This window comes from Kitasatospora sp. NPDC043950 (assembly GCF_056435345.1).
This window is the reverse complement of sequence record NZ_JBWKER010000022.1, coordinates 1-56,964: the sequence shown is the minus strand read 5'-3', so window position 1 is coordinate 56,964 and position 56,964 is coordinate 1. Positions and strand designations below refer to the sequence as shown.

The window sequence follows — 56,964 nt, the reverse complement described above, 5'->3', positions numbered from 1 at the left end:
GGCCGTCTACGGGGACGCGGCTCGCGCCGTGATCACAGCCGCGCTCGACACTCTCGGGTGAATCGGCGCAATATCTCGCAACTTCGTTGAGGCCGGGCGTGGCTTCTCCCTACCGTCGTTGGTGTTGCTCGGGCCGTGGAAGAGCACGGCAACGAAGAACATGGAGGCGCAGCACAGATGACAACCGCACCGTGGGGCACGACCCGAATGGGTCCGTACCCGGACACCCGCTCGGTCCCTGCCGTCTCGGCCGTGATCGACCCCGAAACGCAGGTTGCCGTGTTCGTGGACGATCAGGGTCGCAAGGTCGAGATGGGGGCGCACGGCACCAGCACGGAGACCAGCACGCCCACGAACACGGGCGGCGGTGACGGGCAGAGCGGCGGGCAGAGCGCACCCACCGACATGGACAGCATGCCAGCGAACGACCAGGACCAGGGCGCCGGCTGACATGGCGCAGGATCGACACCGGGCTGTCCTGGTCCTGACCAACGCGCACGACGTGACGGCCGATGTGGTGCTCCGCATCCTGGCCGAGCGCCGAGTCCCGGTCGTCCGGGTGGACCCCGGTGCCGATCTGCTCGGGGGTGCCTCGCTGACCGCCCACTACAGCAGGAGCGAGCAGCGGGGCACTCTCCGCACATCAAGCCGGGAACTCGACCTCACTCGGGTGCGGTCGGTCTGGGTCCGCCGGCCCTCGCCCTACCGGGCGCCGCCGGGACTGGACGAACACGCGTCCAAGTTCACCAGTGCGCAAGCATTTTGGGGTGCTGGCGGCATCTTCGCGTCGCTTCCCGACGCCCACTACGTCAATCACCCGTGGCACATCCGGAACGCGGAGTACAAGCCCGCACAGCTTGTCGTGGCGGGCCGGAGCGGTTTCCTGGTGCCGAACACGGTCATCACCGCCGATACCGACGAAGCGCGCCGGTTCTGCGCCGACCAGTCCGGCGGAGCCGTCTACAAGCCGGTGTGGGACAGCCGGTACCGAGCCCCCGACGGCACTGCGCAAACGGTGTGGGTACGGGAAGTCGATCCGGCCGAGATCACCGACGCCGTGTCCGTGTGTCCGCACATGTTCCAAGCCGCCGTGTCCAAGTCGTTCGACGTGCGGGTGACCGCCGTGGGTGACCGGTTGTTCGGTGTCCGGATCGGCAGTCCCGATCTCGACTGGCGCGAGCGTCAAGACCTGATGACGTGTACGCCGATCGAAGTGCCCGGGCCCGTTGCGCGCTCTGTGATCGCTTATCTGAACGAACTCCGCTTGGTTTACGGTGCGTTCGACTTCGCGGTGACCGCCGCAGGTGACTGGTACTTCCTTGAGTGCAACCCCAACGGCCAATGGGCCTGGCAGGGTGTCGACACCGCTTCGGCGATTGCCCACGCCATCGCCGACCAACTGGAGAAGGGCCCCGACTCGTGAGCGCATCGGCTCAGCTCCGCGCCGCCCTGGTGGACGGGCTCACCGGGGACGATGCGGTCGACGATCCGGCCTGGAGGGCCGCCGCGTTGGCGGTGCCCCGGGAACTGTTCGTCGGATCGTTCTTCGCGGCGGTCCCGGGAAGCAATCCGACCGCGTACCGCCCGGTGCACAGGACCGACCCTGGTTGGCTGGAGCAGGTCTACTCGAACGAGACGCTGGTCACCCAGCTCGACGGGCGGACCCGCCCCGAGGACGTGGCCGAGGGGGCGGTGATCGGGACTCCGTCGTCATCGTCCACCTTGCCGTCGCTGGTGCTGCGCATGTGGCACCAGCTCGGCGCCGAGACCGGGCACCGGGTGCTGGAGATCGGCACGGGGACCGGCTACTCGACCGCCCTCGGCGCGCACCGCCTCGGGGACGCCAACCTGACCAGCATCGAGTACGACCCGGCGGTCGGCGCCACTGCCGCTGCCGCGATCAAGGCGGCGGGGTTCGCTCCCCGGCTGGTCATCGGTGACGGGCTGCTCGGCGACCCGGACGGGGGCGAGTACGACCGGCTGATCGCCACCTGTGCGGTCCGGTACCTGCCACCCCGCTGGCTGCACCAGGTGAAGCCCGGCGGCGTCATCCTGGCCACCCTGTCCGGGTGGGGGCTCGGGTTCGGACTCGTGCGGCTGGTCGTGACGGCCCCGGGAGAGGGGACGGGGCTGTTCATGCCCGGCTACACCAGCTTCATGATCGCCCGCCCGCACGACCGCCCGCCACGCCAAAGCCTCTCGCTGCTTCCGGGGGACGAACGTCCGTCGCGGATCGACCCCGAGGTCATCGGCACGTGGACCGGCAGTTGGGTCGCCCAGCTCGCGGCGCCCTCGGCCGAACGGATGGGAGCCGGCGGGCACCAGATCCTCTCCGACGTGGCCACCGGATCGCAGGCCCGGACCATGTCCAACCCTGACGGGGGATGGGCCGTGGTTCAGCGTGGCCCGCTCCGGCTCTGGGACCAGGTGGAGAACGCCGTCGAAGCCTGGCAGCGGGCCGGCGAGCCGCACCAGGAGGGGTTCGGCATGACGGTCTCGGCGGCCGGGCAGCGGGTCTGGATCGGAAGTGCGGACGGACCGGGCTGGAACCTGCCGATCTGACCCTTGTGCTCAGACCGGGCGTCAGGCGGTGTCGAACTCGCCGGCTCGGAGGGCGGAGACGAAGGACTGCCAGGCCTCGGTCGCGAAGAGGAGGGCCGGGCCGTCGGTGTCCTTGGAGTCTCGGACGGGGACGGTCCCGGACGGGATCAAGTTCCCCGCGACCTCGATGCAGTCGCCGCCGTTGCTGCTGTACGAAGACTTGAACCACTGAGGCTCGGCGGTCACGGTAGTTCCTCTCTCAGCTGGCTGATCAGGGCCACAGACTCGGCTTGTGAGAGTGCGAGGGCCTGTAGCTGATAGTAGGCCGTGAGGATCGGCGGTACTGCGCCGCTGTCCCGTTCCAGGTTCCCTTGTTGCGCTGATTCGGCGTAGGACATCAGCGATCGGTCCGGAAGGGTGATGATGTTCACCGGGAGATCGAACGATCGTTCCTCGCCTATGGCGTACGGAGCCACCTGGAGAACGGTGTTGGGCATCCGGGCGAAGGCTGCAAGCTCGTCGAGCTGGGCGGCCATGATGGACTTTCCGCCGACCGGCCGTCGGATGCAGCTCTCATCCAGGACGACGTGGATCAGCGGAGGGGTTTCCCGGCGCAAGTTCGCCTGTCGGCGCGCAAGGTAGGCAACCCGCTCCTCAGCCTGGTCCTCCGTGATGCTGCCCCGCCGGAGCGCGCCCGCCGCGATGGCCCGTGCGTAGTCCATGGTCTGAAGCAGCCCCGGCACGATACCCAAGGTGAACAGTCTCAGTTCCACCGCCCTTGACTCGTGCGCGACGTACTCCGGGAAGCCTTCGAGGAGCGCCGAGGTCTTGAGGTCGAGCGCCTTGCGGGCGAACACGCGATCCCATCCGAAGGCTTTGTCAAGTTCGCGAGCCAGGCGCGGTGTTGGGGGACGTCGACCAGTTTCCACGGCTGACACGTGCGTGGGTGAATAGCCGATGGCGCTCGCCAAATCTTCCTGCCGCCAACCCCGTTCCTCTCGTGAGCTGCGGAGGAACGCACCGAACTCTGCGGCTGGAGACGAGTCGGGGTCCAGCTCGGCCTTGTTCATGAACCACTCTCCAAGCACGTTTGAGAGGTTGAAGGACGTCCAATGCTAGAGGACAGTGGCGACCCCGGGTAGTCATTAAACTACGGAACGGAGTCAGCTGTGGTGAGCAAGGAGTCCCCGACCGGGCCGCTCTACCGCCCGCAGGTCGGCGAGTTGGTCGAGGACGGGACGACCGGCAGGGACGTCGTCTACATGGGCGTCCCCGCCGAGCCCCGTGGTCGGACCGCGTGAAGCGCCAACCGGCGCTCGGCGTCGACGTGTTGGCCGTAGTCCTCATGTTCGGCGTCGTCGCGTCCGAACCGATCATCCGGCGGGCCACCCGGCGGCGACTCAGCCGGGACCGCCGCCGATGACCGACCCTCCGACCTGCCCCGCACCGGACTGCTGCGCCCCGGTCGATCTGCTCAACGACGCCAACGCGGCCGGACGGACGTGGAACTGCCCGAACTGCGCCCGGTGGGGCGTCGCCTGGTCGTCGGGCTACCTGGCGAACCAGCCGTTCGAGGAGCCCCTCGTCGTCCTCGGTCGCCGGAAAGTCCGGAAGGTGGTGAACCGCGATGCCGATGTTCGGGCGCGCGTTCCTCGGCCTGATGCGTAAGGCTCGGGTCACCTGCTTGTGGCTCTGGGGTACACACCTCCAGTTCGCGCCGCCGGTCCTGTGGCTCAGCCCTGAACGGCGCCGAGCGGTCGCGGCGGTGGAACGGACACTCGCCGAGGAATGGCACATCCGGCAGACCTGCGACGAGGCCGCCCGGGACGCCCTGCACGCCGAGCTGTCCGAGGCAGTGGCCGGACTCCACCTCGCCCCGGCGCCCCGCCGCCGACCTCGGGCGGCGCCCCGACCGCCCAACCGTCCCAACTAATTACGACGGCTCAGACGAACGGGCCGCGCGGGAACCACGGGTCGCGGACCTCCCGGGGCCCGTCCGGAGTCAGCAGGGTGAGGGTGTACGGCGAGGCCGCGTACTCGGCGAGCTGCACCGAGCCGTAGCGGGTCTCCAGTTCGGCCTGCACCGGGACCGGCAGCCTGCTCAGCGCCCGCCGCAGTTGCAGCGCGTCCCGGCGGCTGATCGGGTGCGGGGTGCGCAGGACCAGTCGCAGCGGGCTCAGCGGTCCGGCGACCGGCACGCCGGTGCCCAGCTCGTAGCCGACCGCGCCGATCGGGCCCCAGGACAGCCGGTGGTCCGCGACCAGCCGGCCGACCGCCGGCAGCAGGGCCAGCGCCGGAATCCCGGCGACCCGCTCGGGGTCCAGCCGCCCGCACCGCCCGGCCAGCTGCTCGGGGCGCAGCGTCCGGGCCACCGCGGCCCAGGGGGCCAGCGCGTCCAGCCGCTGTCCGGGGCGCGGCCCGCGCACGATCGCCGGGATCCACTGCTCGGGCGCGGCCTCCGGGTCCCGGGTGCAGCGCTGCGGGTGCGGCACGTCCGCCGGGGTGCCGACCAGGGAGGGGGCCCGGCCGACCGTCACCCAGGGGTGCACCCGCAGCACGGCCCGCGTCCAGTCCGGCAGCTCGCCGCCCGCCAGCGGGCGCAGCGAACTGGGGCACTGCATCAGCAGCAGGTCGTGGGTGCCGGGCAGCCGCCCGTCCAGCGCGGCCAGCGGCCCGACCCGCCGGCGCGGCCCGTCGTGGGGGTCCTCGGCGGTGCGACGGGCTTGGCGGGCGGAAGGTGCGACGGTCACGGTGGGCTCCAGACGGTGGCGTCAGTTCGGCCGACGGCTCCAATCTGCGCCGGGTGCCCGCCTCCGCGCCACGGCCGTTGGGCGCGTTCACCAGGGACCAAAGGCTCAACGTGCGGCTCCGGGTGCCCGGTGTGAGAGTGGGGGAAGCCCGGTATCCGTTCGGAGGAGGAGTCATGGGCATCTTCGACAGGTTCCGCCACAAGGCGCACGAGGCGACCGGGCAGGACGCCGCCGAGCGTGCCGCCATCGCCCACGACGAGGCCGTGGACGCGTACAGCCCCGAGATCGAGCGGGCCCGCGAGACCCAGGAGGCCCGCGAGTCGGAGCGGCGTGCCGCCCAGGACGAGGCCGACCGGCGCGCGGCCGAGAACATGACGGCCGAGGGCGACCCCTGGGGCTGAAACCCCAGAAGACCCCCAAGCCGCAAGCTCCAAGCCCCAAGCCCCCAGGTCACCGCGCCCGCGGCGGCAGCGGCGGGCGTCGCAGGTCCGGCCGGGGGGTGTCCTCCGGCGGGGGAGCCGCGGCGGGCGCGTCCTCCAGCAGGTCCAGCGCCAGCTGGACGGCGGCGACCAGCTCGGGGTGGCGCCCGCGGGCCCAGTCGCGCGGGGTGCGCAGCACGTGCACGTCCGGTTCGACGCCGCGGTTCTCCACCGACCAGCCGAGTCCGCCTTCGAACCAGGAGGCGTTCTTGGGCACCGAGATCCGGGTGCCGTCGCCGAGGGTGTGCCGCCCGGTCATCCCGACGACCCCGCCCCAGGTCCGGTTGCCGACGACGGGGCCGAGGCCGAGCAGCTTGATCGCCGCGATGACCACGTCGCCGTCCGAGCTGGTCGCCTCGTCGGCGAGCGCCACGAGCGGGCCGCGCAGTGCGTGCCGGGGCCAGCGGACCGGCTGGCGGTCCCGGCCGAAGTCCCAGGCGAGGACGTGCCGGGTGAGTTTCTCCAGGACCAGTTCGGAGACGTTGCCGCCGGCGTTGCCGCGCACGTCCAGGACGAGTGCGGGCTTGTCCAGCTCGCGCCGCAGGTCGCGGTTGAACTGCGCCCAGCCGGAGCCGCCGAGGTCCGGGATGTGTAGGTAGCCGCACCGGCCGTCGCTGAACTCCCGGACCAAGAGGCGGCGTTTGGTCACCCAGTCCTGGTAGCGGACGGCCCGTTCGTCGGTCAGCGGGGTGACGGTGATCCGCCGTACCGGGCCGTCCGGGCTGCTACGCAGGGCCAGTTCGACGGTGGTGCCGCCGGTGCCGGCCAGCAGCGGCAGCGGGCCGCGCACCGGGTCCACCGGGCGGCCGCCGACGGCGAGCAGTTCGTCGCCGTCCCGGACGCCCTGGGCGGCGAGCGGGGCGCGGGCGCGCGGGTCGGAGGTCTCGCCGGGCAGCACCCGCTCGACCAGCCAGCGTCCGTCGGGGGAGCGGTGCGCGTTGGCGCCGAGCAGGCCGAGCGGCTGCTGGCCGAGCGAGGGCCCTTCGGCGCGCCGGGACGGGGTGACGTAGGCGTGCGAGGTGCCGAGTTCGCCGAGGAGTTCGCGCAGCAGGTCGGCGAAGTCGTCGGGTGAGCAGACCCGGTCCAGCAGCGGCTCGTACTGGGCGGTCAGGGCGGGCCAGTCCAGGCCGGACATCCGCTCGTCCCAGAACTGGTCCCGGACGATCAGGGCGGCCTCGTGGTAGGCCTGGCGCCACTCGGCGGCGGGGTGCACGGTGTGGGTGATCCGCCGCAGGTCGACGGTGCTGCCGGCGCCACCGGTGACCGGGACGATCCGCAGGGTCCCGGCCGAGTAGACCGCGATCGAGCCGCCGTCCCCGGAGACGGCGTAGCCGTCCAGCTTGTCGACCAGGGTGGTGCGGGTGCCCCGGGCGAGGTCGAAGTACTCCAGCGAGGGGCGGCCGGAGGTGTCGTCGGGGCTGGCGAAGGTCTGCCCGAGGGTGCCGGAGATCGGCCAGCGCAGCCAGACCAGGCCGCCGCGCACCGCGTCGGTGGCCGAGTACTTGGAGGCGATCACCGGGAACTGCAGCAGCCGCTCGCCGATGCCCTGCGGGTCGACGCGGACGGTGCCGTCGCCGCCGCCGTTGCCGCGCGGGGCGCCGTCCTCGGCGGGCGCGGCGAACGGGGACGGCGTGTCGGCGGTGAGCGGGACGAGGTAGGGGCGGCAGCCGAGCGGGAAGGAGAGGTCGCCGGTGTGCACGTCGTGGACGGGGTCGAAGCCGCGCCAGGACAGGAAGGCCAGGTAGCGGCCGTCCCGGGTGAACACCGGCTGCTCGTCCTCGAAGCGGCCGTCGGTGACTTCGGTGACCGGCCCGGGTGCTTCGGTGCGGGTGAGCCGGATCCGGCGCAGCGAGCGCCCGGCCACCGGCTGGGACCAGGCGATCCAGTGCGAGTCGGGGGAGAAGCGGGCGCTGGAGACCGGCCCGTAGCCGGAGGCGGCGAGTTCGCGGACGGCGCCGTCGGCGGCGGCGACCAGCAGCAGCCGCCCGTCGGAGGCGGCGACGGCGAGGTGGGCGCCGTCGGGGGAGGCGGTGAGTTCCAGGACGCGGCCGATCCGGTCGGCGGCGAGCACCCGGTGGCGGTGCTTCTCCGTTTCCTCGTGCCCCGGCAGCGGCATCACCTCGATCGCGTCGGCGCCCTCGGCGTCGGTGATCCAGGCGGCCTCGCCGGTGTGTCCGAGGATCACCGGCAGCCGGGTCCGCACCCCGGGGGTGTCGGCGAGCGCGCGGGCCGGGCCGTCCTTGTGGGTGAGCCAGTACTGGCTGCCGCGCACGGTGATCACCCCGGCCCGGCCGCTCTGGTCGCAGGCCAGGTCCTTGACCTGGGAGGCGGCGCTGACCTGGTACGGGCGGCGGCCGGCCCGGGCGCCGCCGAGCGGGACGGCGAGCCGGCGCGGGGCGGGGGCGTCCAGGCCGTCCAGCAGCCAGAGGTCGCCGGCGTGCTGGTAGACGATCCGGGTGCCGTCGGTGGCGGCCTCGCGGGCGTAGTAGGAGGCGTGGTCGGTGTGCCGGCGCAGGTCGGTGCCGTCGGGGCGGCAGGAGTAGACGTTGCCGATGCCCTCGTGGTCGGAGAGGAAGGCGATCCGCCCGGCGACGGGCATGGGGGAGGCGAGGTGGCCGGGGTGGCCGGCCAGGATCTGTTCGCCGTCCGCCCAGAGCCGGCCGGTGGCGCCGCCCCGGTAGCGCTTCCAGGCGGCGGGCTCGTGCGGGGCGGCGCCGGTGAGCAGCACGGTGCGTTCGCGGCTCATCTGGGCGTCGCCGACGGGGCCCCAGGGCATCCGGTGGCCGGGGGAGCCGTCGGGCGGCAGGGCGTGCGCCCAGGTGTAGTGGCCGAACGGCTCGTGGTAGGAGGTGACGGCGAGCACCTCGCCGTCCGGCAGCCAGCCGCGCACCCGGGTGTCCTGGCTGCCCCAGTGGCTGAGCCGTTCGGCCTCGCCGCCCTCGACGGGGGCGGTCCACACCTCGGGGGTCAGGTTCAGCCAGCTGGTCCAGGCGAGGGTGCGGCCGTCGGGGGAGAAGCGGGGGTGGCTGACCCGGGTGCGGTCGCAGCTGACCCGCCAGGCCCGGCCGGCGGCGCCGTCGGCGTCGAGCGGGGCGATCCAGATGTCGTCCTCGGCGGTGAAGGCGAGCAGCCCGCCGTGCAGGTGGGGGTAGCGGAGGTAGCCGGGCGGGGTCACCCCTCCATCCTTCGACGGGGTGTCACCTCCGGCAACCGGGGCGGCCCGTCGGGGCTGCCTGGCGGACGGTGCGTAGGCCGCGGACCGGTCTGGACCATTGACACCGCAGTGTCGAATCCACTTCAGTGGTCTAGTCCAACTTGGGTGCCAGGCCGGGCCGCTCCCCCCCACTGGCGCGTGCTCCGGCGTGCCCTCGGACGTCCCCCACGACCGCGCCATCGCAGGAGCCCCCGCATGCGCAGAACCACACCCGCACCCGCCCCCGCCCGCCGGAAGCAGTCCCGCACCCTGCTCGCCGCCGGCACCGCCTCCGCCGTCGCCGCGGCCACCCTGGTCGGTGTCACCCTGGGCCTGGCGCCCACCGCCTCGGCCGGCGAGTTCCTGGTCAACGGCGGCTTCGAGTCCGGCTCGCTCGGCCCCTGGAGCTGCACCGGCAACTCCGGCAGCGTCGTCACCAGCCCGGTGCACGGCGGCGGCTACGCCCTCGCCGCCGCGGCCACCGCGGGCGACACCGCCCAGTGCGGCCAGACCGTCACCGTCGCCCCCAGCACCACGTACACGCTCAGCGCGTACGTCAACGGCTCGTACGTCTACCTGGGCGTCGACGGCGGCGGCCCCAGCACCTGGACCCCCGGCACCGGCGGCGGCTACCAGAAGCTCAGCCTCAGCTTCACCACCGGCGCCACCCAGACCAGCGCCACCGTCTACACCCACGGCTGGTACGGCCAGGGGACCTACTACGCGGACGACGTCTCGCTGGACGGGCCGGGCGCCCCCAGCCCGACGCCGACGCCCACCGGGTCCCCGACGCCCACGCCGACCGCGACGCCCACCGGGACACCGACGGGAACGCCCACCGGCACCCCCACCGGTACCCCGACCGGGACACCGACGGGAACGCCCACCGGCACCCCCACCGGCACCCCGACCACCCCGCCGCCGCCCGGCAGCCACGCCCTGGTCGGCTACCTGCACGCCAGCTTCGCCAACGGCGCCGGCTACACCCGGATGGCCGACGTCCCGAACTCCTGGGACTTCATCGACCTCTCCTTCGGCGAGCCCACCTCCGTCACCTCCGGCGACATCCGGTTCAACCGCTGCTCCGTCACCGACTGCCCGACCGTGGAGTCCGACGCCGACTTCAAGGCCGCCATCGCCGCCAAGCGGGCCCAGGGCAAGAAGGTGCTGATCTCGATCGGCGGCCAGAACGGCCAGGTCCAGCTGACCACCACCGCCGCCCGCGACACCTTCGTCAGCTCGGTCTCGGCGATCATCGACAAGTGGGGCCTGGACGGCCTGGACATCGACTTCGAGGGGCACTCGCTCTCCCTCAACACCGGCGACACCGACTTCAAGAACCCGACCAGCCCGGTCATCGTCAACCTGATCTCCGCACTGAAGACCCTCAAGGCCAAGTACGGCCCGGGCTTCGTGCTGACCATGGCGCCGGAGACCTTCTTCGTCCAACTCGGCTACCAGTACTACGGTTCCGGTCCCTGGGGCGGCCAGGACCCGCGCGCCGGGGCGTACCTGCCGGTCATCTACGCGCTGCGCGACGACCTCACCCTGCTGCACGTCCAGGACTACAACTCCGGCTCCATCATGGGCCTGGACAACCAGTACCACTCGATGGGCGGCGCCGACTTCCACGTCGCGATGACCGACCTGCTGCTCAACGGCTTCCCGGTGGCGGGCAACACGAACAACATGTTCCCGCCGCTGCCCGCCTCCAAGGTGGCCATCGGCATGCCGGCCACCACCAACGCCGGCAACGGCTACGTCGCCCCGGCCGAGGTGAACAAGGCCCTGGACTGCCTCACCAAACTGGCCAACTGCGGTTCGTACGTGCCGCGTTCGGGCGCCCAGCCGAACCTGCGCGGGCTGATGACCTGGTCCGTCAACTGGGACCAGTTCGGGGGCCGGGAGTTCTCCAAGAACTTCGACGGCTACTTCCGCCGCTGAGGTGACGTCGGTGGGAACCGTGCTTGAACCTGACACCGGTGTGAGGATCGAGCATGGTTCCCATGGCGACCACACAGCTCCCGACTCCCGTAGCCCGCACTCCTTTTCCCCTGCCCGCCCTGCTCGCCCTGGCCACCGCCGTCTTCGTCACCGCGCTCACCGAGACCCTGCCCGCCGGCGTGCTGCCCGGGATGGGCGGGGCCCTCGGCGTCAGCGAGTCGGCCGCCGGGCAGACCGTCACCGTCTACGCGCTCGGGACCGCCGCCACCGCGATACCGCTCACCGCAGCCACCGCCGGCTGGGGCCGCAAGCGGCTGCTGCTCACCGCGATGGCCGGCTTCGCCGCCGCCAACACCGTCACCGCGGCCTCCGCGAACTACCCGCTCACCCTGGCCGCCCGCTTCCTCGCGGGCGTCGCGGCCGGCCTCGCCTGGGCGCTGCTGGCCGGGTACGCGCGCCGGTTGGTGCCGGTCGAGCAGCAGGGCCGGGCCATGGCGGTGGCGATGGCGGGCGTGCCGGTGGCGCTGTCGCTGGGAGTGCCGGTCGGCACCTTCCTCGGCCAGGCGCTCGCCTGGTGGGTGCCCTTCCTGGCCATGACGGCACTGGCGCTCGGCGTGATCGGCTGGATCGCGGCCCTGCTGCCGGACCAGCCCGGACGACCCGCCGGTGAGCGCGCCCCGGTGCGGAGCGCGCTCACCGTGCCCGGGGTGGCGCCGGTGCTCACCGTGACGGTGCTCTTCGTGCTCGCCCACACCATCCTGTTCACCTACATCGCGCCCTTCCTCGACCGGACCGGCCTCGGCGACGCGACCGACACCGTGCTGCTGGTCTTCGGCCTGGCCTCGCTGGCGAGCATCTGGTTCACCGGTTCCCACATCCACCGCCGGCTACGGCAGTTGACGATCGGCGGTGCGCTGCTGGTCGCCCTGTCCGCGGGCCTGCTCGGCCTCTGGTCGCACAGCACACCGCTGGTGTACGCCGCCGCCGCGCTCTGGGGCCTGGGCTGGGGCGGCGCCCCGACCCTGTTGCAGACCGCCGTCGGCGACGCGGGCGGCGAGCGGGCGGACGCCGCCCAGGCGGTACTGGTCACTCTGTGGAACGCCGCGATGGCGGGCGGCGGCGTGGTCGGCGGCCTGGTGCTGGGCCGCCTGGGCACCGGCGCCCTGCCCTGGACGGTGCTCGCCCTGATGCTGTCCGTCCTGGCGGTGGTCACCGGCGCCCGCCGCCACGGCTTCCCGACCGGGCGCCGTTAGCGCAGCTGGAGCCCGTTGGCCAGCAGCTCGGCGACCAGCTCGGGCCGGGCCGTCGCGACCGAGCCCGCCGAGTACGGCGGCTGCGGGTCGTACTCGATGACCAGCTGGATCGCCTCCGCGGTCGCGTCCCCGGCCATCAGGCCGGTCAGCGTCAGCGCGAGGTCGATCCCGGCCGAGACCCCGGCCGCGGTCGCGTACTTGCCGTCGACCACGACCCGCTCCGTCCCGGTCGGCTCCGCCCCGAACTTCTTCAGCGCGTCGAGGCAGCACCAGTGCGAGGTGGCCCGGCGCCCCGCCAGCAGTCCGGCGGCGCCCAGCAGCAGGGAGCCCGAGCAGACCGAGGTGGTCCAGGTGGTGGTGGCGTCCACCGCGCGCACCCACTCCAGCACGGCCTGGTCGGCCAGCCGGGCCTCCGTCCCGGGCCCGCCCGGGACGAGCAGCACGTCGGCCGCGGCCACCTCGTCCAGGGCGGCCTCCGCGGTCAGCGACAGGGTCTTCATGTCGGTGCGGACCGGGCCGCGCTTCGCGGCGGTGAACACCACCTCGGCGCCGGGGATGCGGGACAGCACCTCGCAGGGGCCGACGGCGTCCAGGGCGGTGAACCGGTCGTAGAGCAGAACGGCGATGCGCATCAGTGTCCTCCAACAGGATCGGGTCGGAAGCGGCGTCGGTACTCGGCGGGCGGGGCGGCCAGGGACCGGACGAAGGCGCGCCGCATCGCCTCCGGGGTGCCGTAGCCGCAGGAGCGCGCGATCTCCTCGATGCCGTCGGCGGTGTCCTCCAGCAGCCGCCGGGCGGCCTCCAGCCGGACCCCGTCCACGTACCGGCCCGGGGTCACCCCCACCTCGGTGGCGAAGGCCCGGGCGAAGTGCCGCGGTGACAGCGCCGACCTGCGGGCCAGCGCCTCGACCGACAGGTCGGCCTCCGGGTGCTCGGCGATCCACCGCTGCACCTCGCGCAGAGGCTGCCGGGCCGCCACCTGGGCGGCCAGCTGGGTGCTGAACTGGGCCTGGTTGCCCGGCCTGCGCAGGAAGACCACCAGGTGGCGGGCGATCAGCAGGGCGGCGTCGCGTCCCAGGTCCTCCTCGACCAGGGCCAGCGCCAGGTCGATCCCGGCGGTGACCCCGGCCGAGGTGGCGACGTTCCCGTCCCGGACGTGGATCGGGTCCGGGTCCACCTCGACGTCCGGGAACCGCCGGGCCAGCGCCTCGCAGTACGCCCAGTGCGTGGTCGCCCGGCGCCCGGCCAGCAGCCCGGCCTCGGCGAGCAGGAAGGCCCCGGTGCACACCGACACCACCCGCTCGGCCCGGCCGGCCAGCTCCCGGATCCGTGCCACCAGCGCACCGTCCGGGAGGTCGCTGCCCAGCCCGCCGGGGACCAGCAGGGTGTGCACCGGCCCGACCCCGGACAGGTCCGTGTCCGGCAGCAGCCGCAGCCCGCTGTGGCTGCGCACCGGCCCGCCGCCCGGGGAGGCGGTGGTCACCCGGTACGCCCCCGGCTGCCCGGCGGCCGCGCCCGCCCCCGCGAACACCTCCACGGGACCGGTCACGTCGAGGCTCTGCACGCCCTCGTAGAGGACGACGACCACGCTGCGCGCTCTCATGCGACCAGCCTGTCACCGGGCCGCAGTGGCAGCAATGACCCGTTTCCCACCTTTCCTGCCACAGTCGGCGGGGATGCCGGTGGGATTGCCGGCGGGGAGCGCGGAAACGCCGGAAGGCCCCTCGCTCTCGCGAAGGGCCTTCCGGCTGCCTGTGCGCCGCCAGGGACTCGAACCCCGGACCCGCTGATTAAGAGTCAGCTGCTCTAACCAACTGAGCTAGCGGCGCCTGCTGACGCGGAGAACATTACCTGGTCAGCAGCCGAAACACACAATCGGCCCGGGTGGCTGCGCACGCAGCGTCACGGCACCAGGACCACCTTGCCCCGGACGTGCCCGGCGCCGACCAGCCGGTGGGCCTCGGCGGCCCGCTCCAGCGGCAGCGCCTCGGCGATCTCCAGCCGCAGCCCGCCCGCCTCCCACAGCCGCACCAGCTCGGTCAGCCGTGCGGCCGTGCGCGGCCCCCGCAGCCCCCGTACGCCCAGCCGCTCGGCCTCCGGGTAGTCGACCACGGTGCCGATCCGGCTCCGGTCGGCGACCAGCTCGACCGAGGCCGCCAGCGCGCCCCGCCCGGCGGCGTCGAAGGCGGCGTCCACGCCCTGCGGCGCCACCGCCCGGACCCGCTCGACCAGCCCCTCGCCGTACGCGACCGGGATCGCGCCCAGGTCGCGCAGGTAGTCGTGGTTGCGCTCGCTCGCGGTGCCGATCACGGTGGCGCCCCAGGCCCGGGCGAGCTGGACGGCGACGGTGCCGACCCCGCCGGAGGCGCCGTGCACCAGGACGGTGTCGCCGGGGCCCACCGCGAGCAGGGTGAGCGCCAGGTGCGCGGTCTGGCCGGAGGCGGAGAGCGAGCCGGCCTGCTCCCAGGGCATGCCGGCGGGCTTGGCCACCAGCTGGGAGGCGTCCACCGTGACGAGCTCGGCCTGGCTGTCCAGGAAGCGGAAGCCCAGTACCTCGTCGCCGACCTGCCGGCCGGAGCCGTCCGGTCCGAGTCGGTCCACCACTCCGGCGAACTCGTTGCCGAGGACGAACGGCGGCTCGACGACGGCCCCCGGCGGGCGGAAGCCCTCCCGGATCGCGAGGTCGACCGGCTGCACCCCGGCCGCGAGGACCCGCACCCGCACCTCGCCCGGTCCGGGTTCCGGGTCGGGCACCTCGGTGACCCGCAGGACCTCCGGACCGCCGGACCGCGTGACGGTGACCGCCTTCATGTCTGCTCCCGCCCTCTCGAATGTTCGACATTCGACTGCTTGACTGTTCGAACACCCCCGATCCTCGGACCTGAAGTCCGCTTGAGGTCAAGCGATTGTTCGGCGTGTCTTCACTGATGGGCGCATTGTCAGATTTATCCTGGGCGGCGCTCAGCCGTCCGTTGTGGAGAGGAACGTTTCCGTGGGCCAGCTGCCCCTGTTCTTCCTGGTGCTGCTCGCCTCCGTGGTGACCATGCCGCTCGCACGCAAGACCGGAGTGCCGCAACCGGTCCTGATGACCCTGCTCGGCATCGTCATGGCGCTCGTCCCGCAGATCCCGGACGTCACCATCGAGCCCGAGCTGATCCTCCCGCTGGTCCTGCCGCCGCTGATCTTCGCGGTCGCCCGGCGCTCCTCGGTGCGCTACTTCAAGGCCAACGTCCGCTCGATCCTGCTGCTGGCCGTCGCCCTGGTGGTGGTCACCACGGCCGCGGTGGCCGGGGCGGTGCACTGGCTGCTGCCCGCCCTGCCGGTCGCCGCCGCGATCGCGGTCGGCGCGCTGGTCTCCCCGCCCGACCCGGTGGCCGCCGTCGCGGTGGCCGGCAGCGTCGGCCTGCCCCGGCGCCTGGTGTCGATCCTGGAGAGCGAGGGCCTGTTCAACGACGTCACGGCGATCGTCGTCTACTCGCTGGCCATCGAGGCCGTGGTCAGCGGCGACTTCTCGATCGGCCACGCGGTGCTGCGCTTCATCCTGTCCGCGGTGCTCGCCGTGGTCGTCGGCATCGCCCTCGGCTGGGTCAACACCAAGCTCGCCGAGCGCCTGGACGACCCGACCCAGCAGGTCGCGCTCAACCTGCTGGTGCCCTTCGCCGCCTACGCCATCGCCGAGGAGATCCACGGCTCCGGCGTGCTCGCGGTCGTGGTCTGCGCGCTCTACCTCGCCGAGCGGGCCTCCGACGCCGACGCCGTCTCCTTCCGGCTGGTCGGCAACGCCTTCTGGGAGGTCGTCGAGATCCTGATCACCGGCGTCGCCTTCGGCCTGATCGGCCTGGAGCTGGCCACCGTGCTCAAGGAGGCCGGCCGCGGCTGGACCGGCTTCATCGGCGACGCCGCCGTGGTCATCGGCGTGGTCGTGGTGGTCCGACTGCTCTGGCTGCTGCCGGCCGGCTGGCTGTCGAAGAAGCTGCGCAGCGGCGACGACGAGGACACCCCGTTCAGCTGGAAGGAGAGCGTGATCCTCTGGTGGTCCGGCATGCGCGGCGTGGCCACCGTCGCCCTGGCCCTCGCCATCCCGCTCACCCTCCACTCCGGCGAGGAGTTCCCCGAGCGCGGCCGCCTGGTCTTCATCGCCTTCAGCGTGGTGCTGTTCACCCTGCTGGTGCAGGGTCTCACCCTGCCCTGGCTGGCCAAGCGGTTCGAACTGGACATCGACCAGGACAAGCACGAGCAGGCCGTCCGCCAGCTCTGGTGGCGGGCCGCCAAGGCCGGGCTCAGGCGGCTGGGCGAACTGGAGGAGCAGGACCGGCTGCCCGCCGAGGTCGCCGACCGCCTGCGGGACCGTCAGCACGACCGGCTGGCCCGGCTCTGCCCGGAGAACTACGCCGAGGAGGAGGCCGCCGAGGCCAAGCTGCGGCTCAGCCAGTGGCGGGCCGCCCGGGAGGTCGAGCAGGAGATGATCGCCGCCTCCCGGCGCGAGATGCTCGCCGCCCGCAGCGAACTCGGCGCCGACCCGGAGCTGGTCGACCAGGTGTTGCGGGGGCTGGACCTGCGCTCGGAACGCAAGTGACGGCCTGTCCGGCCCCGCCGGGCGGAATGTGCGCGACCGGCTCCGCGGTTGCATAGGCTGAGCCCGGGCAGGCCGTCAACGGAGTCGGCGCACCACCAGTACCCGCACGACCTCGCGAGACCCTCACCGCCTGGCCCTGCCGGTTTCCGCACCCAGATGAATCGAGGAACCACCGATGTCGGAGACCCGTGCCGACGCCCGCACCCCGCTCGACCGCACCCCGCAGTGGGCCGCCCTCGGCAAGCACCGGGCCGCGCTGGGCGAGACGCACCTGCGCGAGCTGTTCGCCGCCGACCCGGAGCGCGGCCGCCGCTACACCCTCCAGGTCGGCGACCTGCACGTGGACTACGCCAAGCACCTGGTCACCGACGAGACGCTGGAGCTGCTGCGCGAACTCGCCGCGGCCACCGGCGTCGCCGAGCTGCGGGACGCGATGTTCCGCGGCGAGAAGATCAACAACACCGAGCACCGCGCCGTCCTGCACACCGCGCTGCGCGCCCCGCGCGGTGCCGTGATCGAGGTCGACGGCGAGAACGTGGTGCCCGCCGTGCACGCCGTCCTCGACAAGATGGCCGGCTTCGCCGAGCGGGTCCGCGGCGGCGAGTGGCGCGGCCACACCGGCAAGCCGATCCGCACCGTCGTCAACATCGGCATCGGCGGCTCCGACCTCGGCCCCGCGATGGCCTACGAGGTGCTCCGCTCGTTCGCCAAGCGCGACCTCGACGTCCGCTTCGTCTCCAACGTGGACGGCGCCGACCTGCACGAGGCGGTCCGCGACCTCGACCCGGCCGAGACGCTGTTCATCGTCGCCTCGAAGACCTTCACCACCATCGAGACCATCACCAACGCGGTCTCGGCCCGCGACTGGCTGCTCACCGGGCTGGGCGCCGGCACCGAGGCGGTGGCCAAGCACTTCGTCGCGCTGTCCACCAACGCCGAGGGCGTGCGGGACTTCGGCATCGACACCGACAACATGTTCGAGTTCTGGGACTGGGTCGGCGGTCGCTACTCCTACGACTCGGCGATCGGCCTCTCGCTGATGATCGCCATCGGCCCCGACGCCTTCCGCGAGATGCTGGACGGCTTCCACCTGGTCGACGAGCACTTCCGCACCGCGCCGCCGGAGCAGAACGTCCCGCTGCTGCTCGGCCTGCTCGGCGTCTGGTACGGCGCGTTCTTCGACGCCCAGGCGCACGCCGTGCTGCCCTACTCGCACTACCTGTCGAAGTTCACCGCCTACCTCCAGCAGCTGGACATGGAGTCCAACGGCAAGTCGGTGACCCGCGACGGTTCGCCGGTGACCTGGCAGACCGGCCCGGTGGTCTGGGGCACCCCCGGCACCAACGGCCAGCACGCCTACTACCAGCTGCTGCACCAGGGCACCAAGCTGATCCCGGCCGACTTCATCGGCTTCGCCAAGCCGGTCGCCGACCTGCTCCCGGGCCTGGTCGCCCAGCACGACCTGCTGCTGGCCAACTTCTTCGCCCAGACCCAGGCGCTGGCCTTCGGCAAGACCCCGGAGGAGGTGGCGGCCGAGGGCGTGCCCGCCGAACTCGTTCCGCACAAGACCTTCCAGGGCAACCACCCGACCAGCACCATCCTGGCCGCCGAGCTGACCCCCTCGGTGCTCGGCCAGCTGGTCGCGCTCTACGAGCACAAGGTCTTCGTCCAGGGCGCGATCTGGAACATCGACTCCTTCGACCAGTGGGGCGTCGAGCTGGGCAAGGTGCTCGCCAAGCGGATCGAGCCGGTGCTGCTGACCGGCGAGGGCGCCGAGCAGCTGGACAGCTCCACCGCCGAGCTGGTCGCCCGCTACCGCGCGCTGCGCGGCCGCTGAGCCCCGGTCGGGCCGTCCGCTCCGGCGGGCGGCCCGGTCCTGTTCCCTTGTTCCCTGATTCGCTGATTCGAGCGGGAAACGCCGAGAGGCCCCTTGCTTTCGCAAGGGGCCTCTCGGCTGTCTGTGCGCCGCCAGGGACTCGAACCCCGGACCCGCTGATTAAGAGTCAGCTGCTCTAACCAACTGAGCTAGCGGCGCCTGCTGACAGAGAAGACTTTAGCAGCGCCCGGGGTCCGCGCCAAAATCGAATACCGGCCGTCCTCCGTTCACCCCCCGGTCACGGCCGCCGCGCCGGCGGGCACGGCCGCAGCCGGCTCCCGGGCCGCCCGCACGCACGCCCACAGCACCACCGAGGCGCCCGGCAGCCACGGCTCCCGGTCCTCCGGGGCGACGATCCACCGGCCGGAGCCCAGCCCGGGGGAGTCCGGGCCGTTCACCATCCGCTGCACCGGCGGCACGGTCACCGCGTCGCCCTTGCCGTGGCACAGCAGGGGCGGCACGTCCCGGGCCCACTCCTCCCAGGCCAGCAGCCTGCGCAGCCGGGGCCCCGCGCCGGGCTGGACGAACAGCAGCGTCCGCCCCCGGTAGGAGGCGACCGGCCCGCAGCCCGGCCCGGAGGCCCACAGCTCGTCCAGCACCCGGCGGCCGAACAGTGACGGCATGCTGATCACGTCGAAGGCGCGCCCGCAGGGCAGCACCGAGGGTGCCCACGGCCGGGCCTCCCAGAGGGCGCGCATGCTGCGCGGGTACTCGCTGGCGGAGGCGAGCCAGGCCTCGCCGGCCACGGTGACGTACTCCACCGACTGATACGTCCAGATGTCCACGGACAGCAGCCTGTGCCGTCCGCGGGCCGGACGGGAGGGAAAGCACGGTTTGCCGTACAGGACGACGGGGAACGGCGTACCCTTCCCCGCTCGCGCATATGCCAGCGGCTGATGCCGGAGCACCGGGGCCCGGCGCTCCGGCGCCTCGTGCCCGGCTGCGCTCAGTCCTCGTGGCGGCGGGGCTGGAGCAGCCCGCGGCCGTACTCGATCATCTTGGCCGCGTAGTCGGGGGTCCAGTCCGCCCGCTGCGCGATCTCGGCGTCGGACAGCGCGTCGAAGCGGCGCGGGTCCGCCAGCTGTGCGGCGGCGACCGCCTGGAAGTCGGTGGCCCGCTCGGCGGCCGTCCGGAAGGCCAGGGCCAGCTCGGTGGAGCGGCGCAGCAGGTCCGCGGGGTCGTCGATCGACTCCAGATCGAAGAATCGTTCCGGCTCCGGTTCGGCGGACTGCGGCTCGAACAGCAGCTGCACCGGACGCAGACGCCGCGCGGGGTCGGCCTGACCGCCGTGGTCGGACGCCTTCGTGTGGGAGTCGGGCATGAACGGACACCTCCGGGTCTCGGTGGGGGTGGGCGGCGGCTGCTCCGGGCCGCGCCGCACGGCCGTGGCCGCCGTCCATTGTCGCGCGGCGGCGGCCGGTAACGGAACGGTGCGCGTGCGGGCGCTATTCCCCCGCACGCGCCGGGGTCGCGCTACTCCTTCGGGTGGTCGGGCGCGTGCGGTGGCGTCGGGGCGTCGGGGCCGTCGTTGTCCCGGGTGTTCCAGCGATCCACCACCCCAGGGAGAACCCATGCCCCTACGCAAGGGCCTCGCGGCCGGACTCCTGCTGATCGCCCCGGCCCTCGGACTGGCCGTGGCACCTGCGGCCGGGGCCGCCGAGACGACCGTCGTGGTGACCGGGCCGTGGAGCGGCCCGGGCGGCTGGTCGATGGCGACCTGCCCCCAGGGCTCCCACCTCACCGGGGGCGGCTACGCCTTCCGGCCCGCCGCCTCCGGCGACGCCGTCCTGGTCAACGCGCCGAACCCCGACGACCCGAGCACCTGGGCGGTGCGGGCCGAGCACGGGACCGTCCGGGCCTACGCCGCCTGCGAGACCGAGACCGAGACCGAGACCGAGACCGAGACCTGACCCGCCCGGCCGGTCAGCCCAGCCGCACCCGGTGGCCGCTCAGGTGGTGCAGCACCTGGTGGTTGGCCTCCCAGCCGTCCGGGAAAGCGACCGGGACGCCCAGCTGGACCGGCTCGGTGGACGGGTGCTCGTCCAGCAGTTCGCCGATCCCGGCCCGGGCGACCACGATGCAGGCGTGCCGGTGCCGGGAGGCGAGCACGCACAGCCGGCCGGTCTCCAGGTGGAAGGCCGTCGCGTCGGGCCGCCCGGACAACGGGTGCAGCACCACCGTGACGTCGTACTCGCGGCCCTGCAACCGGTTGGCGGTGTCCACCGTGACGGCCGGGCCGGCCGCCTGGTCCACCGGGACGCCCACCCTGAGCAGGGCCGCGCGGACGGCCGCGGCCTGGTCCCGGTGGGCGGTGCCGACCGCGATCCGGTCGGCGGTGAGAGGTGCCTCGCCCTGTTCGGAGCGGGCGGTCAGCCCGCGCTCCAGCAACCGCCGGACGGTGGCCGCGACGGCCGCCACCGCCTGCGGATCGGTCCGCACGGTGTGCCGGGCGGGCAGCTCCAGCAGCGCCCAGCCGTGCTCGGCGGCCCGGTCGATCGCGGCGTCCAGCGCGCCGCCGTCCGGCCGGACGGCGGCGCTCAGCCGGCGGTCGTCCGGGCCGGTGCCGGAGCGGAACGGCGTGTACGGGTAGAACGCCCGCGAGATCAGCGGCGCCGCGCTGGCCGGCAGCCGCCAGGAGACCGGCAGCCGGTGCGGCTCGATCTGCGGGTTGTGCGCCAGCATGGTGACCACGGCGCTGCTCGACGGGTCGTACGACAGGCCCGCCCACTGCTCGGTGCCGACCACGGTGAACGGGTCCAGCTGGCCCGGGTCGCCGACGAACAGTGCCCGCTCGAACAGCCGGGCCACCGCGAGCAGGGCGTCCGAACGCATCTGGTACGCCTCGTCGACGATCGCGTGCCGCCACGGCGCCTCGGCCCGCACCCACTGCCACTTCGCCGAGGTGGAGACCACCACGTCGTGTTCGACCAGCTCGGCGACCTTGTCGGAGGGCGTGACGTTGGCGTGCTTCAGCACCTCCGGGCCGGGCCGGGCGTCGGCGGCGTGCAACCGACCGATCGTCAGGTCCGGTGCCTTCTCGGCGAGTCGGCCGACCAGGTCGTCCACCTGGCCGTTGGTCTGGGCGACGATCATCAGCCGCTCGCCGGCCTCGACCAGCTCCCGGGCCGCCCGCACCACCAGCGTCGACTTCCCGGCGCCGGGCGGGGAATCGACCACCACGCCGCGCGGGGCGCCGGCCGCCGGGTGGACGGTCGCGGCCAGGATCCGGGCCACGGCGGCGTCGGCGGCAGCGCCCGGGGCCTGCTCGGCGCTCAACTCGGCCATCATTCCCACTCCTCGGAGACGGACGGGGCGGGCGCGGGTGCGGGCGCGGCGCCGGGCGGGCCGCCGTGCGTCCACGGGGTGTCGTCCGGCTCGGGCAGCGGCGCGGACTGGCGGACCGTCAGCTCGAACAGGGTGAAGGTGACCGGATCGCCGGGCTCGGGCAGGCTGCCCGGCTCGGGCTCCTTCCTGCGCCCCATGCCGGACAGCAGGCGCAGGGTGATGGTGCCCCCGGCCGGGTCGACCGCCGCGATCTCCGCCTTCTGCGGGGACCGGCCGCCGCCGGCCTCCGGCTGGGGGGACCCCCACACCCGGTGCGCCTCCCGTCCGAGGTCCGCGTGCGGGCGGTCGGCGGTGCGCAGGGTGATCAGCGGGCGCGGCTTGGGGGAGCGGCCGGTGGTGTCGTAGTCCGGCACCACCTCGGTCACCACGCCGCTGAACGCCTCGCCGGACAGCCGGTGTTCGGCCATCGCCAGCGGATCGTCCAGCGCCTCCTGGACGTCCAGCCGGGTCTGCTCGCGCTCGCGCTGGGCGAGCTTGCGGGCGGCCGTGACGGCGTCGTCCTGCCGCGGCTGCGGCGGCTCGCCGGCCGCCAGCCGGTCCCGGTGGCCGGTGTAGGACCAGCGGTCGCCGGTCCAGCGTTCCGCCAGGTGCCCGGCGGGCGGCAGCCCGCGCAACAGGTCCAGGCCGCGCCAGACGTCCCGCCAGGTGGGCAGCAGCACGGTCGCCAGCACCTCGCGCAACTGCTCGACCGCGGCCCGGACGGCCGCCCGGGCACGCTCGGCGGCGGCCTCGTCGCGCTGCTCGGTGCTGTGCTGAAGGGCGGCCGTGGCGGTGTCGTAGCGGGCGATCGCCGGGGCGAGCACGAACTCGTCGAAGCGCGGATCGGTGGCCGGGCCGGCCGGCGGGTGCAGCAGCTGCCCCCGGTCGTCCCGGGCGGACTCGGCGCGCTCGGCCGCCTCGGCACCGGTCAGGCCGTCCGGCGGGGCGTGCCAGGCCAGGTGGGCGGCCAGGTGCTGGTCCTCCAGGTGGCTCTGGCCGGTGGCCCAGTGCCGGGCCAGCAGGCCGGTCATCGGCAGCAGCAGGCTGGTACCGGGCACCTGGGCGCGGTCGGTGAGGTGGGTCAGCCAGCGGCCGAGCAGCGGCACCCGCACCGGCGCGGGGTACGGCCCCGGTTCGTCGTCCTCGACCGTGCGGCGGAACCGGGTGGAGCGGCCGAGCAGGGCCAGGTGCCGCACGCCCGCGCCGTTCGGCACGATCAGCTGCGGCGCGTCGGCGCACAGCTCGCGGAACACCTGGGTCTTCTCGCCGGTCTCCGGGTCCTTCTCGGAGCCCTCGATCTGCTCCACGTCCTCGGCGAAGGACTCCAGGTAGGGCAGCAGGTCGGCGGCCAGCTCGGCCAGGAAGTCGAACCGCAGGGTGCGGTTGAGCGGCTGCGGTACCAGGTGCAGCCGGGGTGCGTCCCGGTCGGTGCCCAGCAGCACCGCCAGCGGCGCGCCGGCCTCACCGGCGGCCGTCAGCGGCACGACCACCATCGGGCGGTCGGACAGGTGCCGGTGCCGGACGGTGGCCAGCGGCTCGGCCCGCCCGCTGCGGACGGCCTCCAGCCGGGCGAGGGTGGTCAGCAGGCTCATGCGCCCGCCCCCGCCTCGGGCCCGCCGCGTTCGCGTACGGCCGTGCTGCGCCCGCTCATGCGTGGCCCGCCGTCGGGGCCTTGCCCAGTGCCTCGGCGCGCAGCGCGGCCGCGTAGGCCAGCCGGTCGGCCGCCTCGTCCACGTCGGTGTCGGCGTTCTCGTCCAGGTCGGCGTTCTCGTCCACGGCGGCGGTGCCGGCTTCGGCGGCGGCCAGGGCCCGCGTCACCGTCCGGATGCTGCCCAGTTCGCCGCGCACGCCCCGGCCGAGCTGCTCGACCCGGTCGCCGCAGCGGGCCTGGGCGCGGCAGTGGAAGCCGAGCTCGCAGGTGGAGAGGCAGTCCGGGCCGTACGCGGCGGGCACCGCCTCGACCGAGGCGGTCAGCTCCTCGGCGGAGCGGGCCGGCACGCCCTCCTCGTCGGCCGCCAGGTCGAAGTCGGCGCCCGCCGGCAGCTCCGCCAGCAGCCGGTCGATGCCGGTCATCCGGCTCAGCTGACGGCGGGTGGTGGCCAGCTCGCGGCGGACGTCGACGGCGACGGCCGTCGGCCGGTTGCCGAAGTCCTTCGGGCAGACCAGCAGCACGCTCGACCGGGGGCTGCCGGGCAGCCGCTGCTCGGTGTACGGGTCGGCGTCGAGCGGGTGGCCGGCCAGCGCGGCGGCGGTCCGCTGGAGCGCCAGCACGTACACGGCGGCCTGGCGGGCGGCGGCGCCGACCTTGGCCGGGTCCGCGCCGCCGTCCAGCACCGGGAAGGACTTGATCTCGACCACCGTGCACCGGCCGCCGTGCACCACGACCGCGTCCGGCTCCAGGTAGGCGGTGCCGCCGGCCACGTCCAGGCGCAGCATCGGGTGGTCCAGCAGCGTCCAGGCGTCCGGGTCGGCGGCGGCCCGGGCCAGCGCCTCGACCGTCCGGTCGGCCCGGACGGCGGGCCCGGAACGGTGCAGCAGATCCGGCACCTGCAAGGGGGTGCCGCCGTCCGCCGGGACGCCGAGGTGGCCGCGCAGCGGCTCCAGCAGCGCGGCGTAGTCGTCCGCCTTCAGCCGGGACTCGAAGATCACGCCGCGGGCGATCGCGAACGGGGACTGCCCGAAGGGCGCGGGGCGGCCGAGCCGGGCGGCCAGCGTCGACTTGTCCACCCCCGCCGCGTCGAGCACGGCGCGGCGGTGGCAGCCCGGATTGGCGGCGAGCGCGGCGAGGGAACGGGCGTTCAGGCTGCGCTGCGGCGCGGGACCGCGCAGTTCGGCGAGCCGCTGGGCGAGCGGCTCAGCGTGCCCGGTGGACGGGACGTTCGTCGAGACGTTCATGGTGCGGCCCAGTGTCGCACCCGGGTCCGACAATGCGGTGCGGACCGGCCTGTTCCGGCCTGAACCGCGCGTGCGTGCCAGGTGGGGACACCCCGGGACCCGGCCGGCCCGGGCCCGAGGCCGTTTCGGTCCGCCGCCCCCTCCAGGCCGTTTCGGCCCGCCGTCGCCTTCCGGGCCGTTTCGGCCCGGCCCGCGATCGTGCCCGCCGTCCGGGTGAGGGATCATGGAACCCGGTGCTCAAGGGTGAGACCGACCGTTGCCACCGCCCCGCTGCGAGGAGCCTGCCATGCCCGCCCGAATCGTGCTGGTCCGCCACGGCGAGACCGAATGGTCGGCCACCGGCCGCCACACCGGCCGCACCGACATCCCGCTGACCGAGGAGGGCAGGGCGATGGCCCGGGCGCTCGGCGCCCGCCTCGCCAAGGCCCCCTGGAACGGGCTGCCGGACGCGCTCGTCTACACCAGTCCGCTCGGCCGCGCCGAGGAGACCTGCGCCCTGGCCGGCTTCGGCGACCGGGCGGTGGAGCGCCCGGAGCTCCTGGAGTGGGACTACGGCCAGTACGAGGGCCGCACCGGCGCGGACATCCGCGCCACCGACCACCCCGGCTGGCTGATCTGGCGCGACGGCGTGCCCGGCGGCGAGAAGCTCTCCGAGGTGGCCGCCCGGGTGGACGCCTTCCTCGCCGGCCTCAACGAGGAGCACGGTGTCCCCGAGCCGGACACCACCGTCATGCACTGCGCGGACCGGGACGTCGTCCTGTTCGCGCACGGCCACCTGCTGCGCATCCTGACCGCGCGCTGGCTGGGCCTGCCGCCCGAGTTCGCCCAGCGCTTCAAGCTCGGCACCGCCGCGCTCTGCGTGCTCTCCTGGGAGTACGGCGCGCCGGCCGTGGAGGTCTGGAACGACCTCTCCCACCTGGAGGGCCTGGCCGCCGGCCACTGACGGATCGTCAGGATCCGTCCCTCAGGCGGCTGCCGCCTGGTCGTACCCGGCCAGGAAGTGGCGCACCTCGGTCACGGCGGCGTGCGGGCGCAGCCGTTCGGCGGTGTCCGCCAGCATGCTCCGGATCCGGGCCGAGCGGACCTCGCCGAACAGCGCCACGGCGGCCGAACCGTGGTGCGCCGCACCCGCCAAGTCGCCCCGGCCGAGTCGGTCGTGGGCCAGCTCGGCGGTGTACAGCACCCGGTTGCGGACGAAGTGCGGCTTCTGCAGTGCTATGGCCAGCCCGGCCTGCTCGCTGGCGCGGTCCCAGTCGCCGAGCGCGGACCAGCACTGCGACTGCAGGCCGGCGATCTCCGCCTCGCCGAAGAAGGACATCCACTCCGGATCGTCCTCGGAGCGGCCGCGGCCGAACAGCGTGTACGCCCGGGCGATCGCGCGTTCGCAGGCGGCGCGGTCCTGCAGCAGCGCCCAGCCGCCGGCCTCCCGCATGGCCAGCAGTGCGAGCAGCCGGGCGGAGTCCAGCTGGCGGGCGGCGACCTGCCCGGCCTGGGCGGCGCGCAGCGCCTCGCGGGGGCGGCCGGCGTCCCGGGCGAGGAAGGCGCTGTTGCAGAACACGTGCGCCTCCAGTGCGGCGTCGCCGGCCATGCGGGCGGTGGCGAGCGCCTCGGCGTAGAGCGAGCGGGCGTCTGCCAGCCGGTTCGAGTCGTGCGCCAACCAGCCCACCGAGATGGCGAGTTCGCCGGCTCCGGCCTGGAGCCGGCGTTCGGTCTCCGCGCTGTACTCGCCCTCGTTGAGCAGCAGGTAGGCGGTGCGCAGCGACTGCCCGGCGCGTTCGAACAGGGTGTCGCCGCCGTGCGCGTCGTCGGCCAGCCGGATCTCCCGGACGGCCTCCTCGACGCCGAGCACCTCGGCGGCGCCGACCTTGCGGGGTGGCGGTACCGGCCCGGGGCGGCCGGGCACGAAGGCGCCGGGGCCGGGCTCGAACAGCACCGGTGCGGCGGGGTCGGTGGCGGCACTGCCGGTGGCCGCGGCGGCGGCCACGGTCGGCCGGTCGATGCCGATCACGGTGGCCAGCGCGGTCGGGCCGCCGGCCAGGAACGTACGGCGACGCACGTCGTCGTTCTCCTCGTCGAGATAGGGCGATCCATCAGGCCCCCGGGGCACCGCGACGGCCTTCGGCCACGGGGGCTTGGTCGGAGCGGCTGGGTCCGCGTACGGCGAGGCAGCGTACGGGAGTTGAGTGGAGAGTGGTGAGCGCGGGGCGGGCGGGGGCGGGAACGGTGGGTGGAGCGGGGGGGCTTCGGCCCTCCCGCCGGCACCGTCCGCCGGGCGGCGGCGGACGGCGGTCCGGGGGGAGAAGCCGAGTTCGGTGAGCGTGCGATCCGGCCACATGTGCCGGAAGACCCGCTCGTAGGCGTAGTTGGGGCAGCGGATCTCACCGGATTCGACCCGTCCGACGTAGCGGGCGTCGCAGGAGACGTGCTCCCCGATCTCCCGGGCCGCCCGGCGCACGGCCATGGCGAACTCGCCGGGTGAGCGGTCGCCGCGCAGTGCGCGCATCACGGCGTTGGGTGACGGGCGGTTCGGCTCGGCCGGTGGGGTGGCTGCCATGGTGCGCTCCGTGGTCGTGCGGAGGGTGGTGGTGCGGGGGCGCGGCCGGCGGCGCCGGAGGTGCGCGGGTGTCGGGTGCGGGGGCGAAGTGCGGGTACGGTCCGGGTGTCGGCACGGTGGTGCGCGACGGTGCGGGAACGGCCCGGTGTGGCCGGTGGGGTCGTCGCGACCCGCCACCGACAGTACCGGGCGTGACCGGTCGACCACAGCCGGTTCCTGGGAGATGTGCCCCCAATTCGGTATAAAGCGGGCGCGGTTGCGGGTTATCCGCCATGAAATGCCATGCCTTGCTGTAAGGCGCCCCGTGGCCTGCGCGGTGTCCGCCGCGTTGTCCTGATACGTGGAAGCCCAGGCCGTCGCCCCGGCCTGCCGTCCGTCCCCGCGGCCCCCACCTCCCGGGCGGCGGCGCTTCCGACCCGACGAGGTACAGGAGGGCCCATGATGGCCACCGGACTGCCGCAGTACCGACCGGCCGCCGGCGGCGTGCTCGCCGGCGCCGCCCCCGCCCTGCTCCCCGACCCGGCCGACGACCGGATCCCCGGCCGGGGCCCGGTCGAAGGCGGACGCGCGCCCCGCGGCGGCCGGCACCCCGGCCACCGCCTCGGCCCCGGACCGGACCAGGACACCCTCGTCACCGCCTGCGACACCGTGACGGTCGCCCTGCGGCACGGCCTGGAGGCGGTGGACATCCTGCGGCTCCGCAGGGCCTGCGGAGCCGTCCTGCAGAGCCGCAACGGCAGCACCGTCACCTTCCTCGTCCCCGCCGGCACCAGCGAGACCTGGCACCTGCCCGGCAGTTCCTGTACCGCCGGCGCCCTGCTGCCGACCGCCACCGACCCACGGTGGGTGATGCCCCCCTCCGGCGCCGCCTGCGCCGCCCGTCCCACCGACGCCTGGGTGCTCCGATCCGCCCTCTGCGAGGCCGCCTGCACGCTCACCGCAGGCGGCCTCGGCCCGTTCTAGCGGGCGTGCCGTGCGGATCCCGCCGGGCCCGCGAGCCTGGCCCGCCCCTCCGGCCGGATCCACCTGGCACGCCCCCGGACCTCCCTGACCGGCGAGGCCGCCCCGCCCGGCGGCGATAATGGCGGTCATGGGACGAAGCAGCAGAGCAGCCCGGGGCACGGGCCGCGGCACCGAGCGCGGCACCGAGCGCGACACCGGGCCGGACGTCACCGGCCCCGGCGGCCGCACCCATGCTCAGGGCCCGCTCACCCGCCCGGTCGGCTCCGGCCTCGCCGAACTGCGCCCCGACCGGGACCGCCCCGCCGCCTGGTCGCTGCTGATCGACGGCGCCCCGCAGTCCATGGTCGACCTCGCCGACCCCACCCACCTCGGTTTCGAGTACCAGCGCCGGCTCGGCCACCTGATCGACCTGGTCGCCCCGTCCGGCCGCCCGCTCACCGTGCTGCACCTCGGCGGCGGCGCCCTCACCCTGGCCCGTTACGTCGCGGCCACCCGGCCCCGCTCCCGCCAGCAGGTCGCCGAGATCGACACCGCGCTCACCGAACTCGTCCGCACCGAGCTGCCGTTGGAACGCAGCTGGCAGATCAAGGTGCGCGGCGCCGACGCCCGCAGCGTGCTCGAACGCACCCCCGAGGGCAGCGCCGACCTGGTCATCACCGACGTCTTCTCCGGCGCCCGCACCCCGGCCCACTGCACCACCGTCGAGTTCACCGCCCTCGCCGCCCGCGCCCTCGCCCCCGGCGGCTGGTACGCGGCCAACATCGCCGACGGCTCGGCGCTGCCCTTCGCCCGCTCCCAGATCGCCACCCTCGGTGCGGTCTTCCCCGAACTGTGCCTGGTCGCCGACCCCGCCGTCCTGCGCGGCAAGCGCTTCGGCAACCTCGTCCTCGCCGGCGCGCACGCCCCCCTCCCGATCGCCGACCTCACCCGCCGCGTCGCCTCCGATGCCGCCCTCGGCCGGGTCGAACACGGCCCCGCCCTCACCGCGTTCGCCGCCGGGGCCGTCCCCGCCACGGACGCCACCGCCGCCCCCTCCCCGGCCCCGCCCCCGGGCGTCTTCCGCTGACCTCCCGGCTGACTGCCCGGTTGACCGCCCGGCGGGGCCGCGTCCGGCTCACCGCTCGGCGGGGCGCCCGGCTGACCTCCTGGCTGACCGCCCGGCGGGGTTGCCCACCGCCGCCTGAAATCCTTTGACGGTGGTCCGGGTCGCGGCTGACAGCGGCGGTCGCCGTCCGGCCTGCGGCGGCTCGGCATCCCGACTCCGGTCCGGACGCGGAGCCGTCCCGTCCGGCGAGGAGTGCGACCCGGATCGGCAGCACGCCGCCCGGTTCGCCCCCGGGCGTGCGCGTCCGCGGCCGGCGCTGGAGCCGTCGCCAGGAGCGTGAGCCCGGTCAGTGCCCGCGCGGCAGGCCGCGGTGCTTGCACATGGCCGCGCCGGTCAGCAGCAGCCCGGCGGCGATCGGCGCGAGGACGGCGGTCGCGGTGGCGGAGCCGTCGCCCACGGCCGTCACCGTGGCGGTGTCGGCGAGCACGAGGGTTTCGGGCGGCTGGGCGGGTGCGCCGGGCCCGACCGGCGGGGCGGTGGTGGCGCCCGTCCGGTCACGGCTCGTGGCGGGTCCGGCCGCGCTCCGCCCGTCCGGGGCGGTGGCCTCCTGGACCGGGGGCGCGTCGGCCGCCCCGGACGGGCGGGTGGTGGCGGCCGGTGCGGCGGAGCGGCCTCCGGCGGCGCCGGACCGTGCGGTGGCGGGCAGTTCGGCGGGCCCGCCCTCCCGGGAGGCGCGGGTCTCGGCGGGGCGGCCCTGGGCGGGAACGGTGTCGAGCAGGCCGGAGGCGATCGCGAAGGCGTCGGGGACGGCGGCCCGTTGGCCGGGCAGGGGGAGGCCGCCGGCCCGGATCCGGTCCTGGAAGACGCTGCCGACCGTGCCGGTGGCGCCGTCGATCCCGGCGTCGGGGACGGTGCCGGTCAGTTCCCCGGCGAGCCCGGGGGAGGGGCGGTCGGTCTCCTCGGCCGCCGGGCGCCCGGGGGCGTCGGACCGCTCGGTCGACGGCCCGTCGTGCGCGGGCCGCCCGGCCTGGACGAGCCGGCCGGGCGGCCCGCCGGCCAGGGTGCGGCGGACGGCGGGGCGGGTCTGGTCCGGCAGCGGGTCGGCGGAGGCGCCCTGCGCGCCGAAGCCCCCGAGTTGGGCGAGGAGGGCGCCGCCGGCGGCGAGGACGCGGGGCAGCCACCGGCCGATCGCGCGCCGTGCGCCGACGCCGCGGGGGGCGGGTTCCTGGGGCTTGGTCGCGTGATTGGCTCGCATGTGAGTTGAGAACGAGCGGACGGGTCGTGAGGTCACGCCCGCCGTCACGGACAGTCATCGCACGGGTGGCCCCGGGGCCGGGTTGCCCGGGGCCACCGGCCGTGGCGCGGTCAGGAGTTGGGGCGCAGCGTCCAGGTGACGGTCATCACACCGGTGACGGCGCCGTCGGCGCGGGTGATCTCGACGGTGACCGGGAACTCGGGGCGGCCGCCGGCGTCCAGCTCGGCGACGACCTCGGCGGCGGGGCGACCGAGGACGGCGGTGGCGGTGACCTCGCCCATGGCGAGCTTCTTGTAGGCGATCTCGGCGTTCACCGCGAGCGGCACGGCCCGGGAGAGCTGGTCGCCGAAGGCGGCGAGCACGATGCAGCCGCTGGCGGACTCGGCGAGGGTGAACATCGCGCCGGCGTGCGGTCCGCCGACGTGGTTGTGGTACGCGGGCTGGTCGGGCAGTCGCAGTACGGCGCGGTCCGGGGCGGTCTCCAGGTACTCCAGCTTGAGGGTGTGCGCCATCGGCACGGTGGAGTCGAGCAGCTGGCCGATCGAAGGTGTGGTCATGGCAGGAATGTTACTAGCCGGTAGCTTCTGGCGGCAGGCCTGTGCCGGGAAAACCCGAACCGTGGTGGGCAGTTGAGGAAACGCGAAAACGCCTGAGGGCCGATCTCTCGAAGAGATCGGCCCTCAGGCTCTGGGGTGAGTGACGGGACTTGAACCCGCGGCCACCTGGACCACAACCAGGTGCTCTACCAACTGAGCTACACCCACCATCTGTCCGGCTCGTTCCCGCTTCCGCGTTCCCGTTCCGACAGGAAGAACTCTACAGGATCCGGGAGGGTGCTCGCGCCAGGCTTTCGTCCAGGCGAACGCGGGCACCTCCCCCGGGCTCCTCCGGTCAGCCCTCCGGGGCCTGGTACTTCTCGGCGATGGCGCGCGCGGTGTCGGTGTCCGGTCCGGGCTGCGGGACGAACACCGCCTCGCGGTAGTACCGCAGTTCGTCGATGCTCTCGCGGATGTCGGCGAGCGCCCGGTGGTTGCCGCCCTTCTGCGGGCTGTTGTAGTACGCCTTCGGGTACCAGCGGCGGGCCAGCTCCTTGATCGAGGAGACGTCCACGATCCGGTAGTGCAGGTGCTTCTCCAGGGCCGGCATGTCCCGGGCGAGGAAGCCGCGGTCGGTGGCCACCGAGTTCCCGCACAGCGGCGTCCGGCCGGCCTCCGGCACGTGCTCGCGGATGTACGCGAGCACCCGCGCCTCGGCCTCGGCCAGCGTCACGCCCTGCTCCAGTTCCTCCAGCAGGCCGGAGGAGGTGTGCATCGCGCGCACCACCTCGGGCATGCCCGCCAGCGCCTCCGCCGGCGGGCGGATGATGACGTCCACACCCTCACCGAGGATGTTGAGCTCGGAGTCCGTCACCAGTGCCGCGACCTCGACCAGGGCGTCCTGGTCGAGGTCGAGGCCGGTCATTTCACAGTCGATCCATACCAAACGGTCATTCACACAACTCACCCTACGGCGCGATCACGCGCCGCGGGGACCGGCGGAGCCGAGCGGGGCTCCGGGGCACAGCCCTCGGCCTGGTGCTCCTCCGCGCCGCCGTGCGGGCCGTGGCCGTCCGGCCGCTCGCCCTCCCGCCCGGTCCGGACCGCGTGACCGTCCCGGGCCGGACGGGCCTCGCGCGCCGCCCGGGCACCGTCGGTCGCCGCCGTCCGGCCGCCCTGCGGACGGGCCTGCGGCACCCGTGCCTGCCGGCCCCGGAGCTCGCCCGCCCCGGTCGTCGGCTGCCCGGTGGGGGCGGGGGCCGGCACCCGGCCGCTCGCCGAGCCGTGACCGCGGGCGGAGCCCGCCGCGGCACCCGGTTCGTCCGCGGGCCGTTCGACCGCACTGCGGTGTCCCTGCCCCTGGCCGCGCGCCCCCGGCTGGGGGTGGCCGTCCTCCGCCGCCGCGTGCTCCGCGGTGCGCGGCGGACGCCCCGCCCCCGACCCGGCCTGCGGCGGCACCAGCGGCGACCGCACCGGACCGCGCCCCGCACCCTGCTGCCCGGGGTGCGGCTGCTGCGCGGCCTGCTGGTGCGGGTACGGCTGCCCGGCACGGGCGTGGAAGGCCCGGTCGGCCGGCGTCCCGGCCTGCCCCGGGGCGAACGGGCCGGGCTGGCCGTGCGGGCCCGGCTGCCCCGCCGAGGCCGGTGACGCGCCGTGCGGCAGCGGCTGGCCGTGCGGTCCGGCCTGCGCCGGTGCGCCGTTCCCGGCCGGGAACGGGTACGCGGGCTGCGCGCCGTGCTGCGTGCCGTGCTGCGTGCCGTGCTGCGTGCCGTGTGCCCCGCCGAACAGCGCCGCGCCCGCCGCCGACCCGGCCGCGGCCGCCGCGTGCGGCAGCGCGCCGGGCAGCCGCAGGTCGCCGCCGTGCGGACCGGTCGGCACCGCCGACTGCGGCCCGGGCCGGCGCGCCCGGTAGCTGGTCCGGTACGCGGCCGGCGAGACCCCGAGCTGGCGGCGGAAGTGCCCGCGCAGCGCCACCGGCGAACGGAACCCGCACCGGCGGGCGACGTCGTCCACCGACAGCTCCGAGGTCTCCAGCAGCCGCTGCGCCTGGAGCACCCGCTGGGTGATCAGCCACTGCAGCGGCGCGCTGCCGGTGAGCGTGCGGAACCGCCGGTCGAAGGTGCGTCGGCTCATGTACGCGCGGGCCGCCAGCACCTCGACGTCGAACTGCTGGTTGAGGTTCTCCAACGCCCAGGTGACCACCTCGGCCAGCGGGTCGTTGCCGATCTCCTCCGGTAAAGACTGATCGATGTACTGGGCCTGTCCGCCGCCGCTGCGACGGCTCGGGACCACCAGGCGGCGGGCCAGCGCGTTGGCCGCCTCGGCGCCGTGGTCGCTGCGCACCACGTGCAGGCACAGGTCGATGCCGGCGGCGGTGCCGGCGGAGGTGAGCACGTCGCCGTCGTCGACGAAGAGCTCGCGCGGGTCCACGTGCACCCGGGGGTAGCGCTTGGCCAGCGTCGGTGCGTACATCCAGTGGGTGGTCGCCGGACGGCCGTCGAGCAGGCCGGCGGCGGCCAGGACGAAGGCGCCGGTGCAGAGCCCGATGATCCGCGCGCCCTCGTGGTGGGCCTTGCGCAGGGCGGTGATCGCCTCGACCGGCGGGGGCTGCGAGATCGAGCGCCAGGCCGGTACGACGATCGTGCCGGCCCGGGCGAGGGCCTCCAGACCGTACGGAGCGGAGAGGGTGAGGCCGCCGGTGGTGGCGAGCGGGCCGTCCTCGCCGGCGCAGACCAGCAGCCGGTAGCGCGGCACCCCGGCGTCCTGGCGGTCGACGCCGAAGACGGACAGCGGGATCGAGCTCTCGAAGATCGGGGCGCCGCCGAAGATCAGCACCGCGACGGTCTCCCGGCGGCGGCGGCCGGAGAGCTTGCGCGGGGCGGAGACCGTCATCGGGGTCGACGAGCCGTTCGCGCCCGGGCCACCGCCGTGGCCCAGCGGGCCGTGGCCGGGGGAGCCCAGGGGGAGGCCGGCGAGCGGGCCGCCCAGGGAGCCGGTGGGGGCGCCGTTCAGGCCAGGAGTGCCGTTCGCCCCGATCGCGCCGTTCGTCGCGCCCGTCCCCGGGTAGCCGGGGTAGGCCGGGAAGTCGGCGCCGTAGGCCTGCGCCGGGCTGACGGCGCCTCGGCTGACGGACTGTCCGGAGTGCGACTGCTGGCCGCCGTGCACTGCTCCGCCGTGTGCCGCTCCGCCGTATGCCTGCCCGCCGTACGCGGGACCGCCGTACGCCTGCCCGCCGTGTGCCGCTCCGCCGTGCTCTGCGGCCGCGGCCGGGGTGCCGGTGGCGGCGGTGCCGGTGGAGGGCACTGTGGGGTACGAGGAGTGCGAGGCGGCGCCCGGGGTGCCGGAGTTGCGGGTGGTGGCGGCGGTCGCGGAGGTGCCGGTGCTTCTCGCGGACCGAGCCGCGATACCGGCCGCCGCCTGGCCGCTGTCAGGACCCGCGTCGCTCCTGCTCACCCTGCTCAAGGCGCTCAAGCCCCCTCGGTGGTGTGGTGTGGGTGGTGCGGCACTGCTCGCCAAGATCGAAATCTATCGGGTTGACCATTGCCGTTGTGACAAGTTCACCATCCGACGCTATGTCGACATGGCAATTTGGCGTGATGCATTCGATCACGAAGCGTGGCACCCGTCGACCCTTCTGGGAAGAGGGCCGGTGTAACGGTGGCTGGTTGTCGCGGGGCCGCTCCTGGGGCGTCCGGCCCGCGCGCGCCCGGTCGGCGGGTCTGGGCTGCGGATTTGCCCAAGCGGGAGGGATTGGCGCGAAATTGACCGAAAATCGGCGGTGCACGAGAGGGCGCACGAAATGAGCTCGTGCGCCTCCCAGGCTTCATCCGGCCAGGGCCGGGGCGGCGAAACCTGGGCGTGACGTCCGGGTTACCGTCCTGCCGTGAACACCAACAGCCGGCTCGAACAGGCCAACGACAACGCCGCCGCCTTCTGGCTCGCCCAAGCCCGCGTGCACGGCTGGCGGTTCCGCACCCGCCCGGGCTTGACGGCGGTCCGCTGCGCCCGCACCCCGGAGGACTCGCACCGCTTCGTGGTCACCGGTCCGTATATCGAACCAGCTCTGGTGGAAGGTGAATTGGCGGACCTCCTGAAGGAGTGGGAAACCATCTGCTTCACCCTGGAGGACCCGTACGGCGCACTCGACCTGACCCGGTTCGGCGCCACCCGGATGCCGGTCATGCCGGTGATGACCCGTGAACCCGGCCCGGTCGACGGCGTACCGGCCGTCCTCCCCTTCCGCTCGGAGGCTTACCGCGGAGGATCCCTGACGGTCGATGAGGCGCTGGACGGCGATGCGTTCGCGCAGGTCGAGCGTGCGATCGTGGACGGCTTCCCGCTGCCCGCCCGGCAGCCCTGGACCCGTGGCGACGCGCTGCCGGAACAGCTCCTGCGCGAATCCGGGCTCCGGGCCTGGCTGGGCCGCGTCGACGGCGCCACCGCCGGCACCTGCCTCACCTACGACGACGGCCGGGCCACCGGGGTGTACTGGGTCGCCACCCTGCCCAGCCGGCGCGGCCAGGGCGTGGCCCGCGTCGTGCTCCAGACCGCCCTGGCCCATGCGCACCCCGATCGCCCGGCCACCCTGGTCGCCACCTCGCTCGGCGAACCGCTCTACCGCAAGCTCGGGTTCACCGAGCAGGCCCGCACCTGCTGGTGGACCCGGACCTCCGCGCACGGCTGATGGCCGGGCCGCCCCGCGGCGGGTCGTCGCCAGGTGCGGAGCGGGTCGCTGGTTGCGGTGCGGTGCGGTGCGGTGGGGTGCGTGAAGGGCGTGTGGGGCGGGGTGTGCGAGGTGGCGCCTTCAAGCAGGGCGCTACGGGGCGGCCGCCGCCGGTGCCACGGCGAACGTGGTCCGCGCGGGCCCGACCCCATCCGCCGTCGTGCGGACGGCCGTTGGGTGCGCCACCGCGACGGGGCGCAGCACGCTCGACCCGCGGTCCGTCGCCGGGCCCGCGCCGGGGATCAGGCCAGGACGGCTGTTGGCGACCACGGCAAACTCGCCGGTGCGGTTTCGGACATCCGACCCCGCCGTCGAACCATCGGGGGCACTCGCCGCTCCGGCGTTCACGGCGGCAGGCGTGAACGGGCCGTCAGGGGCGGATTCCGTCAGCTGTGCGCTGGTCTGCGCGCCGGTGAGCGCCCCCGCGCGCACCGGCACCCCGGCGGACCGCCGCTGGACCGGCCCACCCGCGCGCAGGCCCGGCCTGGCCGACGGCGCGCCGCGTGCGGCGAGCACCTGGCCGACGGCCTCCGGCAGGCCGGCCGCCTTCAGCGTCGGCCGGTAGCCGCTCTCGGCCCAGGGCCGGCCGTGGTGCAGCCAGACGCTGCGCAGGCCGGCCAGTTCGGCGCCGGCGATGTCCGCGGGCGCGTGGTCCCCGACCATCCAGGTGTGCGCGGCCCACGTCCCGGTGGGTGCGACGCCGCACCGCTGGGCGGCTATCTCGAAGATCAGCGGATCCGGTTTGACGCAGTCGGCCTCCTCGGAGATGACCCAGCCGTCGACCAACGGCCCCAGCCCGGTCAGCCGGATCTTCTCCAACTGCGGCCGGGTGCCGCCGTTGCTGACGATGCCGAGCGTCCACCCGGCCGCCCGTGCCGCCCGCAGCGCGTCGACGTGTCCGGGCGGGCAGTGGATATGGGAGTTGATGCCGCGTCGGTAGTGGGCGAGCAGGAACTCGACGGAGACGTCCAACCCGTAGCGGCGCCGGACGGCGGACAGTACGGTGCTGCGCGGCACGTAGCCGCCGCCGTCGAGGGTGACGAACCAGTCGAGGTCTCCGGGCGGCAGGTCGCGCTCGGACAGGAAATCCTGAGCCCAGGCCCGGAAAGCGGCGTCCCTGGGGAGCAGCGTGTTGTCGAGGTCGAACAGGAGCAGGGGCATGCCGAGCATGGTGCCAGCGGCCGCGCCTATGCACCTGGCAAATGCCAGACCGCGTCGCGAAGCCGTACGTAGTGGCTGAAACGGGTTCCAGAACCTGGCGTACGGGTGGGTCCGGGCGGGCCGGCTGAGGCTGGCGGGACGTGACGGTTCGCGACGTGTCGCAACGGATCGTCGCCGATCCATGACAGTCCGGTCACGGTGTCCGGCAGGCCTGTTGCGTCGCCCGGTCCGCTCAGTCAAGCTCCAGGGAACCTCCTTTCTGGAGGGGGCGCGTGGCCTGCGGGCAGGGCGCACTGCCGACGGCGGGCGCATCCTCCTTTCGCGGGAACAATGCCGCTCCGAGGCCTCACCGCTGGGCTGGGCCTCACACCCGTCGTACTCTGAAAGGAACAGGTCACATACGGTGCTGCGCGGCGCAGACCGACGTCATCCCGTGGGCGGGCCTGCTGCCCGGGCGGCGTTGTCCTCTCCTGTCGGCCCCTCTCCCATGAAGAGCCGTGAGCCATGGCTGGTTTTGAGTCCTTCCGACCGGTGGAGCCGGACGCGCCCCGCAACGCGGGCGCGGACACCGGGGACGACGGCGGCCGCGCGGACCTCGCTCCAGCCGACGGCCACGCCGATGCATCGGGTCGTCTGCCCGCCAGCAGGCAGGCCGATGGCCAGGTCGACGCCCAGGCCGACGAGCCGTGCTGCGTACCGGCCGACGAGCACGGGGGTGAGCGTGGGGGCGGGCGGGCTGATGATCGTGTCGACGAGCACGTCGGCGAGCGGGTTGTCGGTGAGCGGGTTGGCGACGCCGCCGCCCAGCGAGCCGACGAAGCCGACGAACCGGCTGGCACCTCGGGCGTCGCTGGTACCGCCGATCTCATCCCGGGCGCCGAGGAAGCAGGCCTGGAGCCGGGCGCTCCCCGGGGCCTCGTGCGCGCTCTGTGCGGCCTGGTCCGACGGGGCGGCCTCGCCCGGCACGACCGTCCAGGGCCTCGCCAGCGGCGTGGCGGGCACCCGGCCGACCCCGCAGGTTCTCCGGTGACGGGCCGCCTGGGCCCGGGCGCCGAGCGCCCGGAGGCGTCCGGCCTGCCCGGCGCGCACACCGAGTCGACGGCCCGGGACGCGTCCGCACGCTCCCTCGACCCGGTCTTCCAGCACGGCGTGGTCGTCGGCTTCGACGGCTCCCTGTCGAGCGAGCGCGCCCTCGCGTACGCGGTGGGCATGGCGCGCCGTTCGCAGTGCGGCCTGGTGATCGTGCACGTCGCCAACCGCCTGCCCGCCACTGTCTGGGCAGGCTGTGAACCTCCCGTCTTCGTCGACCTCCCCGACCACCGGACCGAGGTCCTGGGCTTGGAGCTCGCCTGCGCGGACTTCCTCACCGGGGTGCCGTGGATCCTGATCGAGCGGGGCGGCGACATCTGCCACGAGATCGAGGAGGTCGGCCGCGAGTACGCCGCCGACGCGATCGTCGTCGGCACGACGCACGGCCTGCTCGGCAAGATCTTCGGCTCGGTCTCCGGGCGGCTGGCGCGGCGGGCCAACCGCCCCGTGATCGTGATCCCCTGACGCTCCGTCGGGCGTGGCGTGTCCGCGCCCCCGGAGGCGTCTCTCCGTTGTCGGCCGATGGTGTCGGCCGCTACTGGCGTCGACCGCCCCGCCGACGTAGGCCCGCTCCTCTGCGTCGGGGGCTCCTCAATGTCGCCTGAGGAGCGGGTAGTTGCTCCGGTGGGGCCGGATCAGAACCCGGCGCCGATCTCCCGGGCGATGAGCATGCGCTGAACCTCCGATGTGCCCTCCCCGATTTCCAGGATCTTGCAGTCGCGCCAGAAGCGGGCGACCGGGAACTCGTTCATGAAGCCGTACCCGCCGTGGATCTGGGTCGCCTCGCGGGCGTTGTCGACGGCGGCCTCGGACGAGTACAGCTTCGCGATCGCGGCCTCCTTCTTGAACGGTTCGCCGTGCAGCAGCCGGGAGGCGGCGTCCCGCCAGGCCAGGCGAGAGGTGTGGGCGCGCAGCTCCATGTCGGCGAGCTTGAACTGGATGGCCTGGTTGGCGCCGATCGGCCGACCGAAGGCCCGGCGTGTGCCGGCGTACTTGACGGACTCGTCGACGCATCCCTGGGCCAGGCCGGTGGCCAGGGCCGCGATCGCGATGCGGCCCTCGTCGAGGATCCGCAGGAACTGGGCGTAGCCTCGGCCACGCTCGCCCAGCAGGTTGGCCGCGGGAACGCGGCAGTCGGTAAAGGACAGTTCGCGGGTGTCGGATGCGTTCCACCCGACCTTCGAGTACTTCTTCGATACCTGGAACCCCGGGGTCCCGGTGGGCACGATAATGGAAGAGATTTCGCGCGTTGGCGAGCGGAATTCGCCTTCTTCACTCGAACGAGCGATCGGTTCCGTGAGTGCGGTGACGGTGACCAGACCGGTGATGTCCGTGCCGGAGTTGGTGATGAAGCACTTGGTGCCGTTGATGACCCACTCGTCGGTGGTCTCGTCGTACCGCGCGGTCGTGCGGGTCGCGCCGGCGTCCGAGCCGCCCTCGGGCTCGGTCAGACCGAAGGCGCCGAGGAGTTCGCCGGAGGTCAGCCGGGGCAGCCACTCGCGCTTCTGCTCCTCCGTCCCGAACCGGTGGATCGGCATCGCGCCGAGCGAGACGGCCGCCTCCAGGGTGATCGCCACCGAGGAGTCGACCCGGGCGAGTTCCTCCAGGGCGATGCCCAGCGCGAAGTAGTCGCCGCCCATGCCGCCGTACTCCTCCGGGAAGGGCAGGCCGAACAGGCCCATGCGCCCCATCTCGCGGACGATCTCGTAGGGGAACTCCTCCCGCTCGTAGAACCCGCCGATCTTCGGCGCCACCACGTCCTGGGCGAACTCGGCGACGGTGCGTCGCAGTTCCTCGTACTCGCTGCTGAGCCGGTGGTCGAACACGGTGATCCTCCTGGAGCCCGGCCGGGGTGGCCGCGGGCGTGAGCGGGACGACCGGCGCCCGTCTGACGGTGTGACGGTCGCACGGTGTGGTTGGGCGATGAACGTGGTGCCCGGTGCCGGCCGCGGCCGGGATTCCGCGCGGCCGGCACCGGGGAGCGGTGGTGGGGCGGGGTCAGCCCCGGGCGGCGCCGAGCAGCGCCTGGACGGTGCGGGACGGGCTCGGACGGCCGAGCCGCTCGGCCATCCACCCGCTGGTGGCGACCAGCGCGCGCAGGTCGACCCCGGTCCGGATGCCGAGCCCGTGCAGCATCCACACCAGGTCCTCGGTGGCCAGGTTGCCGGTGGCGCTCTTCGCGTACGGGCAGCCGCCGAGGCCGCCCGCCGACGCGTCCACCGTGGTGACCCCCTCGCGCAGGGCCGCCAGGGTGTTGCTGAGTGCCTGGCCGTAGGTGTCGTGGAAGTGCACGGCGAGCCGGTCGGCCGGCACCCCGGCCCGCGCGAAGCCGGCCAGCAGGGCGCCGACCTGCCCGGGGGTGGCCACGCCGATGGTGTCGCCGAGGCTCAGCTCCGAGCAGCCCATCTCCAGCAGCCGCACGCCGTACGCGACCACCTGGGAGACCGGGACCGAACCCTCCCAGGGGTCTCCGAAGCACATCGAGAGGTAGCCGCGGACCGCCAGCCCGGCCTCGGTCGCCCGCGCCACGACCGGGCGGAACATGGCCATCGCCTCGTCCGCCGAGCGGTTGAGGTTGCGGCGGGCGAAGGTCTCGGTGGCGCTGGCGAACACCGCGACGTCGGTGGCGTGGTGGGCGAGCGCCCGGTCGAGGCCGCGTTCGTTGGGCACCAGTACCGGCAGCCGAAGGCCGGGGTGGCGCTCCGGCAGGTCGGTGAGCCGGGGCATCAGCTCCTCGGCGTCGGCCAGCTGAGGGACCCATTTCGGGTGGACGAAGCTGGTGGCCTCGACGGTGCGCAGCCCGGCGGCCGCGAGCCGGGCGATGAACTCCGCCTTGACCTCCACGGGCACCAGGGAGCCCTCGTTCTGCAGCCCGTCGCGCGGTCCGACCTCGTGGATCCGGACCTCCTCGGGCAGGCCGGGGGCGCGGACGGGGTCGGGCAGGCCCAGGTCCAGCGCGTCGGGCTCGCGGGCGGGTGCGGTCATGACCGCACCCCGGCGGTCGCGGGGGCGCCCTGCTCGTCGGCGCCGTCCCCGGCCGGGGCGACCACGACCAGCAGTTCCTCCATCGCGACGGTGGCGCCGGCGGTGGCCCGCAGCTCGGCCACGACACCGTCGTGCGGGGCGGCGATCACGTGTTCCATCTTCATGGCCTCCAGCACGAGCAGGGGCTGGCCCTTGCGGACCGTCTCGCCCGTCGTGGTCTTGACGACGGTGACGGTCCCGGGCATCGGGGCGGTCAGGGCGCCGTGGTGGGCGGCGGTTCCGGCGGCGCGCTCGCCCACCGGGTCGTGGGCGTGCAGCGACCAGGCGTCGCCCTCGACGCCGAGCCAGGTCACCGGGCCGGCGGCGAGGCCGGGAGCGGCGTCGGTGGCCAGCGCGAACGTGGTCTGCAGACCGTCGACGGTCAGGTGCAGCCGGTCGGCGGTCCGGGTCGCGCGGGCATGGTGGACGGGCCCGGCGCCGAGCCGGAGCTCGACCTCGCGGGTGAGCTCGGCGGGATTGTCAGTGGCATCGGCTACGTTGCCCGCAGTGATCGAACGGATGCGCACCGAAACCGGATCCTGGCCGGGGGTACGGAGTCGGTGGGTGGTCCAGGCGGGGGTGCCGCTCAGGCGCCAGCCGGAGGGAAGGGAGAAGGGGTCGGTCCAGCCGCCGGGGTCGGCGGCCGGGGTGAGGTCCAGGTGCCGCGCCAGCGCGGCCGCGTAGTAGAGGAGGTGGGCAGGTGGTGGCGTCTCGGCCGTCAGCGGGTCGGCAGTTGTGGCATCGGCCTCGTGCGTGCCATCGGCCTCGTTGGCCTTGTCGGCCTCGCCGGTCTCGTTCGCGTCGCTCGGCGCGTTCGCCGGGGAGTACGGCGAGGCGAGCAGGGCGGGCTGCTGTTGGGCCGTCTGTTCCACCAGGCCGGTGTCCAGTCGGCCGGCGACGACCTCGGGGTGTGCGAGCAGCCGTCGCAGGAAGCCGGTGTTGGTGGTGACGCCGAGGATGCGGGTATCGGCCAGCGCGGCGCGGAGCCGGCGCAGCGCGGTCGGGCGGTCGGGCCCGTACGCGATGACCTTGGCGAGCATCGGGTCGTAGGCGCTGGTGACGACGGATCCGGGGGCGACTCCGGAGTCGACGCGCACGCCCTCGCCCTGGGGCTCGTCCAGGACGAGGATGCGGCCGCCGGTGGGCAGGAAGTCCCGTTCCGGGTCCTCGGCGCAGATCCGGGCCTCGATGGCGTGGCCCAGGAAGGAGATGTCGGACTGATCGAAGGAGAGCCGTTCGCCCGAGGCGATCCGCAGCTGCCACTCGACCAGGTCGAGTCGGGCTGAATCGTCGCCGACGGCGACGGCGAGTTCGGTGACGGGGTGTTCGACCTGGAGGCGGGTGTTCATCTCCATGAAGAAGAAGTCCCGTACCCCCTCGGTGGAGGCGGTGGCGGAGGAGTCCGGGTCGATGCCGGGAACGATGAATTCCACGGTGCCGGCCCCGGTGTAGCCGCAGGACTCCGCGGCGCGGACGGCCGCGGCGCCCATCGCGGCGCGGGTCTCGGCATTGAGCAGAACGGAGGGGGCTTCTTCGATCAGTTTCTGATGGCGGCGCTGGAGGCTGCATTCGCGCTCGCCGAGGTGGACGGTGGTGCCGTGGGCGTCGGCGAGCACCTGCACCTCGATGTGGCGCGGCCGGTCGACCCAGCGTTCCAGCAGCAGGGTGTCGTCGCCGAAGGCGGTCCGGGCGACGCGGCGGGCGGCGGCGATCTCGGTGGGCAGGTCGGCGCGGTCCCGCACGAGGCGCATACCCTTGCCGCCGCCTCCGGCGGACGGCTTGAGCAGGACGGGGTAGCCGATTTCCTCGGCGGCGGCGAGGAGTTCCCCGTCGGTGGGCGCGGTGGCCTGGCTGCCGGGGACCACCGGAACGCCGGCGGTTCGGACGGCTTCCTTGGCGTTGATCTTGTCACCCATCAGCTCGACCGCACCGGGAGGAGGTCCGATGAAGACGAGGCCGGCGTCGGCGCAGGCGCGGGCGAAGCCGGCGTTCTCGGCGAGGAAGCCGTAACCGGGGTGTACGGCCTGGGCCCCGGTGCGGCGGGCGGCGGCGAGGATCTGGTCGGTGCGCAGGTAGGTCTCGGCCGCCGAGCTGTCGCTGCGGTCGGCGGGGCCGAGCCGGACGGCGATGTCGGCCTCGCGGACGTGCGGCGCGTCGGTGTCGGCGTCGCTGAACACGGCGACCGAGCGCACGCCGAGCCGCCGCAGGGTGCGGATCACCCGGAGGGCGATCTCGCCGCGGTTGGCGACCAGAACTGTGTCGAACATGGGAGGCGTTCCTCCGGGTCGAGGGGAGCCGTACGAAGGAGGTGGCGGCGGAGTGGCGGCGGGGAGGGGAAGGCGCCGGCCCGGGCGGTGCGCCGGCGCCGCGGGAGTCACGCCCGCAGGAGCGGGGTCACACCGACAGGAGAGGAGAGGTCGCGTGGGAGGGGCGGGTCACACCCGCCGGGGCGGGGTCACATCCGGAAGACCCCGTACGGGCCGGGCGGCGGAAGCGGGGCGTTGGCGCAGGCGGTGAGGGCGAGGCCGACGACGGTGCGGGTGTCCATCGGGTCGATCACGCCGTCATCCCAGAGGCGGGCGGTGGCGTAGTAGGCGTTGCCCTGGCGCTCGTACTGCTCGCGGACGGGGCGCTTGAACTCCTCCTCCGCCTCGGCCGGCCACTGCTCGCCGTGGGCCTCCAGTTGGTCGCGGCGGACGGTGGCGAGGACGGACGCCGCCTGCTCGCCGCCCATCACGGAGATCTTCGAGCCCGGCCACATCCACAGGAAGCGAGGTGAATAGGCCCGGCCGCACATCGAGTAGTTGCCGGCTCCGTACGAGCCGCCGATCACCACGGTCAGCTTCGGGACGCGGGTGCTGGCGACGGCGTTGACCATCTTGGCGCCGTGCTTGGCGATGCCGCCCGCCTCGTACTGCCGGCCGACCATGAACCCGGTGATGTTCTGTAGGAAGAGGAGGGGGATGCCGCGCTGGTCGCACAACTCGATGAAGTGGGCGCCCTTGAGGGCCGACTCGGAGAACAGCACGCCGTTGTTGGCGACGATGCCGACGGGGTGGCCGTGGATCCGGGCGAATCCGGTGACCAGGGTCGCGCCGTACTCGGCCTTGAACTCGGCGAACCGGCTGCCGTCGACCAGCCGGGCGATCACCTCGCGCACGTCGTAGGGCGTGCGCGGGTCGACCGGGACGGCCCCGTACAGGCCGACCGGGTCCACGGCCGGCGGCTCGACCGGGGTGAGCGGCCACGGCCTGGCCGAGCGCGGGCCGAGCCCGGCCACGATCGTGCGGACGATGGAGAGGGCGTGGGCGTCGTCCTCGGCCAGGTGGTCCGTCACCCCCGAGGTGCGGGAGTGCAGGTCACCACCGCCCAGTTCCTCGGCGGTGACCACCTCTCCGGTGGCGGCCTTCACCAGCGGCGGCCCGCCCAGGAAGATCGTGCCCTGGTTGCGGACGATCACGGCCTGGTCGCTCATCGCCGGGACGTACGCCCCGCCGGCGGTGCAGGAGCCGAGCACGGCGGCGATCTGCGGGATGCCCGCGGCGGAGAGCCTGGCCTGGTTGTAGAAGATCCGGCCGAAGTGGTCGCGGTCCGGGAAGACCTCGTCCTGCATGGGGAGGAAGGCGCCGCCGGAGTCCACCAGGTAGACACAGGGCAGCCGGTTCTCCAGCGCGACCTCCTGGGCGCGCAGGTGCTTCTTCACGGTCATCGGGTAGTAGGTGCCGCCCTTGACGGTGGCGTCGTTGGCGACCACCACCACCTCGCGTCCGGCGACCCGGCCGATGCCCGCGATCACCCCGGCCGCGGGCGCCGCCCCGTCGTACATCCCGTCGGCGGCCAGCGGGGCCAGTTCCAGGAAGGGCGAGGCCGGGTCGAGCAGGGTGTCCACCCGGTCGCGGGGGAGCAGCTTGCCGCGCGCCGTGTGCCGGGCGCGGGCCCTGGCGCCGCCGCCGAGGGCCGCCGCGTCGAGCTTCTCGCGCAGCTCGGCGACGAGGGCCCGGTGTGCCTCGGTGTTGGCCCGGTAGGCGGTGGAGCCCGGGTCGACCGCGGTGCCGAGCCGGGGCGCGGGAGCAGCGGCTCCCGGCGGTACGGCACCCGGCGCCGCCGTGGTGCCGGCCGCTGCGCTGCCATGGACGCCGGTGGGTACACCGGCGGTTGAGATGACCATTCCCAAGAGCTCCCTTGCCCTCGGCACCAGGTGGGCGGCCGAATGCGGTGCGCCCGTGGACCCCACGTTAATTAACGTTAACTTACGCGCCCAGGTTAACGGCCGATAACCCCACTGTCTACGATGGGCAGCATGCCGAACGTCCCCGCAGCCTCCGCGCTCCCACGCCGCGACCAGATCCGTCGGGAGGCCGCGCGACTCTTCGCGGCCCGGGGTTTCCTCGGGGTGGGTGTGGACGAGATCGGCAAGGCCGTCGGCATCAGCGGCCCCGGGCTCTACCGCCACTTCGCCGGAAAGGACGCGATGCTCGCCGATCTGCTGATCGGCATCAGCGAGCGCCTGCTGGAGGAGGGGCGGCGCCGGGCGGGCGGCGGTGACGGTCCGGCCGCCGCGCTGGACGCGCTGATCGGCGGCCACGTCGACTTCGCCCTCGACGACCGCGACCTGATCACCCTCCACGACCGCGAGCTGCTGAACCTCAAGGAGGAGGACCGCCGCACCGTCCGCCGGCTCCAGCGCGGCTACGTCGAGCTGTGGGTGGACGTGGTCCGGCAGGCCTATCCGCAGCTGACGGGCCCCGCCGCCGAACCGGTGGCCAGGGCCGCCGTCCACGCCGTCTTCGGCCTGATCAACTCGACCCCGCACAGCCTCGGCCCGGGCCCCGCCCAGGACGAGCGCTCCGGCCTCCAGCGCGACGGCATGGCCGTCCTGCTGCACGCCCTCGCCCACGGCGCCTTCGCGGCGGCGGCGGAGTCGGTGTCCGCGCAGGCCTGATCCCTGCGCCCCCGGAGGGCCTGCCCGGCGGTCCGGGCCCAAGCGTCGGCGGTCCGGCTCCGAGGCCGGAGGCCTACGGCCACCGGAGGTCTAGGACCAAAGGATGGCGCCCGCCCGCCCCTGGCCGCTGGGCCTTCGGCGGGTCGTCCGCGACCCTGGAGTCAGGCGACCCTGGAGGCGGGCGGGGTCGGCGGGCCGTGTGTGCGTTCGGCCGGGACGCGTTCGGCCGGGAATCACCGCAGGCCTCAGGCTGTTGGCCAGTCCGCCGGACCGGACGATCTGGGCCGCCCGGTCCGCTCCGGCCCCATCCGGGCCGGAAACGCCATGGCGGCCACCCGACGAAATGGTTAGCATCCCTAAATATGCCTGAGACTCACGGATCCACGGTGGAGCAATCCCCGAGCGGCTCACCGGACCCCGGCGCGAGCCCGCAGCTGGACGGCGACCACCCGCAGCCGGACGGCGACCACCCGCAGGCCGTCGGCTGGCTGCGCCGCCTGGTCGGCTACTGCTGGCGGTCCCGCCGCAGCGTGCTGCTCGCCTTCGGCGCCTCGCTCGTCGGCATGGCCGTCACCTCGCTGGTGCCGCTGGTCACCAAGGTGATCATCGACGACGTCATCACCGCGCACACCCGCTCGCTGGTCCCCTGGGCGGTGGTGCTGCTGCTCGCCGCCGTCGTCGTCTTCGGTTGCACCCAGGTCCGCCGCTACTACGGCGGTCAGCTCGCCCTGGACGTCCAGCACGACATGCGCAGCGACCTGTTCCGCTCGCTCGGCCGGCTCGACGGCCACCGCCAGGACCGGCTGGACACCGGCCAGGTGGTCGGGCGCGCGACCTCCGACCTCCAGCTGATCAACGGCCTGCTCTCGATGCTGCCGATGATGACCGGCTACCTGGTGATGTTCGTCATGTCGCTGGCCGTGATGGTCTGGCTCTCCCCGCCGCTCACCTTGATAGCCCTGGTGATGGCCCCCGCGCTGTGGTGGATCACCGTCCTCAGCCGCAAGCGCCTCTTCCCCGCCACCTGGGCCGCCCAGCAGGAGGCGGCCGCCGTCGCGGGCGTGGTGGACGGCGCGATCGGCGGCGTCCGGGTGGTCAAGGGCTTCGGTCAGGAGGCGCAGGAGCTGGACAAGCTGGAGCGGGCCTCCCGTCACCTGTTCGCCGCCCGGCTCCGGTCGATCCGGCTCAACGCCCGCTACAACCCGGCGATGCAGGCCATCCCGGCGCTCGCGCAGGTCGCGGTGCTGGCCTTCGGCGGCTGGCTGGCCGTCGACGGCCAGGTGTCGCTCGGGACCTTCGTCGCCTTCTCCACCTACGTCGCGCAGATGACCGGGCCGGTGCGGATGCTCACCATGGTCATCACGGTCGGCCAGCAGGCCCGGGCCGGTGTGGAGCGCGTCCTCCAGCTGATCGACGAGCGCCCGCTGGTCCAGGAGCGCCCGGACGCGCTCACCCTGGACCTCACCGGGGACGGCACCCGTGAAGGCGCCGCCACCGGCGTCCGCGAAGGCAGCGCCGCAGGCCCTCGCGCCACCGCAGGCCCCCGCGCCACCGCAGACACCCGAACCTCTGATGTCGCCCTGGAGTTCGACCAGGTCGAGTTCCGCTACGACCCCGAGCACCCCGCCCCCGTCCTGCACGGCCTCAGCCTGAAGCTGGCCCCCGGCGAGACCCTCGCCCTGGTCGGGGCTTCCGGCTCCGGCAAGTCGACGGTGGCGCAGCTGGTGCCGCGCTTCTACGACCCGGCGGCCGGCGCCGTCCGCCTCTACGGCCACGACCTGCGCGACCTCACCCTCGACTCGGTCCGGTCGGCGGTCGGCATCGTCCCCGAGGAGAGCTTCCTGTTCTCCGAGTCGGTCCGCACCAACATCGCCTACGGCCGTCCGGACGCCACGGACGAGCAGGTGGTGGCGGCCGCGCGGGCCGCCCAGGCCGACGAGTTCGTCCGCGCGCTGCCCGACGGCTACGAGACCAAGGTCGGCGAGCAGGGCCTGACCCTCTCCGGAGGCCAGCGCCAGCGGATCGCGCTGGCCCGGGCGATCCTCACCGACCCCCGGATCCTGCTGCTGGACGATGCCACCTCGGCAGTGGACCCGCAGGTCGAGGCGGAGATCCACGACGCGCTGCGCTCGGTGATGACCGGCCGCACCACGCTGCTGATCGCCCACCGCCGTTCGACCCTGCAGCTCGCCGACCGGATAGCCGTCCTGGATCACGGCCGGCTGCTGGACATCGGCACGCACGAGGAACTCGACGCCCGATGTCCCCAGTACCGGGCTCTGATCACCGACCCCGAGGCCGGCCGCACACCCCGGTCGTCCGAGGCCCCGCAGACCGTCGAGCAGGCCTCTCCGCAGACCCCCGAGCAGCCTGCTGGGCAGCAGGCCCCCGAGCAGCAGACCCCTGAGCAGCCGGCCGCTGAGCAGACCGAGGCGTGGTCCACCCCCGAGCCTGTCCACGAACCGACCCCCACGCCAGCCTCGCCCCCCACCCCGGAACCCGTCGCCACGCAGACCCCCGCCCCGGCCACCCCCGACCTCCCCACCCCCGACCTCCCCACCCCCGCCCTGGTCAAGGCGGCCCGCACCGCCGACCCTGACCTGCTGGCCAAGGTCGCGGCCCTCCCGCCGGCCGCCGACTCCCCGGCGGTCCCGCGCGCCGAGGCCGAGGCCGGTGACCCGGACTTCACCCTCCGCCGCCTGCTGCGCCCCTTCCGCGTCCCGCTCGCCTTGGCCCTGCTGCTCGTCGCGCTCGACGCGGCCTCCGGCCTGGTGCTGCCGGTGCTGATCCGGCACGGCATCGACCAGGGAGTCAGCAAGGCCCTGATGTCCGGGGTCGCCGTGGCCGCGCTCGCCGCGCTGGTGGTGGTGCTGCTGGACTGGTTGGTGCAGAGCGCCGAGAACCGGGTCAGCGGCCGGACCGGTGAGCGGGTGCTCTACCTGCTCCGCCTCAAGATCTTCGCCCACCTCAACCGGCTCGGCCTGGACTACTACGAGCGCGAGCTGTCCGGTCGGATCATGACCCGGATGACCACCGACCTGGACTCGCTGACGTCCTTCCTGCAGACCGGCGTGGTCACCGCCGTGGTCAGCCTGCTGACCTTCGGCGGGATCTTCGCCGCGCTGCTGATCATCGACGCCGGCCTGGCCCTGGTGGTCTTCGCGGTGCTGCCGCTGCTGGTGATCGCGACGCTGGTGTTCCGTCGGAAGTCCAGGGATCAGTACGAGTTGTCCCGGGACCTCATCAGCACCGTCAACGCCGACCTCCAGGAGAACGTGGCGGGCATGCGGATCGTCCAGGCCTTCCGCCGCTTGGACACCAACACGGACCGCTTCGTCGCCCGGGGCGTCGCCTATCGCGAGGCCCGGGTGCGCGCGCAGCTGTACATCTCGCTGTACTTCCCGTTCGTCCAGTTCCTCTCCAGCGTGGCCGCCGCGCTGGTGCTGATCGTGGGCGCGGCCCGGGTCGACGCCGGGACGCTGACGGTCGGCGCGCTGGTCGCGTACCTGCTGTACATCGATCTGTTCTTCGCACCGGTCAATCAGCTGTCCCAGGTGTTCGACGGCTACCAGCAGGCTTCGGTGGGTCTCGGCCGGATCCGGGAGCTGCTGCGCACCCCGACCGCCACGGCCGAGGCGGCCGACCCCGTGCCGGTGCCCGAGGGGCTGCGCGGCGAGATCTCCTTCGAGGGCGTCGGCTTCGCCTACAACGGCGGTGCGGACGGCGCCCCGAACGTGCTGACCGGTGTGGACCTGCACATCCCGGCCGGGCAGACGGTGGCGCTGGTGGGCGAGACCGGCGCCGGCAAGTCGACGCTGGTGAAGCTGGTCGCCCGGTTCTACGACGCGACGGAGGGCACCGTGCGGGTGGACGGGGTCGACCTCACCCGCTTCGACCTGGCGCAGTACCGCCACCGGCTGGGCGTGGTGCCGCAGGAGGCGTACCTGTTCGCGGGCACGGTGCGCGAGGCGATCGCGTACGGCCGGCCCGACGCCTCGCCGGCCGAGGTGGAGGCGGCGGCCCGGGCGGTCGGCGCGCACGACATGATCGTCCGGCTGTCCGGCGGCTACGACCACGAGGTCGCGGGTCGCGGCCGCAACCTCTCGGCCGGCCAGCGGCAGTTGATCGCGCTGGCCCGGGCCGAGCTGGTCGATCCGGACGTCCTGCTGCTCGACGAGGCGACCGCGGCGCTCGACCTGGCCACCGAGGCGGCGGTCAACCAGGCCGCGGACCGCCTCAGCGGCGGCCGCACCACGCTGGTCATCGCCCACCGGCTGACCACCGCCGAGCGCGCAGACCGGGTCGTCGTGCTGGACCACGGCCGGGTGGTCGAGGACGGCACGCACACCGAGCTGCTCGCCCGGGGCGGCACGTACGCCCGGCTCTGGCAGGCGTTCATCGCGGACGGCCACCCGGCGGTCGAGGCCGTCGCCGCCGGGTAGCCGACTGCCCGCGATCAGTCTGGCGGACCGTCGCCGGCGGCCCGTCAGGCTGATCGTCAGGCGGCGATCAGCGAGGCCAGCAGGCCGGTGGCGTCGATCCCGCGCGGCAGGTCGCTGACCTGTCCGTCGCCGACCTCGACCACGCGCCAGCCGGAGCCGTCGGCCCGGCTGGCGAGGTCGGTGGTGACGAAGCGGCAGCCGAGCATCCGGACCAGGGGGCGGACGCCGGCGAGGTCGGGTTCGACATCGTGGTGAGGCGCGTCGGGGTGCGGTCCTACCAGGACGGGTTCGCCGTCCAGCCACCACACCCGCGCCTCCACGGCCCGCCCGCTCCCACGGCCCGACCCTCCATCCGACCCTCCATCCGACCCTCCATCCGGCCCTTCGCCCGATCCTTCGCCCGATCCTTCGCCCGAGTCGTCACCCGAGCTGCCGCCCGGCCCGTCGGCCAGCGGCTCGAACTCCTCGTACCGCCGCAGCACCACCCCGCCGGTCAGGAACTCGCCCTGGAGCTCGACGAACCGCGCCACCACGCGTCCGACGCTCGCCAGATCGGCCAACTCGGGGACGTAGCAGGCCTCGTGCCACTCGTGCTTGCGCGACTTCACGTAGTCCTTGACGATCGCCGGCCCGCTCCCGCCGAGCCGGGCCGCGGCGGCCGCCAGCTCTTCCGGCCCGGGCACCGCGGCAGCGGCGGCGGGGATCCACGTGCTGGGCGGGGTCGCCCCCTCGAACACGCCGTACCAGCCCGGCAGTTCGTGTGCCGTCGCGTAGCCGGCCGGGCTGGTCAGCAGGGCGCAGCCGCGCGCGGCGAGCGCGGCGGCGAAGCCGGCGTAGCGGGCGGACGGAAGCATCCAGCCCCGGTACCAGAGCGGACCCCGGTCCTGCGGCACCCGTCGGACCGCCTGCTCGGCGTGCCCGGTGAGCAGCGCGTCGTGGTCGACCAGGTGGTGCTCGCCGCCCAACTCCCGCAGCAGCCTGGCCTCCCAGGCGAAGTGCGGGTCGGGCCGGCGCGGGTTGAGCGGGTCGGCGGGGAAGAGGATCGCGGGTACGGGCATGGCCGTCAGGGTAAGGCCCGGGCGGGGCGGCGTCGGCGGCTTTCGGCGCGTCAAACCCGCTCGACGGCCCGGCCGGGTGCTGGGAGAGTGATCCGATGCGAAATCTGCTGAGACTCCGTAGGCGTGTCCCCCGGCAGGCGGCTCGCACGGTGGTCCTGGACGAGGACGGCTCGGTCTTCCTGCTCCGTTCGGACAACGACGAGGTCGGCGTCCACTGGACCATGCCGGGCGGCGGGCTGGAGCCCGGCGAGACCCCGTGGACCGGAGCCCGGCGCGAACTCTGGGAGGAGACGGGCTGGAGCGACCTCGAACCGGGCCCGCTGCTCTGCACCTGGGAACACGACTTCACCTGGCACGGCACCCCGGTCCGTCAGCACGAGCACATCTACCTCACGGGCGGACCGCACCGCGGTCCGGTCGGTGATGTCAGCGCGGTGCATGCCGAGGACCGGATCCTCGACTGGCGCTGGTGGACCCCGGCCGACCTGGCGGACGAGAACGCCGACGCGCTCTGGCCGCCCCGGCTGCCGGAGTTGCTGACCGCCGTCCGCGAGGGCTGGGCCGTCGACGGGCGCCCCCCGGTACCCGTCGACCTCGGCTTCATCCCGAACGCCCCGGCCAGCCGCTGACGGCCGCCCGCTGACCGCTCCCCGACGCGCGGCCGACCGCGATCTCCCGGCTGCCGTCCCCTGGTCGTTGCCGGCGGCCCCTGAACGCGCGCTGCTGCGACCGTTGCCGACGGGCCCTGCCCGCGCGCTGCTACGACCACACGCCCCTACGGGCGCCCGCCGCGTCGTGCCCGCCCGCCCGGGCCGGATTCCCAGCCGTGCAGGTCCAGCTCCCGGTCGTGCAGCGCGCAGGGGTTCATCAGCACGGTCAGCTGCGCGTCGGTCAGCTGCTCGAAGGCGAGCCCGGTGGCGGACAGCAGTTGCTCGGTCGGCACCGAGACGGCGATGGCGGGGCGCCAGGAGGGCAGCACGATCAGGCTGGTGCCGCGGCCGATCCGGACCGGTTCCGCCGTCACCCGGATCGGCGCCCGCTCCTCCGGGCGGCCGACGGCCTCGGGCTGGTTCGGGCTGCCGCCGATCAGGATGCCGAGCGGTGTCTCGGCCCGCGCCGCCTCGGGGCCGGCGGCCGATGGCGCTGTCACAGCCCCGGTGCCTCCGATGGGTTCACCCGAACCGGGTGCGGCTGCCGCCCGGACCTCGGCCGGGAGAGCGGCGGAGGTCGCGGCCGTCTCCCGTGCGGCCGCCCCCTGCCCGGTCGCGTCGGCCTGCGGGTGCATCCGGCGCAGTCGGCGCGAGGGCGCGGGGCGCCGGGATCCGGTGGCCCGGAGTTCCTCGCGCGCCGCGCGCAGCACGGGCACGGCCCGGTCGCCCTCGGGCGCGACGGCCGGTCGACCGAACCGGCCTGCCCCGGTCCCGGCCCGCCCGCCCACGGCCTCGGCCTCGCCACCCGGAACGTCTTCACGGTGCTGAACGCCCGCGCCGCCCGCGCCGCTCTCACGGACCCCGCCCTCACGGACCCCGCCGTCCCCGTCTCCGTCCTCGTCGTCGCCGTCCTCGGCGCTCTCGCCGAGCAGCGCCCGGACCTCCTTGGCCGGTCGCCGGCACGCGGCCGCCAGGTCGGCGACCGAGCGGCCTTGGGCGCGGGCGGCCCGCAGCCGGTCGGCGAGCGCCGCCCGCAGCCGTGAGGTGGTCGGATCGTCCGCAGCCGCCTCGCCCCCCGCTGCGGGTCCGCCGTTCCCCGCGCCGTCCTCCCGTCCGCGCGGCTGCGGAACCGAGTCGTGGCGTGAGCCGCCCGCCTGGCGCGGCCCACCGGCCGTGCCGGACGGGGCGGCGCCCGGAGCGCCGGCCGGGCCGGTCTCGGCGGCCGTCGCGATGGAGCAGCGCGCGGCGTGCGGGGGCGCGGATCCGGCGCTGCCCCCGGGCGGGCCGGGCAGGGACGGGTCGGTTGCGGCGGGGTGGAGCGAGGTCATCGGCACGGGCCCTTCGGCGGACGGTCCGGATGATCCTCCCGCACCGCGCGACCAGCTCCAAGAGTCAGTTCCGGGGGTGTGCGCGAGACCACTGCCCGCCCCTACGCCCCGTGTCGACTCAAGTGCCGGGCGCGACGAAGCCCTTGAGGTCGGTGAGCACCGCGTTGGCGGCCATGACACCGAGCCCGAGGAACCAGGTCTCGTCCGAAACCGGCCGGGCCTGACCGGACTTGACCGCGCCGAGGGTCTTCCAGAGCGCGCCGCCGAGCACCGCGTCCTGGTTGGTGGAGCTGGGGCTGCCGTACACGCCGTAGAAGATCCAGTCGGCGTCGGCCTTGTCGATCTGCTCCGGGCTGACCTCCACCGCGAGTTCCTTGACCTGTTCGATCTTGGGCTGCGGCAGCGGGACGTCGGTGAGGATGGTGCCGATGAAGGACAGCTCGGCGTACAGCCGGGTCCGGCCGGGCATGAAGCGCAGCGGCGTGATGGTGGGCCGCTTGTCGCCGAGCTTGGCGCCGATCGCGGTGGCGGCTGCCTGGTACGCGTCGAGCTGGGTCTTGGCCTCGGCCTCCAGGCCGAACGGGCTGGCGTTGAGCTGGAAGTTCTGCTTCCAGGGGTAGCCGGGGCGCAGCGAGAAGACGGTCGGCGCGATCTTGGAAAGCTGCGCGTACTGGTCCTGGGCGCGCAGCTGGCTGCCGAGGATCAGGTCGGGCTTGAGCGCGGCGATGGCCTCCAGGTTGAGGCTGTTGATGGTGCCGACGTTGGCCGGGTTGCCGGCCTTGTCCTTGAGGTAGGACGGCAGGGACTTGGAGCCGTCGGTGTAGACGATGCCGACCGGCTGGATGCCGAGTGCGACGACGTTGTCGAGTTCGCCGGTGTCCAGGACCACGACCCGGGTGGGCTTGGCGGGGATGACGGTCTCGCCCATGGCGTGCTTGACGGTGCGCGGGTAGACGCCGGGGGCGGCGTCGGTGCCGAAGCCCTTCATCTTCTCGATCACGGTGGCGTAGTCGTCGCCGCCCTGCTTGACCGACTTCTGGTCGGGCGATGCGCCGCCGGTGCCGGGGGTCGCGCCGCCGGAGCCGCCGTTGCCGCCCGAGCCGCCGGAGCTGCCGCAGGCGGTGAGCAGTCCGCCGAGGCCGAGGACCGCCCCGCCGGCGATCCCGGCGGAGAGGAACCTGCGGCGGGAGGGGGTGCGGGGGACGAGGACCAGGTCGTCGGGGTGGGGGGCCACGCGATGCTCCTTCGAATCGAGGTTAGGTGAGGCAAACCTATCCGAAGCGTCCGAGGGGGGACGTGGCGACCCGTCCGGGCTGGGGGTGAACCATCTCAAACCTTGACATAAGGGAGAAATTCTCTTGACCCTAATCCTTTGAAACCAAGGTACACCGCTTAACGCGCCGTTAATGCTGCACCTTGACGGCCTTCACCGAGAACGAATCGAAGCAAGTGGTTTAGATCACCAAGGGTTGGTCTACTCAACCTTCCATGCTCGCGCCTAGGGTGCGCTGGTGTTTGATCAGCAGCTCTCAGAGCACGGAAGCAGCGGCCGGGCAATGGCGCCCGGCGCTCCGCAGGGTGCCCCGGTCAGTGGCATCAGTGGTGGAGTCCCCGACCAGGGGACAGCTGGGGGAGCGGGGGACAAGGGTCTACGGGGCAACTCGGTGGGCCTGCTGGGCAGTGTGGTCCTGGGCGTTTCCACGGTCGCCCCGGTCTACTGCCTGACCGCGACACTCGGGCCGACCGTCACCGCGGTCGGCGTCCAGATGCCCGCCGTGTTCCTGGCCGGCTTCCTGCCGATGCTGCTCGTCGCGTTCGCCTACAAGGAGCTGAACAAGGACTTCCCGGACTGCGGCACGTCCTTCACCTGGACGGTCAAGGCCTTCGGCCCCCGGGTCGGCTGGATGGCCGGCTGGGGCCTGACCGTCGCGACCATCATCGTGCTGTCCAACCTGGCCGGGGTCGCGACCGAGTTCCTCTACCTGATGCTCGGCGAGATGACCGGCAGGAGCTGGGTCGCCGAACTCGACCAGAACCAGGCCGTCCACCTGCTCACCGTCGTCCTGCTGATCGCCGGCGCCACCGCGATGAGCTACCGGGGGATGACCGCCACCAAGTGGTTCCAGTACAGCCTGGTCGGCCTCCAACTCGCCGTGCTGGTGCTCTTCTCGGCCATCGCCGTCGGCAAGGCCGCCGCCGGCGACCTGCCCGACTCGATCGGCTTCTCGTTCTCCTGGCTCAACCCGCTCCAGGTCAGCTCCTTCAGCGCCTTCACCGCCGGCCTGTCGCTGTCGATCTTCATGTACTGGGGCTGGGACACCTGTCTCACCATGAACGAGGAGACCCTCGGCAGCGCCAAGACCCCCGGCCGCGCCGCGATGGTCTCCATGGTCACCCTGGTCGGCTCGTACCTGCTGGTCGCGATCTCCGCCCAGATGTTCGCGGGCGTCGGCTCCACCGGCTCCGGCCTCAGCAACCCGGAGACCTCCGACAACGTCTTCGCCGCGCTCGCACGCCCGGTCCTCGGCTCGCCGTGGAGCGTCCTGCTCTTCCTGGCCGTCGTCGCCAGCGCCGCCGCCAGCCTCCAGACCACCTTCATCCCGGTGGCCCGCACCCTGCTCGCGATGAGCGCCTACCGTGCCGTGCCGCCGCGCTTCGGCGCCGTCCACCCGCGCTTCCGCACCCCCGGATACGCCACCGTCGCGGCCGGCATCGCCACCGCCGTCTTCTACGTCGGCATGAGCCTGATCAGCGAGAACGTCGTCCAGGACACCATCCTGGCGCTCGGCCTGATGATCTGCTTCTACTACGCGCTGACCGCGTTCGCCTGCGTTTGGTACTTCCGCCGCTCGCTGCGCACCGGCCCCCGCGACCTGTTCCTCAAGGGCATCGCCCCGCTGCTCGGCGGCGTGCTGCTGAGCGGGGTCTTCCTGCAGACCCTCACCGACGCCTGGAACCCGGACTACGGCAGCGGCGCCGTTTTCGGCATCGGCTCGGTGTTCGTCATCGGCGTCGGCATCCTGCTGCTCGGCGCCGTCCTGATGACCTGCTACGGGCTGGCCCGGCCGGAGTTCTTCCGCGGCGAGACGCTGCGCAAGGACACCCCCGCGCTGGTCGTCGAGGACTGAGAGGACCGGGAGGACCGGGAGGACCGGAGCGCCGAAAGCCGACCACGCCGCCGGGCACCGACGCTATCCTCGACCGCATGAAGCTCTACGCGGGCCAGTGCTGGTGGGGGGGCTGGGGGGGGGGGAACCCCCCCCCCCCCCCCCCCACGCCCCCCCCCGAGAGCCCCCTTCTTTTTCCCCCGAACAAGCCACACCCCCCCACCAACCGCCCCCCCCCCGCACCCACAAGGGAAAC

General features: G+C 73.9%; 47 protein-coding genes, 3 tRNA genes and 1 pseudogene (1 of these 51 only partly in view). 22 read left to right on the top strand and 29 right to left on the bottom strand.

All coding sequences use genetic code 11. From position 1 onward, the window contains the following. The 4 genes from AC07BF_RS16780 to tgmC form a co-directional block, all read left to right on the top strand. On the top strand, positions 1-61 hold the 3' end of the coding sequence (locus tag AC07BF_RS16780; protein ID WP_363583618.1) for a helix-turn-helix domain-containing protein. The gene continues 788 nt to the left of window position 1, outside the view; only the last 61 of its 849 coding nucleotides appear in the window; the start codon falls outside the window, past its left edge; its stop codon occupies positions 59-61. A 116-nt stretch (positions 62-177) separates the two neighbouring features. Then, entirely contained in the window at positions 178-450 is a 273-nt protein-coding gene (gene tgmA / locus AC07BF_RS16775) for a putative ATP-grasp-modified RiPP (RefSeq protein ID WP_363583616.1), read from the top strand. A 1-nt stretch (position 451) separates the two neighbouring features. Further along, positions 452-1,423, top strand: coding sequence for an ATP-grasp ribosomal peptide maturase (gene tgmB / locus AC07BF_RS16770; RefSeq protein ID WP_363583614.1), 972 nt, complete (start codon positions 452-454; stop codon positions 1,421-1,423). Beyond that, on the top strand, positions 1,420-2,562 hold the full coding sequence (gene tgmC, locus AC07BF_RS16765; RefSeq protein WP_363583612.1) for an ATP-grasp peptide maturase system methyltransferase: 1,143 nt from the start codon (positions 1,420-1,422) through the stop codon (positions 2,560-2,562). The genes tgmB and tgmC overlap by 4 nt, the downstream gene beginning before the upstream one ends. Before the next feature lie 21 nt (positions 2,563-2,583). Here tgmC and AC07BF_RS16760 read toward each other — a convergent pair whose 3' ends face one another. Continuing rightward, positions 2,584-2,787, bottom strand: coding sequence for a DUF397 domain-containing protein (locus tag AC07BF_RS16760; RefSeq protein WP_363583610.1), 204 nt, complete (start codon positions 2,785-2,787; stop codon positions 2,584-2,586). After that, positions 2,784-3,611 (bottom strand): helix-turn-helix domain-containing protein, encoded by an 828-nt coding sequence (locus AC07BF_RS16755; protein WP_363583608.1) that lies wholly within the window; start codon positions 3,609-3,611, stop codon positions 2,784-2,786. Before AC07BF_RS16755 ends, AC07BF_RS16760 begins: the two co-directional genes overlap by 4 nt. Before the next feature lie 102 nt (positions 3,612-3,713). Between AC07BF_RS16755 and AC07BF_RS16750 the strand changes: the two genes are divergently transcribed. Together AC07BF_RS16750 and AC07BF_RS16745 are read left to right on the top strand one after the other, a co-directional pair. Then, positions 3,714-3,842: a hypothetical protein gene (locus AC07BF_RS16750; protein WP_400811758.1), complete on the top strand. Its 129-nt coding sequence runs from the start codon at positions 3,714-3,716 to the stop codon at positions 3,840-3,842. A 326-nt stretch (positions 3,843-4,168) separates the two neighbouring features. Continuing rightward, entirely contained in the window at positions 4,169-4,474 is a 306-nt protein-coding gene (locus tag AC07BF_RS16745; protein WP_400986615.1) for a hypothetical protein, read from the top strand. Between the two features lie 10 nt (positions 4,475-4,484). Here AC07BF_RS16745 and AC07BF_RS16740 read toward each other — a convergent pair whose 3' ends face one another. Next, on the bottom strand, positions 4,485-5,291 hold the full coding sequence (locus AC07BF_RS16740; RefSeq protein WP_363583602.1) for a phosphoribosyl-dephospho-CoA transferase MdcG domain-containing protein: 807 nt from the start codon (positions 5,289-5,291) through the stop codon (positions 4,485-4,487). Positions 5,292-5,464: 173 nt separating this feature from the next. Between AC07BF_RS16740 and AC07BF_RS16735 the strand changes: the two genes are divergently transcribed. Further along, the gene (locus AC07BF_RS16735) at positions 5,465-5,692 is read left to right on the top strand and encodes a hypothetical protein (RefSeq protein ID WP_363583600.1); all 228 of its coding nucleotides are present in this window, start codon (positions 5,465-5,467) and stop codon (positions 5,690-5,692) included. A 49-nt stretch (positions 5,693-5,741) separates the two neighbouring features. Here the strand turns inward: AC07BF_RS16735 and AC07BF_RS16730 are convergent, their stop codons facing one another. After that, positions 5,742-8,945, bottom strand: coding sequence for a S41 family peptidase (locus AC07BF_RS16730; RefSeq protein WP_400811767.1), 3,204 nt, complete (start codon positions 8,943-8,945; stop codon positions 5,742-5,744). A 234-nt stretch (positions 8,946-9,179) separates the two neighbouring features. Between AC07BF_RS16730 and AC07BF_RS16725 the strand changes: the two genes are divergently transcribed. Both AC07BF_RS16725 and AC07BF_RS16720 read left to right on the top strand, forming a co-directional pair. Further along, on the top strand, positions 9,180-10,907 hold the full coding sequence (locus AC07BF_RS16725; protein WP_478333538.1) for a chitinase: 1,728 nt from the start codon (positions 9,180-9,182) through the stop codon (positions 10,905-10,907). Positions 10,908-10,969: 62 nt separating this feature from the next. Further along, complete coding sequence (locus AC07BF_RS16720) at positions 10,970-12,160, top strand: MFS transporter (protein ID WP_478333537.1); 1,191 nt, start codon at positions 10,970-10,972, stop codon at positions 12,158-12,160. Here AC07BF_RS16720 and AC07BF_RS16715 read toward each other — a convergent pair. From AC07BF_RS16715 to AC07BF_RS16700, 4 genes are all read right to left on the bottom strand, one after another. Beyond that, positions 12,157-12,792, bottom strand: coding sequence for a DJ-1/PfpI family protein (locus tag AC07BF_RS16715; RefSeq protein WP_363583592.1), 636 nt, complete (start codon positions 12,790-12,792; stop codon positions 12,157-12,159). The genes AC07BF_RS16720 and AC07BF_RS16715 overlap by 4 nt on opposite strands. After that, positions 12,792-13,763: a GlxA family transcriptional regulator gene (locus AC07BF_RS16710; protein ID WP_363583590.1), complete on the bottom strand. Its 972-nt coding sequence runs from the start codon at positions 13,761-13,763 to the stop codon at positions 12,792-12,794. The genes AC07BF_RS16715 and AC07BF_RS16710 overlap by 1 nt, the downstream gene beginning before the upstream one ends. 152 nt (positions 13,764-13,915) lie before the next feature. After that, positions 13,916-13,989, bottom strand: a tRNA-Lys gene (locus AC07BF_RS16705). A gap of 73 nt (positions 13,990-14,062) precedes the next feature. After that, positions 14,063-14,971 (bottom strand): NADP-dependent oxidoreductase, encoded by a 909-nt coding sequence (locus tag AC07BF_RS16700; protein WP_478333536.1) that lies wholly within the window; start codon positions 14,969-14,971, stop codon positions 14,063-14,065. Between the two features lie 181 nt (positions 14,972-15,152). Here AC07BF_RS16700 and AC07BF_RS16695 point away from each other — a divergent pair, with 181 nt between their 5' ends. Next, the gene (locus tag AC07BF_RS16695; RefSeq protein WP_363583586.1) at positions 15,153-16,736 is read left to right on the top strand and encodes a Na+/H+ antiporter; all 1,584 of its coding nucleotides are present in this window, start codon (positions 15,153-15,155) and stop codon (positions 16,734-16,736) included. Between the two features lie 175 nt (positions 16,737-16,911). After that, a complete protein-coding gene (gene pgi, locus AC07BF_RS16690) occupies positions 16,912-18,573 on the top strand; it encodes a glucose-6-phosphate isomerase (RefSeq protein ID WP_350882566.1) in 1,662 nt (553 codons plus the stop codon). Between the two features lie 124 nt (positions 18,574-18,697). On the opposite strand, the gene AC07BF_RS16685 is transcribed toward pgi, so the two are convergent. The 3 genes from AC07BF_RS16685 to AC07BF_RS16675 form a co-directional block, all read right to left on the bottom strand. Then, positions 18,698-18,771: transfer RNA gene (locus tag AC07BF_RS16685), tRNA-Lys, on the bottom strand. A gap of 68 nt (positions 18,772-18,839) precedes the next feature. Further along, positions 18,840-19,397, bottom strand: coding sequence for a bifunctional DNA primase/polymerase (locus tag AC07BF_RS16680; RefSeq protein ID WP_063349288.1), 558 nt, complete (start codon positions 19,395-19,397; stop codon positions 18,840-18,842). Between the two features lie 161 nt (positions 19,398-19,558). Continuing rightward, positions 19,559-19,933, bottom strand: coding sequence for a hypothetical protein (locus AC07BF_RS16675; RefSeq protein ID WP_363583584.1), 375 nt, complete (start codon positions 19,931-19,933; stop codon positions 19,559-19,561). 250 nt (positions 19,934-20,183) lie between these two features. On the opposite strand from AC07BF_RS16675, the gene AC07BF_RS16670 reads away from it, so the two are divergent. After that, entirely contained in the window at positions 20,184-20,522 is a 339-nt protein-coding gene (locus AC07BF_RS16670) for a hypothetical protein (protein ID WP_478333535.1), read from the top strand. Positions 20,523-20,535: 13 nt separating this feature from the next. On the opposite strand, the gene AC07BF_RS16665 is transcribed toward AC07BF_RS16670, so the two are convergent. The 3 genes from AC07BF_RS16665 to AC07BF_RS16655 are packed head-to-tail and all read right to left on the bottom strand — an operon-like array spanning position 20,536 to position 24,831. Further along, positions 20,536-21,897, bottom strand: a complete 1,362-nt coding sequence (locus AC07BF_RS16665) for an AAA family ATPase (RefSeq protein ID WP_400811785.1) — start codon at positions 21,895-21,897, stop codon at positions 20,536-20,538. Next, entirely contained in the window at positions 21,897-23,528 is a 1,632-nt protein-coding gene (locus tag AC07BF_RS16660) for a hypothetical protein (RefSeq protein ID WP_363583578.1), read from the bottom strand. The genes AC07BF_RS16665 and AC07BF_RS16660 overlap by 1 nt, the downstream gene beginning before the upstream one ends. 55 nt (positions 23,529-23,583) lie before the next feature. Next, a complete protein-coding gene (locus AC07BF_RS16655; RefSeq protein ID WP_363583576.1) occupies positions 23,584-24,831 on the bottom strand; it encodes a hypothetical protein in 1,248 nt (415 codons plus the stop codon). A 286-nt stretch (positions 24,832-25,117) separates the two neighbouring features. Between AC07BF_RS16655 and AC07BF_RS16650 the strand changes: the two genes are divergently transcribed. Then, a complete protein-coding gene (locus AC07BF_RS16650) occupies positions 25,118-25,774 on the top strand; it encodes a histidine phosphatase family protein (protein WP_363583574.1) in 657 nt (218 codons plus the stop codon). A 21-nt stretch (positions 25,775-25,795) separates the two neighbouring features. Here AC07BF_RS16650 and AC07BF_RS16645 read toward each other — a convergent pair whose 3' ends face one another. Next, on the bottom strand, positions 25,796-27,385 hold the full coding sequence (locus AC07BF_RS16645) for an NsdA family TPR-like regulatory protein (protein ID WP_363583572.1): 1,590 nt from the start codon (positions 27,383-27,385) through the stop codon (positions 25,796-25,798). A gap of 438 nt (positions 27,386-27,823) precedes the next feature. Here AC07BF_RS16645 and AC07BF_RS16640 point away from each other — a divergent pair, with 438 nt between their 5' ends. Continuing rightward, positions 27,824-28,348 (top strand): hypothetical protein, encoded by a 525-nt coding sequence (locus tag AC07BF_RS16640; RefSeq protein ID WP_363583570.1) that lies wholly within the window; start codon positions 27,824-27,826, stop codon positions 28,346-28,348. Between the two features lie 118 nt (positions 28,349-28,466). Beyond that, the gene (locus tag AC07BF_RS16635) at positions 28,467-29,414 is read left to right on the top strand and encodes a spermidine synthase (RefSeq protein ID WP_363583568.1); all 948 of its coding nucleotides are present in this window, start codon (positions 28,467-28,469) and stop codon (positions 29,412-29,414) included. Positions 29,415-29,739: 325 nt separating this feature from the next. Here the strand turns inward: AC07BF_RS16635 and AC07BF_RS16630 are convergent, their stop codons facing one another. From AC07BF_RS16630 to AC07BF_RS16610, 5 genes and pseudogenes are all read right to left on the bottom strand, one after another. Further along, complete coding sequence (locus AC07BF_RS16630; RefSeq protein ID WP_363583566.1) at positions 29,740-30,648, bottom strand: hypothetical protein; 909 nt, start codon at positions 30,646-30,648, stop codon at positions 29,740-29,742. A gap of 110 nt (positions 30,649-30,758) precedes the next feature. Next, a complete protein-coding gene (locus tag AC07BF_RS16625; protein ID WP_363583564.1) occupies positions 30,759-31,205 on the bottom strand; it encodes a DUF4442 domain-containing protein in 447 nt (148 codons plus the stop codon). Between the two features lie 131 nt (positions 31,206-31,336). Then, positions 31,337-31,412 (bottom strand) — tRNA-His (locus tag AC07BF_RS16620). Between the two features lie 127 nt (positions 31,413-31,539). Then, entirely contained in the window at positions 31,540-32,142 is a 603-nt protein-coding gene (orn, locus tag AC07BF_RS16615) for an oligoribonuclease (RefSeq protein ID WP_063349299.1), read from the bottom strand. 836 nt (positions 32,143-32,978) lie between these two features. Further along, a pseudogene (locus AC07BF_RS16610) lies at positions 32,979-34,076 on the bottom strand (helix-turn-helix domain-containing protein); the annotation flags it as partial. 412 nt (positions 34,077-34,488) lie between these two features. Between AC07BF_RS16610 and AC07BF_RS16605 the strand changes: the two are divergent. Then, positions 34,489-34,839 (top strand): hypothetical protein, encoded by a 351-nt coding sequence (locus tag AC07BF_RS16605; protein ID WP_363583562.1) that lies wholly within the window; start codon positions 34,489-34,491, stop codon positions 34,837-34,839. Positions 34,840-35,067: 228 nt separating this feature from the next. After that, a complete protein-coding gene (locus AC07BF_RS16600; protein WP_363583560.1) occupies positions 35,068-35,868 on the top strand; it encodes a GNAT family N-acetyltransferase in 801 nt (266 codons plus the stop codon). A gap of 132 nt (positions 35,869-36,000) precedes the next feature. Here AC07BF_RS16600 and AC07BF_RS16595 read toward each other — a convergent pair whose 3' ends face one another. Together AC07BF_RS16595 and AC07BF_RS16590 are read right to left on the bottom strand one after the other, a co-directional pair. Beyond that, positions 36,001-37,068, bottom strand: coding sequence for an HAD family hydrolase (locus AC07BF_RS16595; RefSeq protein WP_363583558.1), 1,068 nt, complete (start codon positions 37,066-37,068; stop codon positions 36,001-36,003). 426 nt (positions 37,069-37,494) lie between these two features. Continuing rightward, on the bottom strand, positions 37,495-38,070 hold the full coding sequence (locus tag AC07BF_RS16590; protein WP_363583556.1) for a hypothetical protein: 576 nt from the start codon (positions 38,068-38,070) through the stop codon (positions 37,495-37,497). A 72-nt stretch (positions 38,071-38,142) separates the two neighbouring features. On the opposite strand from AC07BF_RS16590, the gene AC07BF_RS16585 reads away from it, so the two are divergent. Further along, positions 38,143-38,622 (top strand): universal stress protein, encoded by a 480-nt coding sequence (locus tag AC07BF_RS16585; RefSeq protein ID WP_063351389.1) that lies wholly within the window; start codon positions 38,143-38,145, stop codon positions 38,620-38,622. 170 nt (positions 38,623-38,792) lie between these two features. Here AC07BF_RS16585 and AC07BF_RS16580 read toward each other — a convergent pair whose 3' ends face one another. The 4 genes from AC07BF_RS16580 to AC07BF_RS16565 all read right to left on the bottom strand — a co-directional run bounded on the left by AC07BF_RS16580 (position 38,793) and on the right by AC07BF_RS16565 (position 45,349). After that, positions 38,793-39,983, bottom strand: coding sequence for an acyl-CoA dehydrogenase family protein (locus tag AC07BF_RS16580; protein ID WP_063349303.1), 1,191 nt, complete (start codon positions 39,981-39,983; stop codon positions 38,793-38,795). Between the two features lie 172 nt (positions 39,984-40,155). Next, positions 40,156-41,142 (bottom strand): hydroxymethylglutaryl-CoA lyase, encoded by a 987-nt coding sequence (locus AC07BF_RS16575; RefSeq protein ID WP_363583554.1) that lies wholly within the window; start codon positions 41,140-41,142, stop codon positions 40,156-40,158. Beyond that, complete coding sequence (locus AC07BF_RS16570; RefSeq protein ID WP_478333534.1) at positions 41,139-43,448, bottom strand: acetyl/propionyl/methylcrotonyl-CoA carboxylase subunit alpha; 2,310 nt, start codon at positions 43,446-43,448, stop codon at positions 41,139-41,141. Before AC07BF_RS16570 ends, AC07BF_RS16575 begins: the two co-directional genes overlap by 4 nt. A gap of 188 nt (positions 43,449-43,636) precedes the next feature. Continuing rightward, entirely contained in the window at positions 43,637-45,349 is a 1,713-nt protein-coding gene (locus tag AC07BF_RS16565) for a carboxyl transferase domain-containing protein (protein ID WP_478333533.1), read from the bottom strand. Positions 45,350-45,481: 132 nt separating this feature from the next. Here AC07BF_RS16565 and AC07BF_RS16560 point away from each other — a divergent pair, with 132 nt between their 5' ends. Together AC07BF_RS16560 and AC07BF_RS16555 are read left to right on the top strand one after the other, a co-directional pair. Next, positions 45,482-46,123: an SACE_7040 family transcriptional regulator gene (locus AC07BF_RS16560; RefSeq protein ID WP_363583548.1), complete on the top strand. Its 642-nt coding sequence runs from the start codon at positions 45,482-45,484 to the stop codon at positions 46,121-46,123. A gap of 362 nt (positions 46,124-46,485) precedes the next feature. Further along, on the top strand, positions 46,486-50,565 hold the full coding sequence (locus AC07BF_RS16555; protein WP_478333532.1) for an ABC transporter ATP-binding protein: 4,080 nt from the start codon (positions 46,486-46,488) through the stop codon (positions 50,563-50,565). Positions 50,566-50,621: 56 nt separating this feature from the next. Here the strand turns inward: AC07BF_RS16555 and AC07BF_RS16550 are convergent, their stop codons facing one another. Further along, entirely contained in the window at positions 50,622-51,623 is a 1,002-nt protein-coding gene (locus AC07BF_RS16550) for an ATP-grasp domain-containing protein (RefSeq protein ID WP_478333531.1), read from the bottom strand. A 95-nt stretch (positions 51,624-51,718) separates the two neighbouring features. On the opposite strand from AC07BF_RS16550, the gene AC07BF_RS16545 reads away from it, so the two are divergent. Further along, positions 51,719-52,252 (top strand): NUDIX hydrolase, encoded by a 534-nt coding sequence (locus tag AC07BF_RS16545; RefSeq protein WP_363583542.1) that lies wholly within the window; start codon positions 51,719-51,721, stop codon positions 52,250-52,252. 146 nt (positions 52,253-52,398) lie between these two features. Here the strand turns inward: AC07BF_RS16545 and AC07BF_RS16540 are convergent, their stop codons facing one another. Next, entirely contained in the window at positions 52,399-53,601 is a 1,203-nt protein-coding gene (locus AC07BF_RS16540; RefSeq protein WP_478333530.1) for a hypothetical protein, read from the bottom strand. A gap of 118 nt (positions 53,602-53,719) precedes the next feature. Then, positions 53,720-54,835 (bottom strand): ABC transporter substrate-binding protein, encoded by a 1,116-nt coding sequence (locus AC07BF_RS16535; RefSeq protein ID WP_363583538.1) that lies wholly within the window; start codon positions 54,833-54,835, stop codon positions 53,720-53,722. Positions 54,836-55,157: 322 nt separating this feature from the next. Between AC07BF_RS16535 and AC07BF_RS16530 the strand changes: the two genes are divergently transcribed. Next, entirely contained in the window at positions 55,158-56,729 is a 1,572-nt protein-coding gene (locus AC07BF_RS16530) for an APC family permease (protein ID WP_478333551.1), read from the top strand. The last annotated feature ends 235 nt before the right edge of the window (positions 56,730-56,964 follow it).

Coding starts and splice junctions, on each gene's coding strand:
- AC07BF_RS16735 (WP_363583600.1), top strand. CDS start 5,465: ATGGGCATCTTCGACAGGTTCCGCCACAAGGCGCACGAGGCGACCGGG.
- AC07BF_RS16645 (WP_363583572.1), bottom strand. CDS start 27,385: ATGGCAGCCACCCCACCGGCCGAGCCGAACCGCCCGTCACCCAACGCC.
- AC07BF_RS16545 (WP_363583542.1), top strand. CDS start 51,719: ATGCGAAATCTGCTGAGACTCCGTAGGCGTGTCCCCCGGCAGGCGGCT.
- AC07BF_RS16725 (WP_478333538.1), top strand. CDS start 9,180: ATGCGCAGAACCACACCCGCACCCGCCCCCGCCCGCCGGAAGCAGTCC.
- AC07BF_RS16655 (WP_363583576.1), bottom strand. CDS start 24,831: ATGAACGTCTCGACGAACGTCCCGTCCACCGGGCACGCTGAGCCGCTC.
- tgmA (WP_363583616.1), top strand. CDS start 178: ATGACAACCGCACCGTGGGGCACGACCCGAATGGGTCCGTACCCGGAC.
- AC07BF_RS16670 (WP_478333535.1), top strand. CDS start 20,184: ATGCCCCTACGCAAGGGCCTCGCGGCCGGACTCCTGCTGATCGCCCCG.
- AC07BF_RS16700 (WP_478333536.1), bottom strand. CDS start 14,971: ATGAAGGCGGTCACCGTCACGCGGTCCGGCGGTCCGGAGGTCCTGCGG.
- AC07BF_RS16550 (WP_478333531.1), bottom strand. CDS start 51,623: ATGCCCGTACCCGCGATCCTCTTCCCCGCCGACCCGCTCAACCCGCGC.
- AC07BF_RS16635 (WP_363583568.1), top strand. CDS start 28,467: ATGGCGGTCATGGGACGAAGCAGCAGAGCAGCCCGGGGCACGGGCCGC.
- AC07BF_RS16650 (WP_363583574.1), top strand. CDS start 25,118: ATGCCCGCCCGAATCGTGCTGGTCCGCCACGGCGAGACCGAATGGTCG.
- AC07BF_RS16595 (WP_363583558.1), bottom strand. CDS start 37,068: ATGCCCCTGCTCCTGTTCGACCTCGACAACACGCTGCTCCCCAGGGAC.
- AC07BF_RS16745 (WP_400986615.1), top strand. CDS start 4,169: ATGCCGATGTTCGGGCGCGCGTTCCTCGGCCTGATGCGTAAGGCTCGG.
- AC07BF_RS16560 (WP_363583548.1), top strand. CDS start 45,482: ATGCCGAACGTCCCCGCAGCCTCCGCGCTCCCACGCCGCGACCAGATC.
- pgi (WP_350882566.1), top strand. CDS start 16,912: ATGTCGGAGACCCGTGCCGACGCCCGCACCCCGCTCGACCGCACCCCG.
- AC07BF_RS16625 (WP_363583564.1), bottom strand. CDS start 31,205: ATGACCACACCTTCGATCGGCCAGCTGCTCGACTCCACCGTGCCGATG.
- AC07BF_RS16665 (WP_400811785.1), bottom strand. CDS start 21,897: ATGGCCGAGTTGAGCGCCGAGCAGGCCCCGGGCGCTGCCGCCGACGCC.
- AC07BF_RS16640 (WP_363583570.1), top strand. CDS start 27,824: ATGATGGCCACCGGACTGCCGCAGTACCGACCGGCCGCCGGCGGCGTG.
- AC07BF_RS16630 (WP_363583566.1), bottom strand. CDS start 30,648: ATGCGAGCCAATCACGCGACCAAGCCCCAGGAACCCGCCCCCCGCGGC.
- AC07BF_RS16715 (WP_363583592.1), bottom strand. CDS start 12,792: ATGCGCATCGCCGTTCTGCTCTACGACCGGTTCACCGCCCTGGACGCC.
- tgmB (WP_363583614.1), top strand. CDS start 452: ATGGCGCAGGATCGACACCGGGCTGTCCTGGTCCTGACCAACGCGCAC.
- AC07BF_RS16570 (WP_478333534.1), bottom strand. CDS start 43,448: ATGTTCGACACAGTTCTGGTCGCCAACCGCGGCGAGATCGCCCTCCGG.
- AC07BF_RS16540 (WP_478333530.1), bottom strand. CDS start 53,601: ATGACCTCGCTCCACCCCGCCGCAACCGACCCGTCCCTGCCCGGCCCG.
- AC07BF_RS16675 (WP_363583584.1), bottom strand. CDS start 19,933: ATGCCCGACTCCCACACGAAGGCGTCCGACCACGGCGGTCAGGCCGAC.
- AC07BF_RS16555 (WP_478333532.1), top strand. CDS start 46,486: ATGCCTGAGACTCACGGATCCACGGTGGAGCAATCCCCGAGCGGCTCA.
- AC07BF_RS16755 (WP_363583608.1), bottom strand. CDS start 3,611: ATGAACAAGGCCGAGCTGGACCCCGACTCGTCTCCAGCCGCAGAGTTC.
- AC07BF_RS16575 (WP_363583554.1), bottom strand. CDS start 41,142: ATGACCGCACCCGCCCGCGAGCCCGACGCGCTGGACCTGGGCCTGCCC.
- AC07BF_RS16660 (WP_363583578.1), bottom strand. CDS start 23,528: ATGAGCCTGCTGACCACCCTCGCCCGGCTGGAGGCCGTCCGCAGCGGG.
- AC07BF_RS16710 (WP_363583590.1), bottom strand. CDS start 13,763: ATGAGAGCGCGCAGCGTGGTCGTCGTCCTCTACGAGGGCGTGCAGAGC.
- AC07BF_RS16530 (WP_478333551.1), top strand. CDS start 55,158: ATGGCGCCCGGCGCTCCGCAGGGTGCCCCGGTCAGTGGCATCAGTGGT.
- AC07BF_RS16720 (WP_478333537.1), top strand. CDS start 10,970: ATGGCGACCACACAGCTCCCGACTCCCGTAGCCCGCACTCCTTTTCCC.
- AC07BF_RS16565 (WP_478333533.1), bottom strand. CDS start 45,349: ATGGTCATCTCAACCGCCGGTGTACCCACCGGCGTCCATGGCAGCGCA.